This window comes from Deltaproteobacteria bacterium (assembly GCA_029210625.1).
Classification (GTDB): Bacteria; Myxococcota; Myxococcia; order SLRQ01; family SLRQ01; genus JARGFU01.
In genome coordinates this window covers 1-55,616 of the sequence record JARGFU010000028.1, presented here as the reverse complement: position 1 = coordinate 55,616, position 55,616 = coordinate 1, and the positions used below count along the sequence as shown (strand labels likewise).

The following is a 55,616-nucleotide window of genomic DNA, read 5'->3' as shown; positions in this document are numbered from 1 at the left end:
GGGCGCCGGGCTCGGAGGAGAGGCGCTCGCCTCCCACTTCGACGAGCCCGAGCGCAGCGGCATCGAGGGCCTGCTGCAGCGGCGCCCGGTCCTGGCCCGGGCCGTGACCGAGGCCCACCGCCGCGGCTGGCCGGGCAACCCCGAGGCCTACCTCGAGGAGGGCGAGGCCCCCCTGGGCGAGCTGCCCGAGGGGTACCTCCCCTTCTCCAGCCTCGCCCAGCTCGCCCTGGGCCGGCAGGTCGTCGAGATGGCCGGCGCCGCCGCGAGGCTGCTGGGCGCCGGGGGCGCCCTCCACCTGGAGGCCCACGAGGAGGACGAGACCTCCCCGGCCCTCGCCGCCCGCATCGCCACCCTCCTCTGCGCCCGGGCCGCCGGACGCGAGGGAGGCCTCGCGCCGCTCACGCCCGAAGAGGCCTCCCGGGGGCTCGCCGCCCTCTTCGCCCCCGACGGCGCGCTCGTCCTCGAGCCCTGGCGCACGCTGGCCGCCGAGCTCACCGGAGAGGACGAGGGCGCCCGCCGCATGGTGGCCCGGGCCTTCGCCCGGCTGGTCGCCGAGGTCCGGCCGGTCTACCTCGCCGGCGACACGCCGGACCCGCGCTTCCTGCCCCTGCTCTGGCTGGTCGACTGAAGCGTCAGTCGCCGCCCAGGAGCAGCACCACGTCGAAGAAGTTCATCCTCAGGTTCGGATCCGGCGGGAGGACCGTGTTCGCCTCGAAGACGTAGGCGCCCTCGCGCCGGGTCGAGAGGCCCGCGAGCAGCGCCTTGCCCTCCTCGGTCGGGCGCTCCTCGGAGGTGACCGAGTGGACCTCGCCCTTCTCGAACCAGATCCGCACCTCGGGCGCGTCGCCGCTCCCCTCGATGGTCAGGCAGCCGGTCTTGCGCTGCAGGTTCAGCCCCTGCACCAGCACCGTCAGCTCCAGGGACTCGAGGTCGCCCTCCAGCCGGCCGGCCCGGGGCGCGGGCAACGCCCGGGCGCTCGCCGCGAGCAGGCGCCGCACCCTCGCCTCGAGCTCCGGGAACTCGAAGGGCTTCTCGATGACCGCCACCACCCCGAGGCCGGCGCCCTTCTCCCAGATGTCGAGGCCCTGGCGGGCGGTGATCATCAGGATGGGCAGATCGACGAAGGCGGGCAGCTCTCGCACCCGGCGGCAGAGCTCGAGGCCGTCCATCGGGTGCATCAGGTGGTCGGTGATGAGCAGCTCCGGATCCTCGGCCGGCAGCCGCTCGAGGGCGGCCTCCCCGGAGTTCACCGTCACCGGACGGTGCCCCATCCGGCTGACCAGGTCCTTGATCAAGCGGGTGAAGAAGACGTCGTCGTCGACGATGAGGACGGTGGCCAAGGCGATCAGGACCCTCGCCGCGCCAGCTCCCAGCCCAGCTCGACCTCGAACTGGAAGCCGCGGACCGGCTCGAAGAGCTTCACCGTGGGATCGGCGATGTTGAACTGGAAGGCCTGGTAGGCGCGGAGGTTCAGCCAGAGGATGGGCAGCACCTCGACCCGCACCGCGGCCACCAGCGTGTTGTCGTCGGCCTGGAAGTCGAAGAAGCTCGCCGCGTCGGCGAAGCCCCGCTTGTGGTAGGTGACCAGGAACTGGAAGTAGCGGCCGGCGGGCACCTCGAGGTGGAGGTAGAAGTTGTTCCCCCGCTCGGCGGTCGAGAGCTCGAGGGCGGTGCCCAGGGCGAAGAGATCCTGGGGGGCCCAGGAGAGCTCGAAGTAGAGGCCGTAGGCCATCTCGGCGGGGTCGCGCTCGTCGAGGGCGGCGTTCTTGGTGATCCACTGGAGGTTGCCGGCGCCGTCGGGCCGCTGCAGGTAGGCGAACTTCTCCACCTCGTAGAAGCTGTCGAAGTAGGCCGGGATGTAGTTGCCGGCGTGGGTGCGCAGCTCGAAGACCCCGCGCAGGGCGTGGATGCGCTTCTTCTCGCCCTTGCCCTCGTAGTTGAAGCGCCCGAGGAGGCCGAGGGTGCCGCCCCAGCCGCCCTGTCCGGCGAAGAAGGCGTCCCGCCGGAAGGAGAAGTCGACGAAGGGCTTCAGGTCGGCCTGGCGGGTCTTGAGGACCTTCAGCTCCAGGTCGAAGCCCATCAGGTCGACCAGGCCGCCGACGTACTCGGGCTTGAGCTCCCCCGGCTCGGTGACGACCCGGCCGATGGGGTCGTAGCTCAGCTGCAGGGGGGCGTTGAGCTCGCCGGCCCAGGTCACGCCGATGGAGAGCGAGCGGGCGACGACGCCGTCGCCGAAGGCGGCCAGGGGCTTCACGAAGACGAGGCCGCCGGTGACCAGGCCGACGTTCGACTCGGTCTGGAGGGCGAGCTCGAAGGGGGTGACCAGGTCGGCCACGTGCAGCTCGAAGCCGGCGTAGCGCCCGTAGGTGTCGAAGGCGAGGCCCACCCGCCGGGAGTCCATGTCCGCGTTGGCGAAGTAGCGCCGCAGGATCGGCCCGTGGCCGAGGGTCGCCGCGTCGAGCTGGCTGATCTGGAGGAAGAACTTCTGCTCCTTGCCGCCGTAGGTGAGGTAGCGGATGACCTGGGCGAAGTCCGAGGGCTCGTCCCAGTCCTTCTTCCGGATCTGGCCGGCGTCATCGAAGCCGCCGGGCCCGTAGATCAGCAGGCGCAGGGGGACGCCGAAGCCCGCCGAGAACTTCCCGTCCTTCGAGCGCAGATCGACGCTGGGGGTGAGGCGCAGGTAGTGGCCGCCGTCGACGTTGCCGTCCTCCTGCACCTCCTCGATGAGCTCGTAGCCCACGAGGACGCCGAAGCGGCGGCGGGCCAGGGCGAGCTGGGAGGCGCCCACCCGGGTGAGCTCCCCCTTGATGAACTCGCGCTGCTCCTCCTCGGGGCGGTCCGCCTCGTCGACCGCCGGCGGAGGCGGGAGGAGCTCCTCGCCCAGCTCCTCGGTCTCGACGGCCACACCCTCGGCCTGGCCCAGGACCGCGCCGGGGGCGAGGAGGAGGGCCGCGACCAGGATCCGGCTGGCGAGGCGCATCAGCCCGGGATCCCCAGGAAGAGCCCGCAGTCCGGGCACTCGGCCGAGGCGGCGTCCTCGGGGACGAAGAGGGTCTCGCAGGCCGGGCACTGGGTCTCACCGCCCGACTCGAGCTCGACGACCCCCTCCACCGAGGCGGGGTCCACGCCCTCGTTCACCAGCATCGCCTGGTAGTTCGCGGCCAGGGCGTTCTGGGCGTCCCGCACCGAGTCGGGGTGTACCGCCACGTCGTAGGTGGCGCTGCAGCTCCCGGAGGTGCAGGAGGCCGCGTCGCCGGTGACCACCGCCGGCACCCGGAAGTCCGCGAGGACCTCCTGCATCCGGCGGACGTCCTGGAGACTGCCCCGGGCGACGATGATCGCCTCCCCGGAGCGCACCGCGGCCTCCACGGCCTCGATCCCCTCGAGAGAGACGTCGGGGAGCTCGTCGACCAGGGCGCGGTCGCAGCTCGCGCAGTGGTCGAACCCCTCCCGGAACTCGGAACGGCAGGCTGGGCAGTAGGGCATGGACGGAGGCGTATCGCGCCCGGGGAGGGATGCCAAGGGGCCTCTGGGCCAGCGGGTCGATCTGCGCTAGACGATCGGGCTGGTCCCATCCAGAAGAGCGGGAGGATCGACCATGGCCAGGCTCATCGACGGCAAGGCAATCGCGAAGAAGGTGCGGGAGGAGGTCGCCCGGGGCGTCGAGGCCCTCCAGGCCGAGCGGGGCATCGTCCCGGGCCTGGCGACCATCCTGGTGGGCAGCGACCCGGGCAGCGAGGTCTACGTCCGGGGCAAGCACCGCGCCTGCAAGCAGGTGGGGATCGCCTCCTTCCCCCACCGGCCCGAGCCGGACATCACCCAGGAGGCCCTCCTGGCCCTGGTGGACGAACTCAACGCGAACCCCGAGGTGCACGGCATCCTGGTGCAGCTCCCCCTGCCCTCCCACCTCGACGAGCAGACGATCCTCGACCGGGTCGCCCCCGAGAAGGACGTGGACGGCTTCCACCCCCTCAACGCCGGCAAGCTCCTCACCGGGCGGGCGGGCCTGCGCTCCTGCACCCCCCTGGGGATCATGCGCCTCCTCGAGGAGATGGAGGTAGAGCTCGAGGGCAAGCGCGCGCTGATCGTCGGCCGCAGCAACATCGTCGGCAAGCCGATGGCCCTCCTCCTGATGGAGCAGAACGCCACCGTCACCATCGCCCACTCCCGCACCCGCGATCTCCCCGCGCGGGTGGCCGAGGCCGACCTCGTGGTGGCCGCCATCGGCCGCCCCGAGTTCGTGAAGGGCGCCTGGATCAAGGAGGGCGCCGTCGTCATCGACGTGGGCATCAACCGCACCGACGAGGGCCTGGTCGGCGACGTCGAGTTCGCGGCGGCCGAGGCGCGGGCCTCGGTCATCACTCCGGTCCCCGGCGGCGTCGGTCCGATGACCATCGCCACCCTGATGCAGAACACCCTCGAGGCAGCGAAGGACCCGTCATGAGCGAGCTGAAGCGTACCCCCCTCTACGAGGCCCACGTGGCCGCCGGCGCCAAGATCGTCCCCTTCGCGGGCTTCGAGATGCCGGTGCAGTACAGCGGCGTCATCGCCGAGCACAACGCCGTGCGAGAGGCCGTGGGCCTCTTCGACGTCTCCCACATGGGCGAGATCGTCTTCGAGGGTCCCGGCGCCGTCGCGGCGGTCGACCACCTGGTCACCAACGACATCGCCGGCCTCGCCGACGGGCAGGCGGCCTACGCCGGGCTGCTCACGCCCGAGGGTGGCTTCGTCGACGACGTGGTCTGCTACCGCTTCTCGGCCGAGAAGGTCCTGGTCTGCGTGAACGCCTCGAACCGGGAGAAGGACTTCCAGCACATGCTGGCCCACACCGCGGGCGAGCCGCAGCCGGTGGACGAGGGCGATCGATGGGCCCAGCTCGCCGTGCAGGGCCCGAAGGCCCCGGCCCTGGTCCAGGCGCTGACCCAGACCCCCCTCGAGCCCATCGAGCGCTACCACTTCGTCGAGGGCGAGGTCGCCGGCTTCCCCTGCATCATCGCCCGCACCGGCTACACCGGCGAGGACGGCTTCGAGCTCTTCTGCGCCCCCGAGGTCGCCCGGGGCCTCTGGGATCGCCTGGTCGAGGCCGGCGCCCTCCCCTGCGGCCTCGGCGCCCGGGACACCCTGCGCCTCGAGATGAAGTACGCCCTCTATGGCAACGACATCGACGAGAGCCACGATCCCTACGAGGCCGGCCTCGCGTGGACGGTGAAGCTCGACAAGGGCGACTTCGTCGGGCGCGAGGCCCTGATCGCGGCCAAGGCCGCCGGCCCCCGCCAGAAGCTCGTCGCCTTCGTCCTCAAGGGCCGGGGCGTGCCCCGCCAGGGCATGCGGGTCCTCGACGAGAGCGGCGCCGAGGTGGGCGTGGTGACCAGCGGCACGATGAGCCCCACCCTCAAGGAGCCCATCGGAATGGCCTACGTCGCGAAGGGCCTGGCCCGATCGGGCTCCACCCTGCAGATCGATCTGCGGGGCCGGCCGGTGGCGGCCGAGGTCGTCAAACCCCCCTTCGTGAAGCGCTAGAGGCCTCCAGAGGCTCTATCGTCCAGGGCCTTCCCCAAAAGGCACCCACGGCGCTACGAATGTCCCCCCCCTCCCAACGACCCGAGGAGAACCACCATGGCCCACATCCCCGACGACCTGCGCTACACCCAGGACCACGAGTGGATCCGGAAGGACGGTGACGAGCTGATCATCGGCATCACGGATCACGCCCAGTCCTCCCTCGGCGACGTCGTCTACGTCGAGCTCCCCGAGGTCGGCGACGAGGTCTCCGCCGGCGCGCCCTTCGGCACCGTCGAGTCCACCAAGGCCGTCTCCGAGCTCTTCGCCCCGGTCTCGGGCGAGGTCACCGCCGTGAACGAGGACCTGGTCGACGCCCCCGAGAAGGTCAACGAGGATCCCTACGGGGACGCCTGGATGATCCGGGTGAAGCCGGCCAGCGCCGACGCCTACGACGGCCTCCTCGACGACGCCGCCTACGCCGCGCACGTCGAGAGCGACTCCTGAAATAGCGAACCGACAGCCCACAAGAAGGGGAGCCTCGATCTTCGCCATGCGCTACCTGCCTCACACCGACGCAGAGGTCGAGGCCATGCTGGCCGCGATCGGCGTCGAGAACCTCGACGCCCTCTTCGAGAGCATCCCGGAGGCCCTGCGCCTCCGCGCTGAGCTCGACCTCCCTCCACCGCTGGACGAGCAGGGGCTCGTCGACGAGCTGACCTCGCTGCAGGCGTGCACCAGCGGCCGCCCCTTCCTCGGCGCGGGCTCCTACCCGCACCACGTCCCGGCCGTGGTCAGCGACCTGCTCCTGCGAGGCGAGATCCTCACGGCCTACACGCCCTACCAGCCCGAGGTGAGCCAGGGGACGCTGCAGACGATCTTCGAGTACCAGACCATGGTCTGCGCCCTCACCGGCCTCGAGGTCTCCAACGCCTCGATGTACGACGGCGCCCACGCGATGGCCGAGGCGGCGCTGCTGGCCCTGCGCAGCCGCCGCAAGAGCACGAAGGTGCTGGTCTCCCGGGCCATCCACCCCCTCTACCGCCGGGTGCTCGACACCTACCTGCACCACGGCGAGGGCGAGGTGGTGACGATCCCGGTGGACGACGCCACCGGCCAGATGGACCTGCCCGCCCTCGAGGCCGCGCTGGCCGCCGGCGGCCAGGAGGTGGCCTGCGTCATCGCCGGCTACCCGAACTTCTTCGGCGTGATCGAGCCCCTCGACGAGATCGCCCGGCGCTGCGAGCCCACGGGCGCCATCCCGATCTCGATCACCACCGAGGCCGTCGCCCTGGGCCTGCTGGCCGCGCCCGGCCGCCTCGGCGTGCAGATCGCCGTGGGCGAGCTCGGCAGCTTCGGCAACGGCATGAGCTTCGGCGGACCCTCGGTCGGCTTCTTCGCCGCCACCGAGAAGTTCCTGCGCCAGATGCCCGGCCGCCTCTGCGGCGCCACGGTCGATCGCAAGGGCCGCCGCGGCTTCGTGCTCACCCTCTCCGCCCGCGAGCAGCACATCCGCCGGGCCAAGGCCACCTCGAACATCTGCACCAACCAGGGCCTCTGCGCGACCGCGGCGACGATCCACCTCGCCCTCCTCGGCCGCCACGGCCTGCGCGACCTGGCGCGGATCAACTGGCAGCGGGCGCACCACGCCCGGAAGCTCCTCTCCGCGGCCGGCCTGGAGCCCCGCTTCTCGGGCCCGGTCTTCAACGAGTTCACGGTGAAGATCGCCGATCCGGCCGGCGCCCGGCGCCGCCTGCGCGAGGTGGGGCTGGAGGGCGGCTTCGCCCTCTCCCGCTACTACGACGAGTATCCGGAGGGCCTCCTCCTCGCGGTCACCGAGGTCCACGCCCCCGCGGCGATCCAGGCGCTGGCCGACACGCTGGCCGCGGCCCCGGGAGGTGCAGCATGAGCGGCCACCCCTTCCGCCCCGACGCCAGCCTGCCCCCCGGCACCACCGGCCTCGCCCTGGAGGAGCCCCTGCTCTTCGAGCGCGGCGCCCCGGGCCGCAGCGGCGCCTCGCTGCCGCCCGTCGGCGTCCCCGAGGTCGATCCGGCCAGCGAGATCCCGGCGCGCTACCTGCGGGGCGAGCCCGAGGCCGGCGAGGGCCTGCCCGAGGTCTCCGAGCCCGAGGTGGTCCGCCACTTCACCCGCATCTCCCAGTGGAACTACGGCATCGACAGCGGCCTCTTCCCCCTGGGCTCCTGCACGATGAAGTACAACCCGCGGGTGAACGAGGCGATGGCGCGGCTGCCGGGCATCGCCCGGGCCCACCCCTTCCTCGAGGAGGAGGACGCCCAGGGCCCGCTGCGCCTCATGTACGAGCTGGAGCAGGCCCTCTGCGGCATCAGCGGGCTGGACGCCTGCACCCTGCAGCCGGCCGCCGGCGCCCAGGGCGAGCTCGCCGGGGTGCTGATCATCCGGGCCTGGCAGGAGGCCACCCACGGCCGCCCGCGCTCGAAGATCCTCGTGCCCGCCTCGGCCCACGGCACCAACCCGGCGACCAGCGCCCTCGCGGGCTACGAGGTCGTCGAGATCCGGGCCGGCGAGCAGGGCTGGGTCCACGCCGAGACCGTGAAGGAGGCGATGGACGACGAGGTCGCCGGCATCATGCTGACCAACCCCAACACCCTGGGGATCTTCGAGCGGGAGATCGCCGAGATCGCGAGCGTCGTCCACGAGGGCGGCGGCCTGGTCTACTGCGACGGAGCGAACCTCAACGCCCTGATGGGCCACGCCCGCCCCGGCGACATGGGCGTGGACCTGATGCACTTCAACCTCCACAAGACCTTCAGCACCCCCCACGGCGGCGGCGGCCCCGGCGCCGGCCCGGTGGCGGTGCGGGCGGACCTCGAGCGCTTCCTGCCCATCCCCCGGGTGGTCAAGGAGGGAGAGGCCTACCGGCTGGTCGAGGACCGCCCCGACTCCATCGGGGCCCTGAAGGCCTTCTACGGCAACTTCGGGGTGCTGGCGCGGGCGCACACCTTCATCCGCGAGCTGGGCGCGGCCGGCCTGAAGTCCGCCACCGAGCTCGCGGTGCTCAACGCCCGCTACCTGCGCCACCGCCTCGAGTCCGAGGAGGGCGGCGCCTGGCCCCTGGCCTTCGCCAGCGAGACCCTCCACGAGTCGGTCTTCACCGACGCGGCCGTGCAGGCCCACGGCGTCTCCACCCTCGACGTGGCCAAGCGCCTCATCGACTTCGGCTTCCACCCGCCGACCGTCTACTTCCCGCTGGTCGTGTCCGGCGCGCTGATGATCGAGCCCACCGAGACCGAGACCCGGGAGGGCATCGAGGCCTTCGTGGCCGCGATGGCCCAGATCGCCCGGGAGGCGAAGGAGAGCCCCGAGCTCCTCCACGCCGCCCCCACCCGCCCCGTGCGCGAGCGCCTGGACGAGACGCGGGCCGCCCGGCGCCCCATCCTGCGCTGGACCCCGGAGATCGACGATCAGCTCGAGAAGCAGGGCGGCTGATCCGAGGCTTGCCAATCCCTGCCGCACCCCGTAGGTAGGGGTTGCGGCGGGGCGTCGAGTTGGGGGGAAGAGGTGAAGGGCCCCGCCCTTTTTCTTTCCGTCCCCGGTCTAGCTGGCCTCGGCCAGGCCCAGCGCCGGCAGGCGCACCCCGAGGCGGCCCACGTCGGCCGGCTCACGCACCTCGAGGATCTCGAAGGCGGAGGGATCGGCCAGGAGCGCCGCGGAGAGCTTGTGGTTCAGGGCGTGCCCGGAGCGGTGGCTCTCGAGGTGGCCGATCACCGGCATCCCCAGGAGGGCCAGGTCGCCGAGGCTGTCCAGCACCTTGTGCCGGACGAACTCGTCGGGGAAGCGCAGGCCCTCGCGGTTGAGGATCGAGAAGCGATCGATGACCACGGCGTTGGCGAGGGAGCCGCCCTGCGCCAGCCCGGCGGCCTTGAGGGCCTCGACCTCGGCCAGGAAGCCGAAGGTGCGCGCGCGGCAGATCTCGCGGTGGTAGTCGCGGTCGGAGAAGTCGAAGCGCAGCTTCTGGCGGCCGACCAGCGGGTGGTCGAAGTCGATGCTGCAGGTGACCCGGAAGCCGCGGGCCGGCGAGAGCCGGGCCAGCTTGCCCTCCTCGCTGACCTCGACGGTCTTGCGGACCACGAGGAAGCGCTTGAGGGCGCGCTGCTGCCGGACGCCCGCCCCGCGCAGGAGGAAGACGAAGGGCGCCGCCGAGCCGTCGAGGATCGGGATCTCGGGGCCGTCGAGCTCGATGCGGGCGTTGTCGATCCCCAGCCCTGCGAAGGCGGAGAGGAGGTGCTCGACCGTGCCGACCGTCGCGCTGACCCCGTCGACGGTGCGGCCCAGGGTGGTGGCGAAGCGGGTGTCGACGACGTTCTCGACCCGGGCCGGGATCTCGACGCGCTTGCCGAGATCGGTGCGAACGAAGACCAGGCCGGTGTTGGCGGCGGCGGGCGAGACGCTCAGGTGGACCTGCTCACCGGAGTGGAGCCCCACGCCGGAGATCTCCACCCTCTTCTGAAGGGTCCGCTGGTGATGGGAAGGCATCGTAGGCTGCTGTCTCTCTTCGGGGTGCTCGACTGCTCGATTTGGGGATTTCGCTGCTTTGTCGACCAATGCGCAGAGCAATCCAGGTGCCAGCACCGGCTCCGGGATCGGCCGTCCCCGCCTCGTCTTCGATTTTCTTCGTTTTTCCGGGGGGTTCCAGTTTTCGCCCGCCGTCCCGCTTCTGTCGCCGCGCTCGCCCCCGGCGCCAGATCGCGACGCGAATGTCAGGGGTGTTCAACTTTGACGCGCTGCGTATAGGTGAGGACGCTACCAAAATCAAGAGGAATCCCTATGCTTTGCAGCGATGATCCCCCTGCGAGACAACCTCGAGAGCGAGCGCATCCCCTTCCTCACCTACGCGCTCCTCGCCCTGAACGTGGTGGCTTTCGGGCTGGAGCTCGTCGCAATGCCCCAGCCCGGGGTGGTCGCTGACGCCGGGGGGGGCCGGCAGCTCCTCCTGCAGACGGGCTTCGAGCAGATGATCTGGACCTTCGGCCTGCGCCCGGCCGAGCTCCTCGATCCCTCCCTGGCGCTCGCCCCCCTCACCCCCCTCCCCGAGGCGGCGACCCTGCTGACCAGCATGTTCCTCCACGGGGGCTGGCTGCACCTGGGCGGCAACATGCTCTTCCTCTGGGTCTTCGCCGACAACATCGAGGACGCCCTCGGTCACGTCCGCTTCCTCCTCTTCTACCTCCTGGGAGGGCTGGCCGCCGCCGGCCTGCAGATCGCGGTGGAGCCGGCCTCCCAGGTGCCGATGGTCGGCGCCTCCGGAGCGATCGCGGCGGTGCTGGGGGCCTACCTGATGCTCTACCCCCGGGCCCGGGTTCTCACCCTGGTGCCGATCTTCGTCTTCATCCGGCTGGTGGAGATCCCGGCCCTCTTCTTCCTGGGCCTGTGGTTCCTCTTCCAGCTCCTCGGCGCCCCCGGGGGCGGCGGCACCGCCTGGTTCGCCCACATCGGGGGCTTCGTCTTCGGCCTCTTCGCCGTCCACCTCTTCCGCTCCCGGAAGCGGCCGCCCCCCAGCGTCCGCCACCACCCCCGGGCGAGGAGCCTCTTTTCCGACGAGCTCTGAATCCTTATCCTGGGAGCTGGCTCAAAGCCCGCAGGAGACCTCGATCCATGCCCCTCTACGAGTACCGTTGCCAGCCCTGTGAGCGCACCTTCGAGAAGATCCGCCGGATCTCCGAGCGCGAGGAGCCCGTCCCCTGCCCCGAGTGCGGTGAGCCCGCCGGTCCCCAGATGTCGGCCTTCGCGGTCGGCGGGGGCAGCTACGGCGGCGGCGGCGGCCAGATCCCCGCCCCCTCCTGCGGCGGGGGTGGGTGAGGCATCGGCTAGGCTGCCGGTCCGGCAGCCCCGACTTCCAGCACCGGCCCGGTGAGGAGAGCCCCGCGCTCCCTCGTCGGGCCGTTCGCGTTGGTTCTCTCGCTCGCGCTCGCGGGGCGGCCGAGAAACCTGCCCGGCCGATGATCTACTATCGAGCGTGCGCTCCCACACGACGTGGGACCCAGGAAACCTTGCTGGAGGCTTCATGGTCGCTCGACTCGCGCTCGCATCTTCGATCCTCATCCTCGTCGGCGGCTGCACCTTCGAGGAGGCCACGCCGGAGCAGGTGCAGGTGCTCTGCAAGGAGACCGCCCACTGCCCCGCGGGCCTGCTCTGCGTCCTCGAGGTCGGCCTCTGCGTCTCGCCCGACCACCCCTGCGTCGTGCGGGAGGGAGACGACGCGGCCTGGGCTCCGGACGGCAACGAGTGCGAGGTGGACGGCATCTGCATGAGCGGCGCCTGCGTGGCCCCCCGCTGCGGCGACGGCGTGGTGACCGTCTCGGCCGGCGAGGCCTGCGACGACGGCAACGACGTGGACACCGACGCCTGCACGACCTCCTGCACGGTGGCGCGCTGCGGCGACGGCATCGTCCACCACGCCCTCGAGGCCTGTGACGACGGCAACGGCGTGGACACCGACGGCTGCCGGAACAGCTGCGGGCTGCCGAGCTGCGGTGACGGCATCGTTCAGGAGGGGGTCGAGGCCTGCGACGACGGCAACGCGGAGGCCCGGGATGGCTGCCTCCCCTCCTGCCTCGCGAACGTGTGCGGCGACGGGATCCAGAACCTCCTCGCCGAGGGCTGTGACGACGGCAACGGCGAGGACGCCGACGACTGCCTCTCGACCTGTGTGCCGAACGTCTGCGGCGACGGGGTGCTGAACCCGGGACGGGAGGCCTGCGACGACGGCAACGACATCGACGGCGACGGCTGCGACGACGGCTGCCGGGTGTCCGCCTGCGGCAACGGCGTGCTGGCCGGAGACGAGATCTGCGACGACGGGAACCTCACGAGCGGAGACGGCTGCGACGCGAACTGCACGGTCACGGCCTGCGGCAACGGCGTGGTGAGCGGGAGCGAGGTCTGCGACGACGGCAACGCCGTGGACGGCGACGGCTGCGACACCAACTGCAGGCCGACCGCCTGCGGCAACGGCGTGGTGGCCGGCACCGAGACCTGCGACGACGGCAACCTCGTCAGCGGAGACGGCTGCGACGTGAACTGCACCGCGACCGCCTGCGGCAACGGCGTGGTGACCGGGGCCGAGATCTGCGACGACGGCAACGCCGTGGACGGCGACGGCTGCGACAGCAACTGCCGCCCGACCGCCTGCGGCAACGGCGTGGTCGCCGGGGCCGAGGTCTGCGACGACGGCAACCTGAGCTCGGGGGACGGCTGCGACGCGAACTGCACCGTGACCGCCTGCGGCAACGGCGTGGTGACCGGGACCGAGGCCTGCGACGACGGCAACCTCGTCAGCGGAGACGGCTGCGACGCGAACTGCACCGTGACCACCTGCGGGAACGGCGTGGTCTCACCCGACGAGGAGTGCGACGACGCGAACGACGTCGACAACGACGGCTGCACCAACGCCTGCACCCTGCCCGTCTGCGGCGACCGCATCGTGCAGGCCGGCGAGGAGTGCGACGACGGGAACACCCTCGACACCGATGGTTGCCACGGCTGCCTGCAGGACGTGTGTGGGGACGGCGTGATCTTCGCCGCGGCAGAGGTCTGCGACGACGGCAACACGGCGAGCGGCGACGGCTGCCGCGGGGACTGCCGCAAGGTGGAGGTCTGCGGAGACGCGGTGGTCGACGCGGACGAGCCCTGCGACGACGGCAACCTGAACCCGGCCGACGGCTGCGATGCCTGCGTGGCCACCACCTGGGCGGCCCTGACCCGGATCGGGGGCAGCGCGGCGGGCACCGAGGTCGGGCTGAGCCAGGCCTCGAACGTCGCGATGGACCGCCACGGAAACCTCTTCGTCACCGACTCCCCCGGTCAACGGGTGTATCGCCTCGACGCCAGCACGGGGGCGGCCATCGTCGTCGCGGGCACCGGCGTCAACGCCTACAACGGCGACGATCAGCTGGCCACCGGCGCCTCGCTGCGGAACCCCGTGGGATTCGCGGTCGACGGCCTCGGCAACCTCTTCATCGGTGAGGCCGCCCGGATCCGCCGGATCGACGCCCAGACCGGGATGATCTCCACCCTCGCCGGAAACGGGACGTCCTCGACCAGCGGGGACGGCGGCCCGGCCGCCACCGCCACCCTGCAGACCGCCACCGGGATCGCGGTCGACGGCCTCGGGAACCTCTACTTCGCCGACGACAGCGCTCACCGGGTGCGCCGGATCGACGCCCGGACCGGGATCATCACCACCGTCGCCGGCACCGGCACCGCCGGCTACAACGGAGACGGCATCCCGGCCGCCAGCGCGCAGCTCGATCGACCGCTGCGCGTCGCCCTCGACCCGGCCGGCAACCTCTACATCGCCGACCGACAGAACGAGCGCGTCCGCCGCGTCGACGCCACGACCCAGGTGATCACGACCGTGGCCGGCGACCCCGCGGCCTCCGGCTGGAACGACGGCGGCCCCGCCACCGCCGCCCGGCTCGGCGTCACCGAGGGCGTCACGGTCGACAGCGCGGGCAACCTCTACATCTCGGCCAACCAGCGGGTCCGCTTCGTCGACGCCAGCACCCAGATCATCAGCCTCGTCGCGGGCTCCGGGACCGTGGACGCCGACGGTGTGCCGGCCACCAGCGTCCTGCTCAGCTCGATCCACCAGGTGGCCGTCGACCCCGCGGGGAACTTCTACATCGCCTTCAACGAGCGGCTCGGCCGGGTGGACGCCGCCACGGGGGTGATCGACACGGTGCTGGGCACGCTCGCCTACTCGGGTGAGGGCCGCTTCGCCACCGCCACCCCGGCCCCGGTGCTCGACCCGTCGCTGACCATCACCCCCGACGGCGATCTCTACTTCGCGCCCGCCAACGAGTACCTGCTGCGCCGGATCGATGGCACCACCGGCGTGCTCACCACCGTCGCCGGCACGGGGAAGCGAGGCTTCTCGGGCGACGGCGGCCCCGCCACCGACGCCGAGCTCGGCCAGGTCTCCAGCCTGGTCTCGGACGCCAGCGGGAACGTCTACGTGGGCGACGGGAACACGGGGCGCATTCGCCGGATCGACGCCGCGACCGGCGTGATCGACACCTACGTCACCGTCCCCATGCCCAACGGGCTCGCGCTGGACGCCGCCGGCAACCTCTACGTCGCCCGCACCCTCGACCGCCGGGTGGCCCGGGTCGACGCGCTCACCCAGGCCGTCACCACGGTCGCCGGGACGGGCTCCTACGGCTACACGGGAGACGGTGGCCCGGCCACCGCGGCGCGCCTCGGCACGATCCGGGACGTGGCCGTCGACGCCGACGGGAACCTCTTCATCTCCGACGAGGGCTACCACGTGGTCCGCCGCGTCGATCCGGCGACCGGCAACATCTCGACCTACGCCGGGACCGGCACCGCGGGCTTCCTCGGGGACGGCATCGCCGCCACGTCCTCCAACCTCAACTGGCCCAATGGGCTGGCCGTCGACGCCCAGGGACACCTCTACATCGGAGACAGCTTCAACCAGCGGGTCCGCCGGGTCGACGCGGTCTCCGGGCTGATCAGCTCGGTCACCGCCGGCTCGGGCAGCTTCCAGGACGGAGGCCCCTCGACCGCCAGCCGGGTGATGGGACCCCGGGACGTCGCTCTCGACGCCGGGGGGAACCTCTTCATCTCGGAGTACAACTTCCAGAGGATCCGCCGCGTCGACGCCGCCACCGGCATCATCACCACCGTGGCCGGGGTGGTGGCCCCCTACGGGGTGGGGCCTCTGGTCGGCGCCCGGCTCGCGAGCCCGGTCGACCTGGCCGTGGCTCCCGACAAGACCCTCTTCGCGGCCGGCGGGACCGGCACGGTGGAGGCGGCCTTCACCGACACCGCCACCCTCGAGGTGGTGGCCGGCCGCTATCCCCAGATCTCCGCCACCTCGAACCTGGCGCTCTACCGCAGCCAGACCTTCGGATCGGTGGGCGGCGTGGCCTGGGACGAGGACAACCAGATCCTCTACCTGAGCGAGACCTCCAATCACCGCATCCAGGCCGTCACCGCCGTCGACAGCCGCGACACCACCACCTGGACCGTCCTGCCCCTCGCCAACGCCGCCGGCGCCGCGGGCTTCGCCGACGGCCCGGCCTCCGGCGCGAGGTTCCGGGAGCCCCAGGGGCTCTTCGTCGACTCCGCCGCGCAGCTCCTCTACGTCGCCGACACCGGAAACCACGCCATCCGGGTCATCGATCTCTCCGCCGACACCGTGACCACCATCGCGGGCACCCCCCAGACCCTGGGCTTCTTCGGCGACGGCCTGCCAGCGAACCAGGCCCTGCTCTACCGGCCCGCCTCGGTGACCCGCTGTCGCAACGGTGACCTCTTCATCGCCGATCAGGGGAACAACCGCGTGCGGCGGGTCGAGGCCACCTCCGACCTCGTCTCCACCGTGCTCGGTGACGGCGCCGCCGCCTCCTCCGGCCAGGGCAGCCCGGCCTGGGCCTTCTCGGTGGACACCCCGCGAGGGCTGGGCTGCGACTCCTTCGGCAACCTCTACATCACCTCGCGGACCTCGATCCGGCTGGTCCTGGCCGACGACACCGGGGTGGTGGATGGCAGCGGCGCGGTGCAGACCATCTTCGGGGCGGCGCCCCGGACCACCTACCCGGCCACGGTCTCCGAGTGCCTCAGCGGGCTGGTGGTGCTCCCCACCGACCAGGTGCAGGTCACCGAGGCCTGCGCCGGGCTGCTGATCGAGCTCGAGCGAGCGGCGCTGCCCTGAGGCCCACGCAGGTGGGCCTGGCCCCGCTTTGGCGACACTCTGGGCTGAGCCCGGGTCTTTTCGGTAGACTCCCCGGCCCACCTCACCCTGGAGCAGCGCAATGGGACGGACTTTCGAGAATCGCAAGGCCTCGATGGCCAAGACGGCCGCCCGCAAGACCAAGATCTACAGCAAGTACGGCCGGGAGCTCTACGTGGTCGCCAAGGCCGGCGGCGCCGATCCCAACGGCAACCTCGCCCTGCGCGGGCTGATCGAGCGGGCCAAGCGGGATCAGGTCCCCTCCCACATCATCGACAAGGCGCTCGAGAAGGCCTCGGGCGGCGTCGGCGAGGACTACGCCCCTGCGCGCTACGAGGGCTTCGGCCCCGGCGGCACCTCGGTGATCGTCGACTGCCTCACGGACAACCCCACCCGCACCGTCGGTGAGGTCCGGAACTGCTTCACCAAGTCCAAGTGCAAGCTCGGCACCCCGGGCACCGTGGCCCACCTCTTCGACCACGTCGCGGTCTTCGTCTTCGCGGGCACCGAGGAGGCCGCCTTCGAGGCGCTGCTCGGCGCGGACGTCGACGTCGGCGAGATCGAGGCGGAGGAGGGCAAGCTGACGATCTTCGTGCCGCCCACCGAGTACGGCAACGCCAAGCAGGTCATCCTCGACACCTTCGGCGAGATCGAGTTCGACGTGGACGAGATCCGCTTCGTCTCCAAGGGCTCGATCAAGATCGAGGGCGACGACGTCGCCACCATGGACAAGCTGCTCGAGATGCTCGACGACTGCGACGACGTGCAGAACGTCTACCACGACGCCGAGTACCCGGCCGGGTAGCGCACCGGAGCCCCGGGCGCGCGCGCCGCTCAGCCGGCCTGCGGGACGAGCAGCACCTTCCCGGCGCTCATGGCGCCCTGATAGGCGACCACCGCCTCCGCGGCCTTCTCCAGGGGAAAGGTCGAGCGCAGCTCGCTGCGCAGGGACCCCTCGAGGAGCCCCTGGACTCTCCTCCAGGTCCGCAGGTTCTTCAGGACGCCCTGAGCGGGGATCCAGCGAGACAGCCAGAAGCCGGTGAGGGTCTTGCCGCTGAAGATCAGGTCTCCGATCTCGGCCCTGGAGGGCTGCTCGGAGAGCCCGCCGTAGACCATCACGGTCGAGCCCCGCTCCAGGCCCGCCAGCAGCTGCCCGGTGAGGCTCCCGCCCACGGCGTCGAAGGCCAGGGTGGCGCCCAGCGCCTTGCAGCGCTCGCGGAGCGAGGCCTCGAAGTCCCCGGCCGAGGAGTCCAGCACGTGTTTCACGCCCCGGGCCCGGAGGCTCTCGACCTGCTCGGGCCGGCGTACGACGTTGATGACCTCGATGCCCTCGGCGCCGAAGATCCGGTCGATCATCCGGCCCAGGGCGCCCGCCGCCGCGGTGTTCACCACCGCCCGGCAGCGCCGTTCGCGGCAGAGGTCGAGGAGGGCCAGGGCCGTCATCGGGTTCACGACCGACATCGCCCCCGACTCCAGGGAGACGCCGGCCCCCAGGGGCAGGGCCATGCCGTTGGGAACCACCACGTACTCGGCCCAGGCCCCGGTCTCCGAGCCGGCGATGAAGGCCACCCGCTTGCCCTTCAGGTAGCGGCCCATGAGGCCCGGCCCGGCCTCGACCACCCTCCCCGCCCCCTCCAGCCCCGGACGGGTCGGGGTCGGCGGACGGGGAACGTAGTTTCCCTCGAGGAAGGCCAGGTCGGAGGGGTTGATGGGGGAGCCCGCCACCTCGATGAGGACCTCACCGGGTCCCGGCCTCGGCGTGGGCACCTCGTCGAGGCGCAGCCCCGCCGGACCGGAATAGGCGTCGAGCACGACCGCACGCATGGTCTCCGGGACTGGCATCTCACCTCCTCCGCGCCCGCTCACGGGCACCCGCCTCAACCTGCCCCCGCGCCCCGGAGATGCAAGACGGGCGCTCTCCCCGCCGAGCTGGGGGGCTGCGGAGAGGTGCTGCCCGGGTGGCCTCCTCTCCGGCGAGACCCCTCCCGGGCGCGCCGCCTCAGTTGCCGGCGCTGAAGGTGCAGTAGGTGCCCAGCGAGCCCGGCAGCCCGTTGGCGTAGGGCGAGGCCGTCGTGCCCAGGGGGTGCGCCTGGAAGAAGTCCAGGATGTCCGTGGCGGGCATCAGGTAGAGCGGGACCGAATGACCCTGGCCGTGGTCGCAGAGGATGGCGTCGTGGCCCATGCCGTTGAGGTAGCCGACGTCGTTCTCGGCGAAGACGTCGGCCTGGAGGGTCACGATCGACAGGGTGTAGGAGTCCGTCGGGCCTCCGTGGATCAGCAGCTGGGTGTAGGCGTTGCCGTGCGAGGGCGTCGGCCAGCTGACCATGCCGGCCAGGGGCCCGAAGACCGCCGTGTTCTCGGAGTTGGAGAGGTAGGCCCCGGAGAAGGCCGCGACCGAGGCCACCTGCCCGCCCCGGGCCACGCCCGTCAGGTTGGTCATCGCGCCGCCGAGGGAGAAGCCGGTCACGTGCACGCGGTCCTCGTCCACCCCGTAGCGGGCCTCCAGGCAGGCGAGGATCTCGTCGAAGAGCCGCATCTCCTTGTTGGTGGCGGCGTCGACGGTGAAGACGTCCCAGTCCACCTCGTAGCCGTACATCATCAGGCCCGAGTCCTCGGGCGAGACGGCGATGAAGGGGAAGTTCGGGTCGTTCACGTGGGGCGAAAGCACGCTGCTGAAGTCGGTCGCGCTGCCGCCCAGGCCGTGCCAGCCGAAGACCACCGGCCAGGGGCCGTCGGTCTCGGCGCCGGAGGGCAGGTTCAGGACGAAGGAGCGGGCCTCGCCGTCCACCAGGAAGTCCACGTTCCAGCCATCCTGGAGGGCGGCGCAGGCCGGGTTCGTGACGCCCCCGTCCGTGCCCCCGCCATCGCTCCCGCCACCGTCGGTCGCGCCGCCGTCCGTTGCGCCGCCGTCGCTCGCTCCCCCATCCGTCGTGCCGCCGTCGGAGGTGCCGCTGTCGCTCCCACCGGCGTCGGTGCCGTCACTGTCGGTGGGCGGCCCGCAGGCGAGGGAGAGAGCGGCGAGGAACGGGAGGAGGAGCGCGAGGTGGAGTCTGGCCATCCCCGCATTGTAGCCCTAGACCAGGGAGCCCTGCCGGCCCGTGGGCTTCTTGCCGAGGTGGGTGTAGGCCGCGGTGGTGGCGACCCGGCCGCGGGGCGTGCGGGCCAGCAGCCCCTGCTGGACGAGGTAGGGCTCGTAGACCTCCTCGAGGGTGTCGGGCTTCTCGCCCACGGCGGCGGCGATGGTGCCGATGCCCACCGGGCCGCCCTCGAAGCGCTCGATGATCACCTCGAGGAGGCGGCGGTCCATGGTGTCGAGGCCTCTCTCGTCCACCCCGAGGCGGCCGAGGAAGAGGTCGGCGGCCTCGCGATCGACGCTGCCGCTGCCCTCGACCTCGGCGAAGTCCCGCACCCGGCGCAGGAGGCGGTTCGCCACCCGCGGCGTGCCCCGGGCCCTGCGGGCCATCTCGGCCGCGCCTCCCTTCTCCAGCTGCACCTGTAGGATGCGCGCGCTGCGCTCGACGATCTGCTCGAGGGCCTCGGCGTCGTAGAAGTCGAGGCGCTCGACGATGCCGAAGCGATCCCGCATGGGACCCGTGAGCAGGCCGGTGCGCGTCGTCGCCCCGACCAGCGTGAAGGGAGAGAGCTCGAGCTTCACCGAGCGGGCGGCCGGGCCGTCGCCGAGGATGACGTCGAACTCGTAGTCCTCCATGGCGGTGTAGAGGCTCTCCTCGACCACCCGGGGGAGGCGGTGCACCTCGTCCACGAAGAGGATGTCCCCCTCCTCCAGGCTGGTGAGGATGCCCGCGAGATCGCCCTTGCGCTCGATGGCCGGGCCGGAGGTGACGTGGAGCTGGACACCGAGCTCCCGGGCGATGATGTGGGCCAGGCTGGTCTTGCCCAGCCCCGGAGGCCCCGAGAGCAGGACGTGGTCCAGGCTCTCGCTGCGGCGGCGGGCGGCCTCGACGTAGACCTCGAGCTTGTCCACCACCAGCCGCTGGCCGACGAACTCCGCGAAGCTCTTCGGGCGCAGGGAGCGCTCGTAGGCCTGCTCGTCCTCCGCCGCCGTGGGCGCGATCGCTCTCTCGCCGTTCATCCCTCGCGCGGGAGCCTATCCCGTCCGGAGCAGGAGTGCACGGGTGTTCAGGACCCGTCCCGCAGGTGCGCCAGGGCGGCCTTGAGGAGCTGGGGCAGCTCCCCCTCCGGATCCTGCTCGCAGGCCAGCTCCGCCGCCTTCTGGGCGGCGGCGGCCCGGTACCCCAGCCCGATCAGGCCCGAGACGAGATCGGCCAGGTGCTCGTCCCCGCCCCTCTCCGCCTCGGCGCTCCCGCCGGTGGCGAGGCCGTCGAGCTTGCCCTTGAGCTCCAGGACGAGGCGCTCGGCGGTCTTGGCGCCGACCCCCGGGGCCCGGGCGAGGGCGGCGGCGTCCGCGCTGCGGACCGCGGCGACGATCTGCGCGGCGCCGATACCCGAGAGGAGCACCAGGGCCTTGCGGCAGCCGACCTTGGGCACGCCGATGAGGGCGTGGAAGATCGCCTCCTCGCGGGCGTCGCTGAAGCCGTAGAGCTCGATGGCGTCCTCCCGCACGTGGGTGTGGGTGCGGATCAACGCCTTCTCTCCTCGCCCCGGGAAGGAGGCCAGGGCCTCGGCCGAGGCGAAGACCCGGTACCCTACACCACCCACGTCGAGGACGAGGTGGTCCGCCCGCTTCTCCATCACCACGCCGATGAGCTGCGCGATCATCCCTCTCTCCCCTTGCGGAAGTCCTGCACCGAGAGGCGGGCCTTGGCCGGCAGCCCGCCGCCGGTGTGTTGCAGATGGCAGACCGCGATGGCCAGGGCATCCGAGGCGTCGGGGGGCAGCCTCCCCGAGAGGCCCAGGAGGCTCTTGACCATCGTCTGCACCGCGTCCTTGTCGGCCCGGCCGCTGCCCGCCACCGTGCGCTTCACCGTCGCCGGGGCGTACTCCTGGACGGGGAGCCCCGCGCGGGCGACAGCGGCCAGGACCACCCCTCGGGCGTGGCCGAGGGTGAGCGCCGAGCGGGCGTTGCTCTGGGTGAAGAGGCCCTCCACCGCGACCAGGTCCGGCTGCTGCGCCTCGAGGACCTCGACGAGGGCCTCCCAGAGGGCGGCGAGGCGCGGGGCCAGCTCTCCCTCCAGGCGGATCACTCCGTGCGCCACCGGCTCGAGGCGGCGCCGGTGGGAGGCGACCACCCCCCAGCCACAGGCCCGGGTGCCCGGATCGATGCCCAGCACCTTCACTCGGTGGCCTGCTCCATCTCCTCGTCGTCGATGTCGAAGTTGGCGAAGACGTTCTGGACGTCGTCGCTCTCCTCGAGCAGGGAGACGAGGCGCAGCACCTTCTTCACGTCCTCGCCGGACACCTTCACGGTGTTCTTCGGGATCCACTCCAGGCGGGGGTTCCGGGGGCTGTGGCCGAGCCCCTCGAGGCCGGTCAGCAGCGCGTGGAAGTCACTGGCGCCGGCCTGCACCTCCCAGGTGTCTCCGGTGTCGACGACGTCCTCTCCGCCGGCCTCGATGCAGAGCTCCATGGCCCGCTCCTCGCTGAGCCCCTCCTTGGGCAGCTCCATCAGCGCCTTGTGCTCGAACATCCAGGCCACCGCGCCGCTCTCGGCGAGGTTCCCGTTGCCCTTGGTGAAGAGGTGGCGGACCTCGCCGACCGTGCGATTGCGGTTGTCGGTCACGCACTCCACGTAGAGGGCCACTCCGGCGGGGCCGTAGCCCTCGTAGGCGATCTCCTCGTAGGCCTGCCCCTCGAGCTCACCGGTGCCCTTCAGGATGGCCCGCTCGATGTTGTCCTTGGGGAGGTTGACGTCCTTGGCAGCCTGGATCGCGGCGCGCAGCCGGGCGTTGGCCTCGGGATCACCGCCGCCGTCCCGGGCGGCCACGGTGATCTCCTTGATCACCTTGGTGAAGGCCTTGCCCTTGGTGGCGCCGAGCGCCTCCTTCTGGCGCTTGATCTTCGTCCATCGATTGTGGCCCGACATGGGCGTGTCATAGCACGCCTCCACGCCGAGCCTGAAGGCGGGGCGCTAGTCGTCCCAGCGATCGAGGATGGCACGGATCTCCGAGGCCTGCGTGCCCTCGGGACGCACCTCGAGGTAGCGCTGGTAGACCTTCCGGGCCTCCATCCGCTGCCCGGAGATCTGCAAGGCCGAGCCCAGGAGCGCCAGGGCGCGGGGCGAGGAGGGATCGATCTCGCGCGCGGCCCGGAAGGCGCCGACGGCGCCCTCGAGATCCCCCAGCTCGAGGTAGGAGAGGCCCAGGCCCATCCGCGCCTCGAGGGAGTCGCGGCGCTCGATGGCGGCGCCGGCGTAGATCAGCACGGCGTCGCCGTAGAGGCCGGTGGCGTAAGCGTCGCTCGCGGCCTGCAACTCGGCGGCCAGCCAGGCGTCGTCCTTGGGCACCGGCGCGGCGGCGCTGCCCTCGGCCTCGGCCTCGACCAGGGCCAGGTCGGCGGCCACGGCCGGATCGGGGGCGGGCGCGGGCGCGGCGGCGGGCTCGGGGGAGACGGCCCGCACCACGGCCGGGGAGGCGACCTCGGGGTCGACCCGGACCTCGTCCAGGGTCAGCACGACGGTCGCGACGATCAGGCTTCCACAGAGGGCGACGAAGCCGGTCCAGGCGGCCCAGCCCAGGGAGGCCTTGCGCGTCCCCACGGCCATCGCGTGGTAGAGCTCCTCGAGCTCGGCCTCGTCCTCGCTCGCTTCGAGCGCCGGGGTCGGGACCTCCTCGTCCTCGAAGAAGTCGGGGGCCAGCGCCTCACCGAGGTCACCGAGGTCACCGAGCTCGCCGAGATCGGCGGCGGCGGCCAGGGTGGCCTCGCCGGAGGCCTCGGCCGCCAGATCGGCGCTCTGCTCCAGGGCGTGGGCGTGCGCCACCCGGCTGGCCTCTGCCAGGGCCGCGGGCAGATCCCAGCCGGTGATCGCGCGGGGATCCTCCGCCTCGTCGCTCCGCCCGATCACGGGCTCGGGCTCGAGGGCCGACCAGGCGATGGGCTCGCCGGCGGTCCAGCCCGCGGGCACCTCGTTGCCCAGCGCGGCCGCGCCGGCCACGCCCGCCGGCAGGCCCTCCCCGAAGAGCGAGCGCATCACCTCGTCGCTGGCGACGGGCGCCTCGGGGGCCGGTGAGGCCTCCTCGCTCACCGGCGCCGCCTCGACGACCGGGGCGACCAGGATGCCACCGTGGAGGAGGCGATCGATCACCTCGAGGGTGGTCAGCTCGGCCAGCGGGGAGTCGGTGAGGACCCGCTCGAGATCGCGCTTGCCGTCGAAGAGGCGGACGATGCCGTTCACCGCGTCGGGCAGGGTGGCCAGCTTCGCCCCGAGCTCGCCGAAGTCGATCTGGAGCACGGCGTCGAGCCCCGGCAGCCGGCCGGTGATGGCCTCCCAGCGCTGCACGTAGGGCAGCCCCTGCCGCAGGATTTCCTTCACCCCCAGGTTCAGGGAGCCGCTCTTGCCGATGGTCTCGAAGAAGAGGTGGAAGGGTCCGCGCTGCAGGGTGAGGAGGCGGAAGAGGGCCGGCTCACCGCAGCGGTGGCGGAAGCTGGCCTCGATGATCCGCCCCTCGCGGAAGACGACCTCGCCCTCCCCCTCGATGAAGACGACCCGCCCGCTGCGGCTGCCGGTGGCCAGCGCCCGCAGGAGGTAGGCGGCGGAGGTCTGCTCGAGGCGGCCCTCGATCACCCGGGCCCCGGCGGGGCGGCCGCGGTGCAGGTGGCTGAAGGTCACCAGGTCGCGAGCGAAGAGCGGCTTGGGCAGCAGGTCCTCGGCGCCGAGGGCGCGGGCGTCGGCCCCGGCCGTGCGGGGCGCGCCGGTGAGATCGGAGAGGAGGAGCACCGGCACCTCGTGGCCGCCCACCTCGCGCAGCTCGCGCATCAGGGAGAGGCCGTCGCCCTCGTCGAGGGCCAGCTCGGAGATCACCACCATCGGCCGGGCCGCCTCGAAGGCCTGGAGGGCCTCGTGCCGGGTGCCGGCTCCGATGGCGCGCAGGCCGTCCTTCCGAAGGGCGCGCAGGGCGAGGGAGCGGGCGGTGGGATCGGGATCGACGACGAGGATCTCTGAGTTGCGGATCACTGGAAGACTCCTTCGGGTCCGGGAGAGGCGACGGACGCACGGACCCCTTGCCCGATATCGAGCAAGATCCATGCCGCGGGAGGCCTCCGACGAACAAGGTAAAGTCAAGCAAATACAGGCTCTTACGCCGAGCTCCGGGAACCGCTCCGGGACCCCCGGAGGCCGAAACTGTCTGCTGAGACGACAGCCTGGAGGTCCGGAGGCGTGGCGCCGGGCGGAGCGCGAAAAGCGCATTGTTTCCGGACCCTTGGTCGCAGGCCTTCGGGCCCGCGATCTGGTGCACGCAGATCCCGGCGTCCAGGGCCTGGACACCTGCGCTGGACCCGCGAGGTGGCGTAGAATGCGGTCATGCCTGGCGAAGAGTTCGACGACGGCCTCGGTGAGATCGGGGGAGAGCTGGACATGGATGCGGTGACCCGGGTGTCCTCCGAGGTCAAGCGCAAGCCCCTGGACCTGGGTCTCGGTGACCTGCTGCCGCGCCAGAGCCGCAGCGGCGGCCGGGAGTCCGGCGGCGGCGCCCTCGACGGCGACACCTTCATGGACCGCGAGCAGAAGGAGGCGGTGGCCCGCGCCCGGGGCGGCACCCCCACCCTCGACCGCCTCGGCGTACAGGCCGTGCAGCCCACCCAGGGCAGCGGCGCGGAGATGGACCGGCGCCTCAACCTCCAGCGCCAGGGCATCCCGACCTGGGGCTGGATCCTCATGCTCCTGGGCACCTTCGCCGTCGGCTTCGGCATCTTCATGGCCTGGCTCTGGGCCTCCCGCACCACCGACGTGAACGAGGAGGCGGCCCGCCTCCAGGCCGCGCAGGAGCGCGCTCAGCAGCTCGAGGGGGAGCGCCAGGCCGGCATGGAGTGAGCCCGGGCGGCCGAGCGCCCCTACCCTCCACGCGCCTCTTCTGCTCTCCTGTGCGGCGACATGATCGCCCCGCGCCACCTGCTGCCCCTCGCCCTCGGGCTCACCCTCCTCGCCCTCTCCCCCGATCGCGCCGAGGCGCGGGACAACTCCACCCGGATCGCGGCGGTCGGCTTCCAGGCCGTCCCGGTGGGCCCGGTCCTGCCGGGCAGCCTGCTCTCGGTGAAGTTCGCCGCCGCGCCCATGGCCGAGTTCTCCGCCCTCCTCGGCGTGGACTGGCGGCAGGGGCTCTTCAGCATCGCCTTCGGCGGCAAGGCGATCCTCCACCTCATCCCGGAGGAGAACCTCAACCTCTACCTCGCCGGGATGGTGCTCCCCTCGGTGGGCAGCCTCGGCCTCCACACCATGGCCTACTTCCTCGGACCCGGCCTCGCCTACTATCCTCCGGGTACCGACAACCTGGAGATCTTCGCGGAGTTCGGCCTGGGCGGGGGAGCCCGCTTCGGGCAGGTCACCGCGGCGGTCCAGCCCCCCACCCCACCCTATCTCGTCACCGCCGGCACCGCCGTCCTCGGCGTCCACTACTGGTTCTAGGGAGAAACGATGAAGCGCCTGCAGAACCTCATCGCCGCCCTCGCCCTGCTGCTGGCGCTCACCGCGCCGGCGACCGCCCGCGCGGGCGCCTTCTCTTCGTGGGACGGCTCGGTGCTCGGCCCGGAGACCCAGGCCTGGAACGTCTGGGTGGGCCTGCCGACGATCGGAGCGCACTACCTGCAGGGACAGCCGCAGGCCTACGACTTCGGCTACGGGCTGACCTTCGACTACCTGCGCACGACCGCCGATGCGTTGATCTCGGTGCGCTACTCGCTGATGGACCAGGAGGAGTTCAACCTGGCCTTCACCGGGCGGGGCGGCCTGCACATGAACTTCGGGGCGCGCTACGCCGACATCGCCAACGCCGGCAACGTGGGCTTCGTCCTCTCGCCGGGCATCGCCCTCGGGATGAAGCCTCACCCGACCTACAGCTCCTTCTTCACCCTCGACGTGCCCCTGCTCTACACCTTCAATTACGGCGGCGGCTGGCGCCTGCCGATCAAGATGCTGGTGGGGCTGGAGTACATGCTGACGCCCGACATGAACGTCGTCGCCACCTTCGGCTTCGGCCCCCGCTGGGAGGGCGGCGGCGGCTACGTCGGCGGCTTCGCCTTCCAGGTCGAGAGCTGGGCGGGGCTCTCCTTCCGCCTCTTCTAGACCGCTACTTCACCGCGGCGAGGATCTTCAGGAAGTCCTCGGGGCGGCGGAAGCCCGTGACCGTCAGGTCCTTTCGCTGCTCGCCCTTCGAGTCGTAGAAGACGATGTAGGGCAGACCGGGGAAGCCGTACTTCTCCTTCAGCCGGGCGTACTCCGGCGACTCGTCGTCGGTCAGGTCGACCGTGGCGATGACGAAGCGGGAGAGCTCCTCCTGCACCGCCGGATCCGGGAAGGTGTACTTCTGGAGCTCCTTGCAGGCGGTGCACCAGTCGGCGGAGAAGTCGACCATCGCCGGCTTTCCCTCGGCGCTGGCGAGCGCGAGGGTCTCGGACTCGCTGGTCAGCCAGTGGAGCTCGCCGCCGTGGTCCGCGGGGACGGCCCCCAGGGCGCCGACCCGGAGGAAGATGGCGCCGGTCAGCAGCAGCACGCCCGCGGCCTTGCCGACCTTGTGCAGCGCCGGCCCGTGGAAGGAGAGGTGGATGCCGCCCAGGAGCACCCCTGCGGCCGCGACCCCGCCGGTGACCCACATCACCCAGCCGGCCTCGACCTGCACCAGCGCCTGCAGCGCCGGCACGACGTCCTTGAGGAAGTAGAGGGCCACCACCAGCAGGGCGATGCCGAAGATGGACTCGACCACGTCCATCCAGGTGCCGCTCTTGGGCAGGCTCACCGAGAAGGTGCCCAGGACGAAGAAGAGCAGGCCCATCCCGAGGGCGAAGGTGAAGAGGAGGACCGTCCCCAGGAGGGCGTCGCCGGTGGTCGCCACGTAGGTCAGCACCCCGCCGAGGACCGGACCGGTGCAGGGCGCGGCCACCACGCCGGCCACCAGGCCCATGGCGAAGGCGCCCGCGTAGCCCTCGCCGCCCACCTGGGAGAGGCGGGTCTGGAGGCCGCTCGGGAGGCGGATCTGGAAGACCCCCAGCATGGAGATGCCGAAGAGGACGAAGACCGTCGCGATGACGCCGATCACCCAGGGGTTCGACATCACGCTCCCGAAGACCTTGCCGGTGAGCGCCGCGAGGAGCCCGAGCGAGGCGTACATCACCGCCATGCCCAGGACGTAGACCGAGGAGAGGAGCGCGCCCTTCATGCGGCTCGACGCGCTCTTGGCGCCGAAGACCGCCACCGTGATCGGGATCAGGGGATAGACGCAGGGGGTCAGGCTGGTGAGCACGCCGCCCAGGAAGACGACGCCCAGGGCGAGCAGGAGGCTCTCCCGCATGGCGTCCTCGAAGGAGGGGCCGCTCTCCGCGAGGCCCGGGCCCTCGAGGAGGCCGGGGACGAAGGCGACCAGGAGGAAGGCGAGGATGGCGCCGCTGGCGATGAGGGTCAGTTTCTTCATGGATGCGCGTGTCCCCGGCAAGGGGTAGGTGCCCTTTCCTTCGCGATGGATTCCAGAGAAGTTACGTCAGAGACATGACGGAGGCCAAACCAGCCGTGGGGAGCACCCCGATCTACCTGGATCATCACGCCACCACGCCGGTCGATCCCCGGGTGCTGGAGGCCATGCTGCCCTACTTCACCGAGAGGTTCGGCAACGCGGCCAGCCGCACCCACCGCCGGGGATGGGACGCGAAGGAGGCGGTGGAGCGGGCCCGGGAGCAGGTGGCCCGGGCCCTGGGCGCGGCCAAGGGGGAGATCGTCTTCACCTCCGGGGCGACCGAGGCCAACAACCTCGCCCTGGCCGGCCTCCTCGATGCCTACGGCGAGCGGCGGCGGGGCCTGGTGGTCTCGGCCATCGAGCACCCCTCCGTCCTCGACACCGCCCGCTGGCTGGCCGAGGCGAGGGGCGCGAAGCTGACGATCCTCCCGGTGGAGGCCGACGGCGTCGTCCGGATGGAGGCCGTCCGCGAGGCGGTGGACGAGCACACCCTGCTCTGCTCGGTGATGGCCGCCAACAACGAGGTGGGCACCCTCCAGCCCATCGCCGAGATCGGGGCGCACTGCCGGTCGGTGGGGGCCTTCTTCCACACCGACGCCGTCCAGGCGATCGGCAAGGTCCCCTTCGACGTCCTCGAGCAGCACGTCGACTGCGCCTCCCTCTCCGGGCACAAGGTCCACGGCCCCCAGGGGATCGGCGCGATCTTCCTCAAGCGGCGTGATCCGCGAGTGCGGCCGGCGCCCTTGCTCCACGGGGGCGGCCACGAGCGGGGCTTCCGCTCGGGCACCCTCCCCCTCCCGCTGATCGTGGGCCTCGGCGAGGCCCTGGCCCTGGCGGCCGCCGAGCGGGAGCGCGAGAGCCGGGTCCTCCTCACCCTGCGCGACCGCCTGCACCGGTTGATCACCGACGCCCTCGAGGGGGTCGTCGTCCACGGCACGATGGAGGAAGGCGCGCGCCTGCCGGGCAACCTCAACCTCTCCTTCGAGGGGGTCGAGGCCGAGCCCCTGCTGCTGGGCCTGCGGGAGCTCTGCCTCTCCTCCGGCTCGGCCTGCGCCTCCGCCACCCCGACCCCCTCTCACGTCCTGCGGGCGATGGGAGTCTCCGACGATCTGGCCCACGGCTCGCTGCGCTTCGGGATCGGACGGTACAACACCGAGGTCGAGATTGATCGAGCGGCGGAGCTCGTCATCGCCCGGGTCAGGAAGCTCCGGGGTTCGTAGACCTCGGTCGCTCCCCCGGGAGAAGCCGTGTACGTGTACGTGTACGTGGACGTGGACGGCGAGGTGAACGGCCTGGCCGAGTACTTCCCGGGTCCCGAGTTCCGTGCACGTACACGTCCACGGCCTTTCCGCTGGCTCGACCCGAGGTCAGGTCGCGAAGGATGAACCACATCCACAAGTCTGCTTCGCCTGCGGATTCCTGAACTCGAAGGCCGCCCCCATCAAGCTGCTCTTCCAGTGCAGCTCGGTGCCGTCGATGACCTTCAGCGAGCGGCGATCGACGACGACGGTGGCGCCGTGGTGCTCGAAGCGCTCGTCCTTCTCGGCGTCGAAGGCGCTCTCCTCGCAGACCTCCATGAAGTAGGAGAAGCCGGAGCAGCCGCCGCCCCGCACACCGACCCGCAGGCCGAGGGCGGGCCTCTCCCAGCTCTCGACCAGCTCGAGGATCTTCTTCGCCGCCTCGGGGGTGAGATCGAAGCGCATCAGAACATCCCCAGCTGGAGGCGGGCGGCCTCGCTCATCCGGTCCATCGTCCAGGGCGGCTCCCAGACCAGCTCGACGTGGCAGGTGGCGACCCCGGGCAGCTCGGCGACCTTGTGCTGGACCTCGTCCACCATCGGGCCGGCGACCGGGCAGCCGGGCGCGGTGAGGGTCATGCGGATCTCCACCGCGCCTCCCTCGTCGATCTCGATGGCGTAGATCAGGCCCAGCTCGTGGATGTTCACCGGGATCTCGGGGTCGTAGATGCCCTGGAGGATGGAGATGATCTCCTCCCGCAGCTCCTCGGGGGCCACGTGGGCGGCCGCCGCGGCCATCTCCGCCAGGCTGGCCGCGGTCTCGCCCCGCGGGATCTCGGCCGGCGGGGTGCCGCTCTGCTCGCCGGTGGCGGCGCGGACGCTCTCTTCCAGGGCGGTCTTGGGATCGTTCTCGCTCAAGGTCCTACTCCGTCTTCACTTGCTGGTCGGATTCGCCCAGGGCGGCCTCGAGGGTGTGCCAGCAGAGGCTCGCGCACTTCACCCGCATCGGATAGGCGGCCACCCCGGCGAAGACCGCCAGCTTTCCCAGCGCCACCGGATCCGCCTCGATCTTGCCGAGGACCACGTCGTGGAACTGCTCGAAGAGGGCGTGGGCCTCCTCGACGGTCTTGCCCTTCACCACCTCGGTCATGGTCGAGGCCGAGGCGGTGGAGATGGCGCAGCCGCTCCCCTGGAAGCCGATGTCCTCGATCCTGCCCTCGTCATCGACCCGGGCCTTCAGGGTGAGGCGATCGCCGCAGAGGGGGTTGTGACCGTCGGCGCTGCGGTTCGAGGGGTCCGGGAAGCCGAAGTTCCGCGGGTTCTTGCCGTGGTCCAGGATCATCTCCTGGTAGAGCTCGCGTAGATCGCTCATGCGAAGATCTCCTGCACCTTGCGGAGGGCCGCCGCCGCGGCGTCGATCTCCTCGAGCGTGTTGTAGAGGGCCAGGGAGGCGCGGGTGGTGGCGGGGATGCCGAAGCGATCCATCACCGGCTGCGCGCAGTGGTGGCCGGTGCGCAGGGCGACCCCCTCGGCGTCGGCGATGGTGCCCACGTCGTGGGGGTGGATCCCCTCGAGGACGAAGGAGAGCACCGCGGTCTTCCGCGGCGAGGTGCCGACGAGCCGCAGCCCCTCGATGGCCGAGAAGACCTCGGTGGCGTGCTCCAGGAGCTGATGCTCGTGGGCCTCGATGGCGTCCCAGCCCCAGCCGAGCAGCCACTCGATGGCGGCCCCGAGCCCGATGACCCCGGCGATGTTGGGGGTCCCCGCCTCGAACTTGTAGGGCAGCTCGTTCCAGGTGCTCTGCTCGAAGGTGACGGTGAGGATCATGTCGCCGCCGCCCTGGTAGGGATCCATCCGGGCCAGGAGCTCCTCCCGCCCGTGGAGCACCCCCACCCCGGTGGGGCCGAAGAGCTTGTGGCCCGAGAAGGCGTAGAAGTCCGCGCCGAGCGCCTGCACGTCCACCGGCTGATGGCCGACCGCCTGGGCACCGTCGATCAGGGTGAGCGCGCCCACCTCGCGGGCCTGCGCGACGATGGACTCGACCGGCAGGATGGTCCCCAGCGCGTTCGAGATGTGGGCCACCGCGACCAGGGCTACCTCCTCGTCGAGGAGCGCGGCCATGCCCTGCCCGTCGACGCTGCCATCCTCGAGGAGGGGGACCACCCGAAGCTTCGCGCCGGTGCGGCGGCAGAGCTGCTGCCAGGGCACGATGTTCGAGTGGTGCTCCAGCCCGGTGATCAGGATCGCCCTCCCCTCGAGCTCGACGAGGGAGGGCAGGCCCGCGGCCACCAGGTTGATGGACTCGGTGGTCCCGCGGGTGAAGACGATCTCCCGGGTGGAGGCCGCGCCGAGGAAGGCCCGGACGGTCTCCCGGGCGGCCTCGTAGCGCTCGGTGGCCCGCTGCGAGAGGCGGTGCACTCCCCGGTGGATGTTGGCGCAGTCCCGGGCGTAGACGCTGGTCACGGCGTCGATGACGGCCTGGGGCTTGAGGGTGGTCGCCGCGTTGTCGAGGTAGACCAGGGGGCGGTCGTCGATCTGCTGGTGCAGCGCCGGCACCGACGCGCGCAGCGCCGGGAGGTCGAGGCGCGGCATCGGGGCGATGGGCCCGACGGGGGGGCTCGCGAGGCTCATCGGGCCGCCTCCTCGGCCGCCTGCAGGGTCGTCGCGTTCACGCCGGGCAGGCGCTCGGCCAGGACGTCGAGGACCAGCGCACGGAGGCGCGGCTCCTCCACCCGGTCGGCCAGGGCGCGGACGAAGGCCAGGGTGAGCAGGCCGCGGGCCTCCTGGGGGCCGAAGCCCCGGGAGCGCAGGTAGAAGAGCTGCGCCTCGTCGAGCTGCCCCACGGTGGCGCCGTGGCTGCACTTCACGTCGTCGGCGTCGATCTCCAGGCGGGGCTTGGTGTGGACCACCGCGTCGGGCGAGAGCAGCAGGTTGCGGTTCTCCATCGCGCCCTCGGTCTGCTGGGCGTCCCGGCGCACCTCGATGGTGCCGTCGAAGACCGCGGTGGCCGCGTCGTCGAGGATGCCCCGGTAGGTCTCCTCGCTGCGGCAGCGCTCGACGGCGTGCTCGATCCAGGTGTGGTGCTCGTGGTGCTGCTCACCCCGCCCGAGGTAGACGCCCTCGAGGGTCACCGAGGCCTCCGGCCCCGACAGCCTGGCCCGGGAGGTCAGGCGGGTGCGGGCGCCGCCCAGGCTGAAGACCCGGGAGACGAGGGTCGCGCCCTCGGAGAGCTCGGCCTCGAAGCTGCCCAGGTGGGTGGCGGCCTCGCCCTCGATCTGCACCCGCAGGTGCACGAGTCGCGCGCCGGCCCCGAGGACGGCCTCGGTCACGCTGCTGGTGAGGGAGGCCTCGCTGCCCCCCTGGAAGAGCTCGACCAGGGTGAGCTCGGCGTCGGCCTCGAGCTCGAGGCGCAGGCGCGGCAGGAGGGCCTCGGAGGACGCCCCGGCGTCGTGCACCAGCACCAGCGGCGCCGCGACCCGCCGGCCCGCCTCCAGGGTGAGGTGGATGCCCTCCCGGAAGAGCGCCGCGTTCAGCGCCGAGAAGGGCTCCTCCCGGCGAGGCGCCAGGGACGCCGCCGGGCCGGCCCGCGCCGCGTCGAGGCGCGGGGCCAGGGGCTCGGCCCGCAGTCCCTCGGGGAAGCTCGCCCCGGGGGCCATGCAGTGGGTGTCGCCCTGGATCAGCACCGTGGCCGCGAGGCCGTGGCGCTCGAGGAGGCGCGAGGCGCCCGGCAGCTCCTCGGGCGAGAGGCCGCCGCGGCGGGGCGCCGTCGCCGGCACCTTGCCCAGATCGCGCAGGGGGAAGTGCCGCCACCCCTCGAAGCGCCGGTGGGGCCAGGGGAAGATCAGCAGCTGGCGCTGGGCCTCCCGCCGCAGGGAGTGCAGCGCGCCCGCCTCCCGCTCGGCGGAGAGCTGCGCCCCGGTCACCCAGGCCGTGGTGGCCTCGGCCAGCGGCGAGGTCTCGGAGGTCACGCTCTTCATGCCGCGCTCTCCCCGTAGGCGGCGTAGCCCTCGGCCTCGAGGCGCTCGGCCAGCTCGTAGCCGCCCGAGTCGACGAACCTGCCGTCGAGGAGGACGTGGATCCGGTCGGGCCGGATGTGGTGGAGCAGGCGCTGGTAGTGGGTGATGAGCACCATCCCTCGCTCGGGCGAGCGCAGGCTGTTCACCCCATCGGAGACGTCCTTGAGGGCGTCGATGTCGAGGCCGGAGTCGGTCTCGTCGAGGATGGCGAGCTTCGGCTCGAGGACGGCCATGTGGAAGATCTCGTTCTTCTTCTTCTCGCCGCCGGAGAAGCCGTCGTTCACCGCCCGGCGCCCGAAGCGCTCGTCGAGGTGGACGGTCTTCATCTTCTCCCGCGCGAGCGCGAGGAAGTCCATCGCGTCCACCTCGGGCTCGCCGCGGTGGCGACGCTGGGCGTTGAGCGCGGCGCGCAGGAAGTAGAGGTTCCCCACCCCCGGGATGGCCACCGGGTACTGGAAGGCGAGGTAGACGCCCTCCCGGGCGCGCTCCTCCGGCTCGAGGGCGAGGAGATCCTGCCCCTGGTAGAGGACCGTCCCGCCGGTGACCTCGTAGCCCTCGCGACCGGCGAGGACGTGGGAGAGGGTCGACTTGCCCGAGCCGTTGGGGCCCATGATGGCGTGGATCTCGCCGGCGGGGACATGCAGGTCGATGCCCTTGAGGATCGGCTTTCCGTCGACGGCGACGCGGAGGTTCTGGATGTCGAGCAGCATGGTGTTCTTCTTTCCTTGAGATCGTTGAGGTCTAGCCGACGGCGCCCTCGAGGCTCACCCCGAGCAGCTTCTGGGCCTCCACCGCGAACTCCATCGGGAGCTCCTCGAGGACCTCCTTGGCGAAGCCGTTCACGATGAGGGAGACGGCGTCCTCCTCGGAGAGGCCGCGCTGGCGGCAGTAGAAGAGCTGATCCTCGCTGATGCGGGAGGTGGTCGCCTCGTGCTCGAGGGTCGCGGAGGGGTTCTTCACCTCGACGTAGGGCACGGTGTTGGCGGTCGAGCGATCACCGATGAGCAGCGAGTCGCACTGGGTGTAGTTGCGAGCGCCCTCGGCGCCCTTCTGGATCTTCACCAGCCCCCGGTAGGTCTGGCGCCCGTGCCCGGCCGAGATGCCCTTGGAGATGATCGTGGAGCGGGTGCGCTTGCCCAGGTGGATCATCTTGGTGCCGGTGTCGGCCTGCTGGCGGTTGTTCGAGAGGGCCACCGAGTAGAACTCGCCGACCGAGTCGTCCCCCAGGAGGATGCAGCCGGGGTACTTCCAGGTGATGGCCGAGCCGGTCTCGACCTGGGTCCAGGAGATCTTCGAGCGGTCGCCAGCGCACTTCCCGCGCTTCGTGACGAAGTTGTAGATGCCGCCCTTCCCCTCCTTGTCGCCGGGGTACCAGTTCTGGACGGTGCTGTACTTGATCTCGGCGTCGGTGTGGGCGACGAGCTCGACCACCGCAGCGTGGAGCTGGTTCTCGTCGCGCATCGGCGCGGTGCAGCCCTCGAGGTAGCTCACGTAGGCGCCCTCGTCGGCGACCACCAGGGTGCGCTCGAACTGCCCGGTGTTGGCCGCGTTGATCCGGAAGTAGGTCGAGAGCTCCATCGGGCAGCGCACCCCCGGGGGGATGTAGGCGAAGGAGCCATCGGAGAAGACCGCCGAGTTCAGGGCCGCGAAGTAGTTGTCGGTCACCGGCACCACCGAGCCGAGGTACTTGCGCACCAGCTCGGGGTGCTCCTTCACGGCCTCGGAGAAGGAGCAGAAGATGATGCCCTTCTTGGCCAGCTCGGCCTTGAAGGTCGTCGCCACCGAGACCGAGTCGAAGACCGCGTCCACCGCCACCCCCGCCAGCGCCGCGCGCTCCTGCAGGGGGATGCCGAGCTTCTCGTAGGTCTCGAGGAGCTCGGGGTCGACCTCGTCCAGGCTCTGGGGACCCTCGCCGGCCTGCTTCGGCGCGGCCCAGTAGGAGATCGACTGGTAGTCGATGGGCGGGTAGTCGAGGTCCGGCCACCAGCCGGGGTCGTCCATCTGCCGCCACTTGCGGAAGGCCTCGAGGCGCCACTCGAGCAGCCACTCGGGCTCGTCCTTCTTGGCCGAGATGAAGCGGACGATCTCCTCGGAGAGGCCCGGAGGCGCCTGCTCCTGATCGATGTCGGTGGTCCAGCCGGCCTCGTACTCGCGGTCGACGAACTCCTGGAGGTTCTCTTTCTGGGTGCCTGCCATGGTGTTCCTTCAGCCCTGAGCGCGCCCGAGGCCCACCAGCCCGGCGGGCAGCGGCGCGTTCATCTGCTCGAGGTTGATCGATGCCAGCGCGGACTGGATCGCGTCGTTGATCATCTGCCAGTTGGGACGGAGCTGGCAGCCGCTCTCCTGCTCGCAGCCCACGTCCTCGGTGCAGCAGTCGGTCATCGCGATGGGGCCCTCCACCGCGGCGACGATCTGCGCCAGGTCGATCTCGCGCGGCGCGCGGGAGAGGCGGTAGCCCCCCTTCACGCCGCGGGTGCTCTGGGCGACCTCCCCCTGCACCAGCAGGCGGAGCACCTTGCGGACCGTGGGCTCCGGCACCGCCGCGGCCTGCGCGACCTCGGACGCCCGGTGGAACGCGCGCGGGTCGCGGGCGAGCGCCGAGGCGACGACGATGGCGTAGTCGGTGAGCTTGGTGACCCGGAGCATCTGCTTCTCCAAAACAAGACCGAAGCGGTCTTCTTTCCGAGGTAGGATAGTCGGCGACCGACGGGAGTCAAGGCCGACCTGGAGGTGAAAGAACCTCTTGACGCCGGGGGCCGTTGCCGCTACCTAGGGCCGCCTGCCCAGGTGGTGAAACTGGTATACACGCCAGATTCAGGTTCTGGTGGCTTCACGGCCGTGGAGGTTCGAATCCTCTCCTGGGCACCAGCAAAAGCTCGCGGGCGTCACTGACGCTCGCGAGCTTTTTTTTGGGCCGGGATCGATTCCCACCAGGTCGAGGCTTGATCCCTTCGCCCATCCGATCTAACTTCGATCCCTCGTGGTGCCATACGTGACAATACGTTTGGGGCACGGTCGTTGCGCGACATTCGAGACTGTTTTTCGAACCCTACCAAGCGAGGAACGAGATGGGATTCTCTCGTCGAGAGCCAGAAGATTCGGTGGAGTGGCGTCGCCTGCAGGCGAAGCTGGTGGACGGTGAAGGTACGTCGATGAGCGAGGCGCGAGCCATCGGGGAGTCCATGGGGGACGACTCGGTCGCCCTCGACGACGACGACAACGACACCGACCTGGAGGATGACGACGACGAGGTCGAGCGCCCCGAGCGGAGCGCCAGCCGGGCTCCGGCCCTGCGGGTCGAGGGCGAGGAGGAGGAGGAAGAGCTCAGCCCCGAGGCCGAGGCTCGCCTCGTCGCCATCAAGCGCGCGGCGGCCCGTATCCGCCGGGTGAAGAAGGCCGCGGTGGACGTCTCCCGCACCTACCGCCTGGGCCAGCGGGTCTTCGATCCCGCCGCCCAGAGCTTCGGCCGGGTGGTCTTCGCCGCCGAGGGCTACGTCCGGCTCGAGCTCTCCGACGGCTCCGAGTCCGCCCACGGCAAGCCTCCCCTCGAGGACCGGCGGGCCTTCGTCTCCGCCAACTTCGAGCGGATGGACAACAAGACCATGGCCGACATCCTGGACATCTCGGTCCACACGATGCGGCGCCTCTGCCACGAGTACGGCCTGAAGCGGCACGGCAAGAGCAAGGCGAGCGCCTGACGCGCCTGCCCTGCCCTCCCGTCGGGGGCCTCGCCGCGGCGACGATTTCGCCTGCGCGGCGGGGCCTTCCGGGTTAGTAATTCACGATGGTCTCCTGGCTGCTGGTCCTGCTCGGGCTGGTGCTCCTCACTGGTGGCGCCGAGTTCCTCGTCCGGGGGTCGTCCGCCCTCGCCGGGCGGCTGGGCGTCTCCACCCTCGTCATCGGGATGACGGTGGTGGCCTACGGCACCAGCGCACCCGAGCTGGCGGTGAGCGTCATCGCGGTGCTGCGCGGCTCCGACGGGCTCGCCATCGGCAACGTGGTGGGCAGCAACATCTCGAACCTGGGCCTGGTGCTCGGCCTGGCCGCCCTGATCAACCCCCTGCGCGCCGAGCACGGGCTGCTCAAGCGCGAGCTGCCCTTCATGCTGGTCGCGGCGCTCATGGTCCCCCTCCTGGGCTGGGACGGAGACTACGGCCGGGGCGACGGCGTGGCCTTCCTCCTGGGGGCGCTGCTCTTCACGGCGGTCTGCTTCTCCCGGGCCCGGTCCGAGCGGCGCGAGGACAAGGCCCGCAAGGCCGAGAGCGACGAGGTGCCCGAGCCGAGCGGCAACCTCCTCCTCGACGTCGTCTTCACCCTCGGCGGCACCGTTGCGCTGGTGGGCGGCGGCGACGTGCTGGTGCGGGGCGCCACGGACGTGGCCACCCAGCTGGGGGTCACCGAGAGGGTCATCGGGCTCTCGATCGTGGCCCTGGGCACCTCCCTGCCCGAGCTGGCGACCTCCCTGGTGGCCGCCCGCAAGGGGGAGCTGGACCTGGCCGTGGGCAACGTCATCGGCAGCAACATCTTCAACGTCTTCTTCATCCTGGGCTCCGCGGCCACGGTGCGGTCGATGAACATCGGCGAGGCCGCGCTCTCCCTGGACGTGGTGATCATGCTGGTCCTCTCCTTCGCCATGATCCCGATGATCTTCTCCGGGGAGCGGATCTCGAGGCTGGAGGGGGCCCTGCTGGCCCTCACCTACTGCGGCTTCGCGGCCAGCCTCTTCCTGCGCTGAAGCCCCGGGTTCAACCGGCCCTCTTGCCCCCGCCATCGGCTCCCACTATGAGGAGCGGATGAACGACCCGGTCACCCTGTGGATCCTCGCCGGCGGCGCCGGTCTGGTCGCCGCCGTCCTGGGCCTCGCCTGGCGCGGCGCCCACTCCCGCCTCGAGGCCACCTCGGCCGAGCTCGAGAAGAGCAAGGCCACCCTCGGAAAGCTCGAGAAGAAGGTCGAGTCGCAGCGCGAGAGCGCCGAGTCTCGCAGCGCCGAGCTCGAGGAGCTGCGCAAGAAGCTGCAGAAGGCCAGGAAGCGCACCGCCTCGGTGAGGCAGGAGCAGAGCAGCGACTCGAGCCGGCAGCAGGAGCTCGGCGAGGAGCTCGAGGCCGCCAAGGCGACGATCGACCGCCTGCACGAGGAGCTCGACGGGCTGCGCGAGGCGGCGGGGTCGAAGCCGGCGCGCAAGAAGAACGAGAAGAGTGAGAAGAGCGAGCGCCCGGCCGCCGAGAAGGAGGCCGCGCCGCGGGAGGCGAAGCCGGTCACCGACGAGGAGCGCGATCGCCTCGAGCAGAAGGCGGCCAAGGCCGAGTCCACCGCCGCCGAGCTGCGCAAGCAGGTCGAGGAGACCGAGCACGAGCTCAAGCGAGCCCGGGGCCGGGCCGAGACCAACCACCGCGTCTACCTGGTCACCAAGGGTGAGCTCGAAGCGGTGAACGACAAGCTCCACACCCTCGAGCGCCACCTCGGCACCAACTCCTTCCGCGATCTCCTGCGGGCGGCCGGCGCCCAGGTGGGCAGCGGCCGGGTGACGGCCCACGTGCCCCTCGATCCCGAGGCCACCCCGGGCGAGAGCGCCGAGGCCAGCCTCGCGGCGGATGCCGCGGAGGCCGAGGCCGAGCTCTCGTCCTAGGGGACGCCCCCTAGCCGCGCTTCTGCTGCTTCTTCAGCCGCGCGAGCGCCTTCTTGCCCTTGCGCTTCTCGAAGACCTCGTCGAGCGCGGCCAGGTCGTCGGCCAGGAGCCGGGACTCCTTGCGGGCCTGCTCCAGCTTCTCCTCCAGGGGCCGGCACTGGCGGGCGCCGGCGGCGGCGTGGGAGAGGGTCGCTCCGGCGAGGCACTTGTCGCGGGCCTTCTCGGCCTTGGCGGCCGTCCCCTCGGAGAGCTTCAGCTTGTCGGCCAGCCGGGCGGTGGCCTGGGGGAGCTGCTTGGGCAGGCCGTGGCGCTCGAGGATGGCCTCCAGCCCCTGCCCGACCTTCTTCTGCTCCTCTTCCTTGGCCTTTCGCTCGGCCTCGATCTGGACGAGGAGCTTCTGGGCGCCCTCCTCCTCGGACTCGAGCTGCCCGACCACGTCGAGGAGCTCGAGCACCCGGTCGTCCATGGGGGCCAGGTCGTCGGCCTCCTCCAGCACCGCCCGGGCCTCCGCGTACTTGCTCTTGTCGAGGAGCTTTCGCGCCTTCTGGAGCAGCGCCTCGACCTTCCCGTCGATCTCGGGATCGAGCGCGGCGCCCGCGCCGAGGTCCCCCGAGAGCTCACCGTCCGCCCGGAGCGGAGCGGCGGGCAGGTAGAGGACGAGGGCCATCAGGGCCAGGGGCAGGCGGGCTCGCAGGGGCTCGAGAAGACGCATGGGAGGCCTCTAGCGAAGGATGGGGGTGTAGAGCTCGGCGCTGCGCACCGAGACCGGCGTCCCGCCGGCGTCCGGCGAGAGGCCGCCGGTGACCAGCACCGAGCCGTCGAGGAGGCGCGTGCAGGCCGCGAGGTAGCGACCCTCGTTCAGGCGCCGCCCGGTGGTCTGGGCGATGCGGACCGAGCCGTCGGTGGTCGAGGCCCACTCGCTGCCGCGCGAGGTGGGGAGATCGCCGCTGTTGAAGCCACCGAGGAAGACCGCGGTGTTGTCGTCGATCGCCACGGCGCAGAGGTTGCCCCGGGCGCCGGCCTGCAGGCTGCCGGCGTCGGTGACCTGGGGAGAGCCCGAGGGGTTGAAGACCTCGACGCCCGGGTGGGAGGAGGAGGCGGAGAAGTCGTCGACCGTGGTGTAGCCCCCCGCCATCACCATCACCGTCTCGGTGCCGGCGCCGAGCCGCACCGCCGCGCAGCCCATGCCATAGCGGCCGGTGGAGAGGGTCTGGGAGAGGGGCAGCCCCCCCTGCTCGAGGAGCGTCGCGCTGCCCTCGGAGAGCCGGTAGAAGTGCATCGTGTTGCTGACGTTGACGTTGTTCCCGGCGGCCGTCAGCCCCCCGGCGACCACCACCACGCCCCGGTCGAGGACGGTGGCGCAGTGCTCGGCTCGCGCCTCGGGCAGGTCGGGGGCCACGGTGAAGCGCTCGGCGACGCCGTCGAAAAGCTCGGTGGCGCGGATCGGGATCGGGTGCCCGGTGCCCGGGCTGGGATCGGTGTAGCCGCCGCTGATCAGCACCATGTCACCGGAGACGCTGGCCCGGTGGCGGGTGCGGCCGGTGTTGGCGATGAGGGCGTTGGCATCGAACTCGCCGTCGTCGCCGAGCTCGGGCCGGAAGATCTCGGCGGGGCGCAGCACGTCCCGCTCGGTGCCCGACATGTCGAACTCGCCGCCGACCACCAGCACCCGGCCGTCCTGCATCTTGGAGGCGGAGTGGAAGACCCGGGGGAGGCCCGGGCCGCCGCTGCCCCGCACCCGCAGCTCGAACTGCCCGGTGAGCGGGTCGAAGATCTCGGCGCTGTCGTGCACGGTCCGGCCGCCGAGGGTGTCGAACTCCGCGCCGCCGACGATCAGCACCCGGCCGTCGTTGAGGGTCGTGGCGGAGTGCCCCGCCCGCGCCCGGCTCATGGTGGTGCAGGTGTCGGGGTCGTCCTTGTCGGCGGTGTAGACGTAGGAGTCGACGGGCCGCAGGAAGACCGGGATCGGCGGCGGGTTGAGCTCGGAGGGATCGAGCTGCACCACCGCCAGGCCCCGGGCCGTGATCGGCCCCTGGGGGGACTGGAAGTGCGCCCGCACCTCGATCCGCCGCTCGGTGAGCTGGCCCGACTCCAGGAGGGGGATCTCCTCGAGGGTCACCGAGCCGTCGGCCACGGCGGCGATGGTCGAGACCGTGCCGTCGATGCCGTCACCGCTGATCAGGAACTCGAGGTGGCTGACGTCCTGGAGGGCGTCGACCTGCACCCCGTCCGAGCCCGGGCAGCTCTTGCGCAGCAGCTCGACCTGCAGCTTCACCGTGCCGCTGCCGCAGGCCGCGGTGGCGAGGAAGCCGAGGGCGAACACCCCTCCCAGGAAGCGGCGCAGCGTCACCACGAGAAGGTCACCGCTGCGTCGTCCGCTGCGCCCACGAAGAGGCCGCGATCGACCGCGTAGTAGCCCCCGGCGCCGATCGCGCCGGCCGCCAGAACACCCGTCAAAGTCCATGCCCACCAAGGCCATCCCTCTTTCTTCTCGACTTCGTCCTTCGGAATCACGATCTCGCCGATGTCCACCGCGGAGTAGCGCGACCCCGACTCGAGGTCGGCCGCCTCCAGGCGCTTGCGCTCGGTGAGCGAGTTCACTTGCCGCGCGCGGGCCGGCTCGACCGGCTCCTCCGGATCGGCGTTCAGCGGCGCGATCACCCCGGTGATGGGGCCCACCGGGGCGATGGGCGCGCCCGGACCGGAGGAGGCCGTGGCGGGCTCCACCGGCCCCGAGGCCAGGGAGTCGCGCTGCCGCACGCGGGGCGGCGGGGCCTCGTCGCGCGGCTGCACGGGCTGGGCCGGCTGGACCGGCATGATCGGGCCGCGGGCCGGCTCCACCGGGCCGCGAGCCGGAGCGATGGGGCCGCTGGGCGCCACGGGCGCGGGGGCGGCGGCGGCCACCGGCGCCTCGGCCGGCGCGGCGCTCACCTCGGCGATCACCGGGGTCTCGGGGGCGGCCTTCTTCTCGAAGACCTCCACCGGCAGGGACAGGGCCTCCGGCAGCGCGCCGGTGCCCTTGTCGATCTCCTCGGCCAGCTTGAAGACCTCGATGGCCGCGCCGAGCATGTCGAGGTCGAAGCTCATCTCCTTCAGGCCCGCGACCTTCTTGCTCTCCACCTCGTAGAGGTAGCTCTTGACCGTGTAGGCATCGGCCTCGCGGCTCAGGGCGCCGAAGACCACGTGGGTCGCGCCCACGCTGCCGGCGACCGCGGCGATCGTGCCGAGGGCCTTCTTGTCCAGCGTCCCGCGGGCGAGGGTCGCGACCACCTCCCCCACGGGGCCCTGCACCTTGCCGCCGAGATCGGCGTCGATGCTGGCGACCTTGGTGGGGGTGACGTCCACCGAGGAGGTCCAGGGCGCCTCCTCACCGGCGGAGATCAGCTTCACGTGGTGCGGACCGCGGATGAGGTCCTTGATCAGGAGGGGCGTGACCCCCACCTTCTTGCCGTCGAGGTGGACCTCGGCGCCGGCGGGCTGGCTGACCACGGAGATGGCGCCCCGGGTCTTGCGCAGCATGTCCTTCTGGATCTTCTGGTAGGTGCGGACGAAGACCGGCGGATAGGCCGCGGGGTCGAGGGTGCGCTCGGGATCGAGGCGGATGACGTCGGTCAGGGCCTCCTCGCCCTCCTCCTCCTTGCCCTCCCGGAAGAGGGCGGTGGCCAGGGAGAGGCGGGCGTAGTTGATCGTGTCGAAGCTCTCGAGGGCCCCGACGTTCTGCAGGTAGAGCTTCACGGCGGCCCGGTACTTCGCGGCGGCGCCGCCGAAGTTCAGCTTGAGCATGGCCGCGTCGCCCTGCTTCACCAGGCCCTCGGCCCGCCCGAGGGCCTTCTCGGCCTTCGCCGCGTCGCCGGAGTCGGCCACGGGGGCGGCGCTGCCGCCGAGGGAGGGCCCCTTGAGGACCTCGAGGGACTTGTGGTTCTTCAGCTCGTCCGAGATCAGGGTCGCGGTCTGCGAGGAGAGGTCCGCGGGGACCTCCGGCCCGACGATGCCGTAGGGCGCCACGTAGACCTTGGGTCCGGCGTGGGCAGCCTGAGCGACGAGGACGAGGGGTGCGAGCGCGAGAACGGCGTGGCGCATGACAACTCCAGACGGAGGTTGGTTGAACCCACGAACGCTAGCACGCGCATTTTTCGACGGTCAAGCGAAACCCCTGTGAGGTCAAGGGGTTGGAGACGTTGTCGCACCTTTCTGCACCCGCCGGAGAATCGTGCGGTAGGGTGGGCCCGGAAGCCCTCATGCGACTCTCGGTCACCACCAAGATCTTCCTCGGCCTGGCCCTGGTGGTCCTCACCTTCGGGGCCGTCTCCCTCTTCGCGGTGGTGCAGCTCCACCGCATCGGAGAGGACCTGGAGCAGGTCTCCCAGACCTACCTGCCCCTGGCCAAGGTGACGGCCGAGCTGGAGGCCGCCCAGAAGAACCGGGCCCGGGAGATCCAGCGCCTGATCGAGGACGAGCGCGCACCCCAGGTGCAGACGCTGATGATCAAGATCGCCCGCAGCCAGCACCCGAAGAACCTCCAGCGCCTGGCCGACGCCCTCGCCCGCTGCAACGAGGGCCTCGCCCGCGCCTCCCGGCCCCAGGAGCAGCGCAACCTGCAGGCCTTCGCCGACCGGCTCGCCCGCCTGCGGGAGGCCTACGTGGCCTACGATGCCGCCGCCGCCCTCCTCCAGGGGGCCCTCACGCCGGAGGGCGAGGGCGCCGCCGCCAACCCGGGCGGCGTGGCCGTGGCGGCCTCCGAGCTTCGCGCCGCCGAGCGCCGCCTGGGCCTGGGCCTGCGCCAGCTCGGCCGCACCGTGGACCTGGAGGTGGCCCGTCAGGTGGCCCGGGCCGAGGAGCAGGAGGACCGGGCGGCCCTGGCCATCATGATCCTCTCGCTGATCGCCGTGCTGGTGGGGCTGCTGGTCACCCTCTTCGTGCAGCGCACCCTGAGGCCGATCCGCCGCCTGACCGACGCGGCGCGGGCGGTGCAGGAGGGGCACTTCGATCCGAAGGTCGACATCGACGCCCAAGACGAGATCGGGGACCTGGCCCGCGCCTTCAACGAGATGACCGAGGCCCTGGCCAGCCGGGACGCCGCCCTCGCCCGGCAGCGGGAGGCCCTCCTGCGCTCCGAGCGCCTGGCCACCGTGGGGAGGATGGCCGCGCAGGTCTCCCACGAGATCCGCAACCCCCTCTCCTCGGTGGGCCTGAACAACGAGCTCCTCGGGGACGAGGTGCGCGAGGCCCACTTCGAGAGCCCCGAGCGGCGGGCCGAGGTCCTGGCCCTCATCCAGGCGATCACCCGGGAGGTCGACCGCCTCACCGAGATCACCGAGGACTACCTGCGCTTCGCTCGCCTCCCCCGGGCCCGGCGGCACCTCCTCGATCTGCGCGAGGTCGTCGACGCGACCTGCTCCTTCAGCGAGGAGGAGCTGCGCATGGCCGGGGCCGAGCTCTCCCTGGAGCTCCCCGAGGTCCCGGTGGAGCTCGCCGCCGACGCCTCGCAGATCCGGGCGCTGCTGCTCAACCTCCTGCGCAACGCCCGGGAGGCCCTGGGCGGGCGCCCCGGGAAGATCCGGGTGAGCGTCGCCACCGGAGCCGAGGGCGCGCTCCTGCGGGTCGACGACGACGGGCCGGGCGTGCCCGCCGAGCAGCGCGAGTCGGTCTTCGATCCCTTCGTCTCCACGCGGGAGAACGGCACCGGCCTGGGGCTGGCCCTCTGCGCCCAGATCGTCGCCGAGCACCAGGGCCGCCTCCACTGCGCCGAGTCGCCCCTGGGAGGGGCCCGCTTCGAGGTCTTCCTGCCGGTGCTCGGCGAGGAGAGCGAGGCCGCCCCGGGAGGAACGGATCAGGCACCGGAGGCCGCTGCGCCCCGGCCGGAGGAGATGCGATGAGCAGGAAGTCGAAAGGAGAGGCCCTCGAGGGCGAGGCTCTGGGCACCCTCCTCTTCGATCTGGCCCACGACATGCGCTCGCCCCTGCTGACCCTCCTCGGCTTCACCGAGCTGGCCCAGGAGTCGCTCCACGAGCCGGAGGCCCTCGCGCGCCTCCTCGCCTCGATCGAGCGCAGCACCCTGCGCCTGAACCGCCTCGTGGAGGACCTGGTGAACCTGGCCCGGGTGCAGGCGCCCCCTCCCCCGCCCGAGCCCCGCCCCCTCCACCTGCGGCAGGCGCTCGAGGAGCTCTGCCGGGAGGCCCGCCGGGCCTGGGATCTGCGCGGCACCCAGCTCGAGGTCGAGGCGGGCGAGGCGTCCGATCACACGACCTGCGACGAGCGCAGCCTGCGCATCGCGGCCTCGGCGCTCCTCCTCAACGCCATCGAGGCCTCACCGAAGGGGGCCACCGTGCGGCTCCGGGTCCTGCCCGGCGCGGCGGGCGGCCACCGCGTCGAGATCGAGAACGAGGGCCCCGCGCGCAGCGCCGCGGAGCAGGCCGCCCTCGAGCGCTCCTTCGAGGCCCTCTCCCGGGGCGAGGACGAGGGCGAGGCCGAGGGGGCGCCGGGGATGGGCCTGGGGCTGATCCTCGTGCGCCGCTCCTGCGAGGTCCTGCAGGCCACCTTCGACCTGCACGCCCGGGAGGGCGGCGGCGCGGTGGCCTCCCTCGAGCTGCCCGCTAGCGCATGATGACGGGGCCGGCGCGGCCCCCGGAGGGCCGGCGCTTCACCTCGGCCTGCATCTGAGCCCTCAGCTGCAGGAAGCGGGTGTTCTGCGGCTCCTCGGCGAGGAGGCGATCCACCAGGTCGAGGCCCTTGCGGGCCTCGGAGGGGGCGGCGGCGTAGGCCTCGAGCAGCTCGACCTGGGCCCGGCGATCGCCCGGCGAGAGCGCGACCAGCCGCTCGAGGGCGGCGGCGGCCTCCACCATGCGTCCCTGGCGGCTCTCGAGAGAGGCCAGACGGCGGTAGGCCTCCCCGAGCTGGGGCGAGGCCTTCACGGCGCTCCGGTAGGCGCGCGCGGCCTGATCGTAGCGCTCCATGGCCTCCAGGGCGTCGCCCTGGGCCAGGTGCGCCGCGCCCAGCCCCGAGTTCTGCCGCACGGCGCGGCCGGCGGCCTGCAGGGCCTCCTCGTACTGCCCGCGGGCGACCAGCGCCCGCGCGTAGGCGGCCAGCACGATCGGATCGCGGGGCCGCGCCCGGACGGCCGGATCCAGGAGCTCGACGGCCTCGGCCCCGGCGCCCGAGGCGATGAGGGCCTGGGCCAGCAGGCGCAGGGTCCAGGGATCGGAGCCGCCGCGCTCCTGGGCGCCCTTGAGCGCCTGGACGGCGGCGCTCGCCTCGCCCATCTGCAGGTAGTAGAGGCCCAGCAGCCGGGAGGGCGCGGGCTCGCTGCTGGCGCGGGCCGCGCTCTCGATCAGGCTGCGGGCCTCGTGGCCCCTGCCCTCGGCGGCCATCACCAGGCCGTCGAGGGCCTGGGTCTCGGGGTGCGCCGGATCGCTGCCCTTGAGCCGCCCGATCTCGCGGCGCGCGTCGGAGATCTGTCCGCCGAGGAGCGAGGCCAGGGCGAGCTTGCGCCCCAGGGGCTCACTCATCGGGAGGATGTCCAGGGCCCGCTTGTAGGCCTCGGCCGCCGGGCCGAAGCGGTCCTGGCGGATGAGGATGTCGCCGATCCGCTCCCGCGGCGCGGCGTCGGTGGAGAGCAGATCGGCGGCCTGCCGCAGCTCCAGCACGGCGCGGGTGTCCTCCCCCCGCTGCTCGTACATCGCGGCCAGGGCCAGCACCGGCGCGCTGTCGTCCGGCACGTGGGTCATCGCCTTGCGGTAGGCCTCCTCGGCACCGGCCTGGTCGCCCTGCTGGAGGAGCATCCGGGCCTGGTTCATGGCCTCGGTCGCCTTCTCCTGGGGCGTCATCTCCTTGCCGAAGAGTTCCGCGAGCTGTTCGCAACCACCGGACAGCAGCGCAAGAGCCGACACCAGCAGCACCGCACGCTTCGCACGCATGGCGGGATTCTTACCCTCCCCACCGGGGACTGTCACCCGCTGCGCGAGCCGCGCGGGATCGGATCGACCCGAAACCAGTCTAGATTCTCCCCTCACGATGCACCCCCTCGCCTTCAAGCTGCTACGGCGTCTGCGCGATCCGGGCAACCCCCTCTCCCGCAATCGCAGCCTCGAGACCTTCGCGTCCCCCGAGGGCAGGGCCGCCCTGCGCGCCCATCGCCTCCTGCGCAGCCTGGAGCGCGATCTCGAGCGCCTCGAGGACAGCTCGGACCTGCGCCTGCATCACGAGGCAGGTCGGGTGCGGATCGCGATCGACCGGCCCTCGCTGCGCCTGCGCCGCGAGGCGGTGCTGGAGGCCCGGGCCTTCGGGCTGCTCATCCTCTCGGAGCGAACCGGTCCGCTGCTGCGCCTTGCCGCCGAGCGAGACGCTCCAGAACTCGTGCCAGACCCGCGGGGAGATCGCTGACGGCGATCGCGGCGGGCCCGAGGCGCTCGAGGCAGATCGGCGCCTCCCCCACCACGGCGACCGGCCGGTCGCGCTCCAGCAGGTGCGGGATCACGGGGTGGAAGGCGGTCTCGTCTCCGTCGATCAGGAAGATCGCCCCCTGGCTCTCGCCCCCCACCAGCCCCCAGATCGGCGCGTAGCGATCGTCGGCGGGCACCGCCAGGAGGATCACCCTCACCGAGTCGCCCAGGCGGATGGAGCCCAGCTCGCCCAGGGGCAGCTCCCGGGAGGAGAGGTCGCTCTGCGGCCGCCAACCCTGCACCGAGCGCAGGGCGTTGCCCAGGGCCCGCAGGCTGCGGGCGGAGCGGAGCACCACGCAGAGCTCCAGCTCGAGGCTCCGGCCCCGCCGGCGCACGACCGGCCGCCCCATCAGGGCGAAGGCCACCGCCTCCGAGACCAGGGGCGTGCCGCCCTCCCCGCTCGAGCGCCCCAGCACCTTCACCAGCTGGCGGTCGATGAGGGTGGTGAGGGCGCGGACGACCTCCAGGTCCGGCGCCCGGCACTGATCGATGACGTCGTCCGTGCGGCGGAAGGTCTCGATCAGGCCCAGCACCTCCTCGGTCACCGGGTGCAGGCCGTCGGGCAGCTGATCGGGGTCGATCGCCAGGGCCAGCCCGGCCTCCGGGGCCGGGATCCGATCGGCCAGCGCCGCGAGCTCGTCCTGCTGGCGCATGCCCTCGAGGAGGAGCTCCTCGGTGAGCGCCGAGATCCGCCGCTCGACCCGCGGCTCGCCCGGCTCCAGGAGGAAGGTGCCCCGGCTCCAGGCCAGCAGGCGGTAGAGCGCCTTCTCGGCCTTGGTCTCCCGGCTGCGGGCGTCGAGGACGAAGCCGTTGGAGACGAAGATCTCGGCGGTCTCCTCCTCCTGCATCCCCGGCACCTCGCGGCTCAGGTGCAGGGTGCCGCTGCGGCGGTTCATGGAGAGCATCTGGAGGAGATCGGAGAGGGGGAGCTGGGTGAGCTGCCCCTCGAGCTCCCCCTCCCGCTTCACCTCGTCGGCGGCCTCGGCGCGCTGCACCAGCTGCCGGATGCGCGAGAGGACCTCGTCCACGTTGAAGGGCTTCTGGACGTAGGCCTCGCGGAAGCCGCTGCGGAAGCGGTTGGAGGGATCCTCGTTGCCCACCACCAGCAGGGGGATGGCCGAGGTGCGGGGGTTGGCCCGGATGATCTCCGCGTAGGTGGCCGGATCGATGAAGGGGCAGCTGGAGTCGTAGATGACGACCTCCGGCGCGCGCATCACCGCGACCTCGAGGGCCTTGGATCCGTTGGAGACCGTCAGCACCTGGTGGCCGCGGGCCCGCAGCGCCGCCGCGAGCCGGCGCGTGCTCTGCACGTCGCCATCGGCGATCAGGATCCGGCGGGAGGAGTTCTCGGCCATGGTCGAGGGAACCTAGAGGTGGCGCTGGAGGTCGTAGGTCTCCTGGATGCGGGCCACCAGGGCCTGCACCAGGGTGGAGTCGCTGGTCTGATAGACGGTCTTGCCCTGCTCCAGCCAGGCGTAGTGAGCGGTCTCGGTGAGGATGAGGAGGAAGTGGCGGTCCTCCAGGCGGCGCTCGTCCGGCAGGTTGACCGCCGTGACGCTGGTGCGATCCGGGCAGTCGATGACGCTTCGGCCGAGGAGGTAGACCTGGGTCTCGAACTTCTCGCCGGGCTCCAGGCCCGCGACGAGGGGGATCTCCCCGTCGATCCGCGGGGCTCCGTAGTAGACCAGGCCCCGCACCGCGGTCTCGCGCTCCAGCTTGCGGGCCACCTCGGCCAGGAGCACCTGGCGGGTCGTGCCGTCGAGGCCGCAGCGGCGGCCGGCGTTGCCGGAGGCCACGGTGGCCTCGGGGGCCTGGTGGAGGGCCTCGAAGAGATCCCAGAAGCCATGCCCCTCGAGGTGGAGCTTCCGGTAGGGGCTCGCGCGCACCTCGTCCTGCCGGCGGCGGCACTGGTGGATCAGCTCGTCGAAGTCGTCCCCATCGCTCGGGAAGGCGGCGCAGCCCACCACCATCATCGGCGGCACACTCAGCCGCTCGATCACCGGCGCGGTGCGGAAGCCCGCCAGCGCCCGGCGCGCGAACATGATCGCCCCGAAGTAGTCGGTCTCGGGCAGCAGCAGGTAGAAGGTGTCGTCGGTGACCTTCGCCAGGATGTCCGAGTCGCGGATGACGGCCTGGGCCGCCTGGATCAGCGCCCGGTGGATCGTGCGGGTCGTGTCCGCCGGGAGCGCCCTCCGGATGAGGCCGAGGTTGTCGACCTGCAGGGAGACCAGGGAGAAGGCCCGCCGGTAGCGCCGCGCCTTGTAGATCTCCTTGCCGGCGTAGTCGATGAAGTAGGTCAGGTTGTAGGCGGCGGTGTCCCGGTCCCGCAGGCCCACCCGCTGCAGCTGGGCGAAGCGGCGGGCGTTGGAGAGGGAGGCCGCGGCGAAGTTCGCCACCGTGCGGGCCCGGATCACGTCCCGCTCGTCGAAGTCCCCGGAGAGCTTGTCCGAGAGCCGCACGACCCCCACCGGCCGGGCGCCGACGATCAGGGGCAGGAGGAGGCGCTCGCTGCCCTCGACGTAGGCGGCCTGCTCCCGCAGGCGAGCGGCCGCCGGCGTGTCCTCGGAGAGGTCGAAGCTCGAGGGCAGCGCCTCGTGATCGACGACCCCGGCGTGGGCCAGGAGCGCGAAGGGGCGCTTGCCGTCGCCCGGGCCGAACCAGAGGGCCGCGCCCTGGGCCTGGGTGAGGCGAGTGAGCTGCTCGAGGATGGCGTCCTGCAGCCGCAGGGGGTCGGTCTCCTCCACCAGCTGGAGGCAGGCCCGGTAGAGGCGCTCGGAGGCGAGGTACTCCTCCTCCACCTTCTCGAGGCGCTCGGCGGCGCGGCGCAGCCCGGTGGTGGCGAAGGCGCGGGCGAGCGCGAGGTGGAGCATCTCCCGATCGACCGGCTTGATCAGGTACTCGTTCACGCCCAGCCGCAGGGCGTCCACCGCGGCCTTCACGTCGTCCCGCTGGGTGACCACCACCACCGGGAGCTCGGGCTTGCGCTCGCGCAGGGCCGCCACCAGCTGCAGGCCGTCGGTCCCGGTCATCACCAGATCCGAGATCACCAGGTCGATGCCGCCCCGCTCGAAGCGGGTGAGGGCCTCCTCGGCGCCGCCGGCGACCTCCACCTCCCACTCGGGGTTGGCGGTGAGGTAGTCGTGGAAGAGCTCCCGGAAGAAGAGCTCGTCGTCGACGACGAGGATCCGCTTCACGCCTCGTCCTCCCCGTCCGCCGGAGCCACCCGCTCGAGGCGGCCGTCGAAGACGTGGACCGCGGGGCCTCGCATCCAGATCTGGGAGAGGTCCTCGGCGGCCTTCACCTTCAGCGGCCCGCCCGGCAGGCGGACCTCGATCCAGCGCCCCGAGGGCCGCCGGCGGGTCGCCACCGCCGCGGCGACGGCGGCGCAGGCGCCGGTTCCACAGGCGAGGGTCAGGCCGGCGCCCCGCTCCCAGACGGTCAGGTCGATCCCGCCGTCCGCCGCGAGGTGGGCGAAGCCGGCGTTCACCCCGGCGGCGAAGCGCTCGTGGGTCGAGATCTCCTGGCCCAGGGCCTCGGCCTGCTCGCGGGAGGCGTCGAAGAGCACGAGGTGAGGGTTGCCCAGGGAGACGCCGGTCCCCTCCACCTTCCGGTCCTTCAGCTTCAGGGAGACCTGGAGGAGGGGCTCGTCCGGATCGTCGTCCGGGCTCTCGCCCAGGGGGCCGGTGAGCTGGAGCGAGGCGGCGTCGGAGCGCGCGGCCCCCATCTCCACCTCCACCTCCTCGCCCTCCAGGCGGGCGCGCACCGGCCCGGCCCCGGTCTCGATCACGATCTCGCCCTCGGGTGGTGCCTCACCGGTGCGGACCAGGTGGCGGACCACGCAGCGCAGGCCGTTGCCGCAGTTCTCGGCGACGCTGCCGTCCGCGTTGTGCACCACCATCTGCACCAGGGCGGCCGGGTCCTCGGGCCTCCGCAGCTCGAGGATCCCGTCGGCGCCCACGCCGAGGCGGCGCTCGCAGATGCGGCGAACCTCCGCGGCCTCCAGGCCCAGCTCGGCCTGCCGCCCGTCGACCAGGACGAAGTCGTTGCCGAGGCCCTGGTACTTCGAGAAGGAGAGGAGCTCGCTCACGCGCCCCCCCGGGCGGCCTGCAGCTTCTGCTGGAGGATCGTCACCGACTCCTCCTTGGTCCGGAGCGCCTGCTTGAGCTGGGCGACGGCGGCCATCAGGCCGTCCTGATCCGCCTTCAGCTGCTCGAGCGCTGCCTCGCGGTCCGCGAGCCGCGCCTTGAGGCGATCCCGCTCGGCCGCCACCTCGGCGTCGCCGCCGGCCGCGGCGCCCGCGGGCGGCGACGCCGCCGCGGCCTGCTGGAGCTGCTGGACCACCTGCTGGGTCTGCCGGAGCGCGGCCTCGAGCTCGCTGCTGCGCTGCAGGGCGGCCTGGAGCTCGGCGGCGGCGTCCGGCGCGCCCTGGCTGGCCGCGAGGGCCTCCTGGGCCTCGGCCAGCGCGGCGTCCCGCTCCTGGAGCGCCGCCTGGGTCTCGGCCCAGCGCGACTTGAGCTCCTTCACGCGGCCCTCGAGCTCGTGGAGGCGGCCCTCGTCGACCGGGGCCGGCGGCGGCGGGGCCTCGGCGGCGCTCCGGGCAGCCTCCTCCAGGGAGCTCACCCGCTCCTCGAGGGCGGCCCGGGCGGCCTGCTCGAGGGCGAGCTTCTCCTCCGCCGCGGCCCGGCCGTCGGCGAGCGCCTGCTGCTGCTGCTCGCGCTCGGCGGCGGTCTTGCGCGCCGCGGCGAGCTGCTGCTCGAGCTCCTCGATCCGGGCGGGGTCGATGGCCGCGGCGGCCGCCGCGGAGACCTGGGCGCGGGCCTCCTCGGCGGCCTGCGCGGCCTGGGCGGCGCGGACCTCCGCGGCCTCGCCGGACTGCCGCAGGCGGGTCGCCTCCTCCTCGCTGGCGGACAGGCGCGCCTCGAGCTCGCTCCGCTCTCCCCGCACGGTGTCCAGCGAGGCGGTGGCGGCCTCCAGGGCCTGCTTCGCGCCGGCGAGCTCTCCGGCGAGCTCGTCCCGGGCGCCCTGCGCCTCGGCGAGCCGGGCCTCGAGCTCCTCGAGGGTCTGCCGGTCGAGCCCGGCCTTCTCTCCGAGCTCGGCCTCCAGGCGCTCCACCCTCGCCCGGGCCTGCTCGCCGGCCTCGGAGGAGGCCGCCAGCGACTCGCGGGCGCTGCCCAGCTCCTGCTCCAGGCGCGCGAGCTCGGCGGGATCGGCCAGCCCCACCCGCTCTGCCTCCGCCGCCTCGGCGCGCTCCCGGGAGGCCTGCTCCCGGGCCTCGCTCTCGGCCAGGGAGGCCTCGAGGGCCGCGATCCGCTCCCGGGCCTCGTCCCGCTCCTGCTCGAGCCCGGACTCCCGGCCCGCCGCCTCCTCGGCGGCGGCGGCCAGCTCGGCGCGGGCCGCCTGCTCGCGCTCGAGCTGCTCCCGCAGCCCCGCGAGCTCGGCCTCGGTGCCGTTCCGGCCCTCGCGGACCTCGCTCAGCTCGGCCTCGAGGGCGGAGAGGCGCTCCTGCGCGCCGCGCAGCTCGGCCTCGACCTCGCCCTGCCGCTCGCGGGCCGCGCCCAGCTCGGCCTCGATCTCACCCTGCCTCTCGCGGGCCGCGCCCAGCTCGGCCTCGATCTCGCCCTGCTTCTCGCGGGCCGCGCGCAGCTCGGCCTCGGTCTTCTCCTGCTGCTCTCGCGCCTCGCTCAGGCCCGCCTCGGCGCCCTCTCGCGCCTCCCGGGTGTCGCCGAGCAGGGCCTCGACGCCGGCCAGCCGCTCCTGCGCCTCGCGCAGCTCGTCCTGGAGGCGCTCTCGCTCGGCGCCCAGCTCGGCCTGGAGGCGCTCTCGCTCGGCGCCCAGCTCGGCCTGCAGGCCCTCCTTCTCCCGGGTGAGGGTCTCGAGCTCCACCGCGCTCTGGGTGAGCCGGAACTGGGCCTCCTCCGCCTCGGCCTCGATCTTCTCGAGGGTCTCGCGGGTCGAGGCCAGCGTCTCGCGCAGCGATTCCCGCTCGGCGCGGACCTCGTCGGCCTCGGCCCTGGCGGCCTCCGCCGCCTCGCGGACCGACGCCAGCTCGCCGCGCAGCCCGGCGAGCTCTGCCTCGCGGGCCTCGAGCTCCGCCTCGCGGGCCTCGAGCTTCTCCGAGGACGCCTGCGAGGCCTCCCGGGCCTCGTCCCGCTCTCGCTGCCGGGCGGCCGTCTGGGCGGCGCCCGCCTCGAGCTGATCGCGGGTCGTGGTGTGGGCCTTCTGCTCCTTCTCGAGGGCCTTCTCCAGCTCGCGGTTTCGCTCCGCGGCGCCGGCGAGCTCCTCCTCGAGCTTCTCCACCTCCCCGCGCAGGCCAGCGAGCCAGCTCTCGCGCTCCTCCTGACCCTCGCGGAGCGCCTCGAGCTCGGCGCTCTGCGCCTCCAGCTCGGCGTTCTGGTTCTCGAGCTGCTCGTGGGCCAGGGCCGCCTGGCCCTCCCACTCCTGGGCCTCCAGCTCCACCCGCCCGGCCTCCTCCTGCGCTGCCTCCAGCGCGGCGCCGAGGGCCTGCTCGCGCTCGGCCGCGGCGTCGAGCTCGGACTCGAGATCCTGGAGCCTCGACTCGAGGGTCTGCCGCGCGAGGCGGCTCTCTGCCAGGGCCGCCCGCGAGCTCTCGGCCGCCTGCGAGGCGACCTCCTCCATGCTGCGGCGCGCGGCGCCCCAGGCGGCCTCGGCCTTCTCGTGCTCCTCCCGGGCCTCGCGCAGCCCGGCGCGCAGGCTCTTGGCCTCGCCCTCCGCCGCGGCGAGCTGGCTCTCCAGCCCCTCCCGCACGGCCCGCAGCGTCTCGATCTCCACCCGCTCGGCCCGCAGCTCCTCCTCGAGCCGGGCCACCTCGCTCTGGTGCTGCTCCCGGAGCTCGCCGAGCTCGGCCTCGAGGGCCTCGACCCGGGCGGCGCCCTGGGCCGCGTCGAAGCCGGCGCGCTCGGCCTCGGCCTCGCTCTGCTGCAGCGCCTCGCGGGCCGCCGCCAGCTGCGCGCGGGTGGCCTCCACCTCGGCCCGCAGCTCGCCGGCCGCGGTCTCGGCCTTGCCGCGCGCGGCCTGAGAGGCCTCGAGCTCTTCCTGGAGGGCCTCGAGCTTCTCCCGGGCGGAGCGCGCCTGCTCCAGGGCCTGGTCCCGCTCTCGCACCCGCGCCGTGACCTGGGCGACCCCGGCCTCGAGCTGCTCCTGGACCGCGGCGTGGGCCTTCTGCTCCTTCGCCAGGACCTTCTCGAGGTCGGCGGCCCGCTCGGCCTCCTGCGCGGCCTGCTGCTCGAGCTTCTGGACCTCGTCCCGCAGCCCCTCGAGCCAGCTCTCGCGCTCGTCCCGCCGGGCCTCCAGCTCGGTGATGGCGCGGGTCTGCTCTTCCAGCTCCAGCCGGGCGTCGGCCAGCTGCACCTGGAGATCCTCGAGGCGGCGCAGCGCGGCGCGGCCCTCCTCCAGCTCCGAGGCGACGTCCTCGGCGTCGGTCCGGAGACCCTCGGCCTCCTGCTGCCAGGCCCCGCGGGCCTCCTCTGCGTCCCGCAGGCGGGCTCGCAGCGAGGCCAGCGCCGCCTCCAGCTCCTCCCTCGCGACGGCATCCGGCGCGGCCGCCTGCTCCTCGGCGAGCACCTCGTCGAGGGCCTCTCCGAGTTCCTCGGAGGGCAGCTGCACCAGGTGCTGCTCCTCGAGCTCGGCCGGCTCTTCTCCGGCGATGACCAGGTAGGCGCTGGCCTCGTCCTCGTCGGCCAGGAGCTGGTCGTTGAAGGTGAGGAGGGGCTCCTCGACCCCGAAGGGGGAGAGAGAGACGCCCATCACCGGGGACTCCACCACCACCTCCACCGAGGCGAAGCGCTCGTTCAGGGGCTCCACCAGCTCGGCGTAGTCCAGACCCTCCTCCGGCTCGCGCAGCAGGCCCTCGGGGGCCCGGGCCTCACCCCCCCGGGCCCAGGCCACGACCCGGCCGCGACGGGAGAGGAGCGCCTCGATCTCGGGCAGCATCTCCACCAGGAAGGCCGCGTCCGTGCAGATCACGAGGTCGAAGGGCCCTCCGGGCAGGCTCGCGGGCAGCTCACCGCCCTCGCCGAGGGCGGCGTGCTCGACCCCATCGGCGCTCCCGGGCCGCAGGCCCGGCGCGAGCACCGTCACGCTGCGGGCCCCCCGCTCTCGCAGGAAGGCGCCCGTACGGCTGGCCTCGTGGCCCTCCGTGCCGATCTCGAGGACCCGGGCTCCCGTCAGAAGAGGCTCGAGGAAGAGATATCTGGGAAAGAGTGTCGCCAGCCCCGGCTCGTCGAACAGCCCCATCTGGCCTCCAGCAGTCGAGAGCCTCCTCCTGCCAGGAAGAGGCAGTTGGAGGGCAGTACCCCACTCTAACCGCTTCCCGGGTTGGTGTCCCCAAAAGGAAGCGACAGGAGAGTGCTACTCGTTGGCCTCGGGGCTCGCCACCGGTGGCGGCGCGTCGATCGAGGGTGCGGCGCCCGCGGGGGGGCGGGCCACCGGCGGCGGCGCGGCGGCTGGCTCGGTCGCCGGCGCGGCG

48 protein-coding genes and 1 tRNA gene (1 of these 49 running past the window's edge) are annotated in these 55,616 nt (G+C 72.2%); 21 read left to right on the top strand and 28 right to left on the bottom strand.

Features of this window, described 5'->3' with window-relative positions; genetic code table 11:
• Positions 1 to 628 carry the 3' portion of a DUF6178 family protein gene (locus P1V51_21225; GenBank protein MDF1565573.1) on the top strand. The gene continues 1,112 nt to the left of window position 1, outside the view, so only the last 628 of its 1,740 coding nucleotides appear in the window; the start codon falls outside the window, past its left edge; the stop codon is at positions 626 to 628.
• Between the two features lie 4 nt (positions 629 to 632).
• On the opposite strand, the gene P1V51_21220 is transcribed toward P1V51_21225, so the two are convergent.
• The 3 genes from P1V51_21220 to P1V51_21210 are packed head-to-tail and all read right to left on the bottom strand — an operon-like array spanning position 633 to position 3,486.
• Positions 633 to 1,340 (bottom strand): response regulator, encoded by a 708-nt coding sequence (locus P1V51_21220; protein MDF1565572.1) that lies wholly within the window; start codon positions 1,338 to 1,340, stop codon positions 633 to 635.
• A 5-nt stretch (positions 1,341 to 1,345) separates the two neighbouring features.
• Positions 1,346 to 2,980: a hypothetical protein gene (locus P1V51_21215; protein MDF1565571.1), complete on the bottom strand. Its 1,635-nt coding sequence runs from the start codon at positions 2,978 to 2,980 to the stop codon at positions 1,346 to 1,348.
• Complete coding sequence (locus P1V51_21210; protein ID MDF1565570.1) at positions 2,980 to 3,486, bottom strand: hypothetical protein; 507 nt, start codon at positions 3,484 to 3,486, stop codon at positions 2,980 to 2,982. The genes P1V51_21215 and P1V51_21210 overlap by 1 nt, the downstream gene beginning before the upstream one ends.
• 112 nt (positions 3,487 to 3,598) lie before the next feature.
• Between P1V51_21210 and folD the strand changes: the two genes are divergently transcribed.
• From folD to gcvPB, 5 genes are all read left to right on the top strand, one after another.
• A complete protein-coding gene (gene folD, locus P1V51_21205) occupies positions 3,599 to 4,444 on the top strand; it encodes a bifunctional methylenetetrahydrofolate dehydrogenase/methenyltetrahydrofolate cyclohydrolase FolD (GenBank protein MDF1565569.1) in 846 nt (281 codons plus the stop codon).
• Entirely contained in the window at positions 4,441 to 5,520 is a 1,080-nt protein-coding gene (gcvT, locus tag P1V51_21200) for a glycine cleavage system aminomethyltransferase GcvT (protein ID MDF1565568.1), read from the top strand. The genes folD and gcvT overlap by 4 nt, the downstream gene beginning before the upstream one ends.
• A gap of 96 nt (positions 5,521 to 5,616) precedes the next feature.
• Positions 5,617 to 6,006 (top strand): glycine cleavage system protein GcvH, encoded by a 390-nt coding sequence (gene gcvH / locus P1V51_21195; GenBank protein MDF1565567.1) that lies wholly within the window; start codon positions 5,617 to 5,619, stop codon positions 6,004 to 6,006.
• Positions 6,007 to 6,052: 46 nt separating this feature from the next.
• On the top strand, positions 6,053 to 7,408 hold the full coding sequence (gcvPA, locus tag P1V51_21190) for an aminomethyl-transferring glycine dehydrogenase subunit GcvPA (protein MDF1565566.1): 1,356 nt from the start codon (positions 6,053 to 6,055) through the stop codon (positions 7,406 to 7,408).
• A complete protein-coding gene (gene gcvPB, locus P1V51_21185) occupies positions 7,405 to 8,967 on the top strand; it encodes an aminomethyl-transferring glycine dehydrogenase subunit GcvPB (GenBank protein MDF1565565.1) in 1,563 nt (520 codons plus the stop codon). The genes gcvPA and gcvPB overlap by 4 nt, the downstream gene beginning before the upstream one ends.
• Positions 8,968 to 9,075: 108 nt before the next feature.
• On the opposite strand, the gene lpxC is transcribed toward gcvPB, so the two are convergent.
• Positions 9,076 to 10,014 (bottom strand): UDP-3-O-acyl-N-acetylglucosamine deacetylase, encoded by a 939-nt coding sequence (gene lpxC, locus P1V51_21180; protein ID MDF1565564.1) that lies wholly within the window; start codon positions 10,012 to 10,014, stop codon positions 9,076 to 9,078.
• 304 nt (positions 10,015 to 10,318) lie between these two features.
• Between lpxC and P1V51_21175 the strand changes: the two genes are divergently transcribed.
• The 4 genes from P1V51_21175 to P1V51_21160 all read left to right on the top strand — a co-directional run bounded on the left by P1V51_21175 (position 10,319) and on the right by P1V51_21160 (position 17,039).
• The gene (locus P1V51_21175; protein ID MDF1565563.1) at positions 10,319 to 11,086 is read left to right on the top strand and encodes a rhomboid family intramembrane serine protease; all 768 of its coding nucleotides are present in this window, start codon (positions 10,319 to 10,321) and stop codon (positions 11,084 to 11,086) included.
• Positions 11,087 to 11,133: 47 nt separating this feature from the next.
• Positions 11,134 to 11,337 carry a zinc ribbon domain-containing protein gene (locus tag P1V51_21170; protein ID MDF1565562.1) on the top strand — a complete coding sequence of 68 codons (204 nt, stop codon included), beginning with the start codon at positions 11,134 to 11,136 and terminating at the stop codon, positions 11,335 to 11,337.
• A 205-nt stretch (positions 11,338 to 11,542) separates the two neighbouring features.
• A complete protein-coding gene (locus P1V51_21165) occupies positions 11,543 to 16,216 on the top strand; it encodes a DUF4215 domain-containing protein (GenBank protein ID MDF1565561.1) in 4,674 nt (1,557 codons plus the stop codon).
• Positions 16,217 to 16,316: 100 nt separating this feature from the next.
• A complete protein-coding gene (locus P1V51_21160; protein ID MDF1565560.1) occupies positions 16,317 to 17,039 on the top strand; it encodes a YebC/PmpR family DNA-binding transcriptional regulator in 723 nt (240 codons plus the stop codon).
• A gap of 29 nt (positions 17,040 to 17,068) precedes the next feature.
• Here the strand turns inward: P1V51_21160 and P1V51_21155 are convergent, their stop codons facing one another.
• The 7 genes from P1V51_21155 to P1V51_21125 all read right to left on the bottom strand — a co-directional run bounded on the left by P1V51_21155 (position 17,069) and on the right by P1V51_21125 (position 24,326).
• On the bottom strand, positions 17,069 to 18,076 hold the full coding sequence (locus tag P1V51_21155) for a zinc-binding dehydrogenase (GenBank protein MDF1565559.1): 1,008 nt from the start codon (positions 18,074 to 18,076) through the stop codon (positions 17,069 to 17,071).
• 157 nt (positions 18,077 to 18,233) lie between these two features.
• Complete coding sequence (locus P1V51_21150) at positions 18,234 to 19,292, bottom strand: hypothetical protein (GenBank protein MDF1565558.1); 1,059 nt, start codon at positions 19,290 to 19,292, stop codon at positions 18,234 to 18,236.
• Positions 19,293 to 19,307: 15 nt separating this feature from the next.
• The gene (ruvB, locus tag P1V51_21145) at positions 19,308 to 20,327 is read right to left on the bottom strand and encodes a Holliday junction branch migration DNA helicase RuvB (protein MDF1565557.1); all 1,020 of its coding nucleotides are present in this window, start codon (positions 20,325 to 20,327) and stop codon (positions 19,308 to 19,310) included.
• A 47-nt stretch (positions 20,328 to 20,374) separates the two neighbouring features.
• Entirely contained in the window at positions 20,375 to 20,974 is a 600-nt protein-coding gene (gene ruvA / locus P1V51_21140) for a Holliday junction branch migration protein RuvA (protein ID MDF1565556.1), read from the bottom strand.
• Positions 20,971 to 21,492 (bottom strand): crossover junction endodeoxyribonuclease RuvC, encoded by a 522-nt coding sequence (gene ruvC, locus P1V51_21135; protein ID MDF1565555.1) that lies wholly within the window; start codon positions 21,490 to 21,492, stop codon positions 20,971 to 20,973. The genes ruvA and ruvC overlap by 4 nt, the downstream gene beginning before the upstream one ends.
• The gene (locus P1V51_21130) at positions 21,489 to 22,238 is read right to left on the bottom strand and encodes a YebC/PmpR family DNA-binding transcriptional regulator (protein MDF1565554.1); all 750 of its coding nucleotides are present in this window, start codon (positions 22,236 to 22,238) and stop codon (positions 21,489 to 21,491) included. The genes ruvC and P1V51_21130 overlap by 4 nt, the downstream gene beginning before the upstream one ends.
• Before the next feature lie 45 nt (positions 22,239 to 22,283).
• A complete protein-coding gene (locus P1V51_21125) occupies positions 22,284 to 24,326 on the bottom strand; it encodes a response regulator (GenBank protein ID MDF1565553.1) in 2,043 nt (680 codons plus the stop codon).
• A gap of 348 nt (positions 24,327 to 24,674) precedes the next feature.
• Between P1V51_21125 and P1V51_21120 the strand changes: the two genes are divergently transcribed.
• Genes P1V51_21120 through P1V51_21110 form a run of 3 tightly spaced genes read left to right on the top strand, consistent with a single transcriptional unit; the run spans position 24,675 to position 26,432 of the window.
• Positions 24,675 to 25,184 carry a hypothetical protein gene (locus P1V51_21120; GenBank protein ID MDF1565552.1) on the top strand — a complete coding sequence of 170 codons (510 nt, stop codon included), beginning with the start codon at positions 24,675 to 24,677 and terminating at the stop codon, positions 25,182 to 25,184.
• Positions 25,185 to 25,244: 60 nt separating this feature from the next.
• Positions 25,245 to 25,775: a hypothetical protein gene (locus P1V51_21115; protein MDF1565551.1), complete on the top strand. Its 531-nt coding sequence runs from the start codon at positions 25,245 to 25,247 to the stop codon at positions 25,773 to 25,775.
• Between the two features lie 9 nt (positions 25,776 to 25,784).
• The gene (locus P1V51_21110; GenBank protein ID MDF1565550.1) at positions 25,785 to 26,432 is read left to right on the top strand and encodes a hypothetical protein; all 648 of its coding nucleotides are present in this window, start codon (positions 25,785 to 25,787) and stop codon (positions 26,430 to 26,432) included.
• Positions 26,433 to 26,436: 4 nt separating this feature from the next.
• Here P1V51_21110 and P1V51_21105 read toward each other — a convergent pair whose 3' ends face one another.
• Entirely contained in the window at positions 26,437 to 27,774 is a 1,338-nt protein-coding gene (locus P1V51_21105; GenBank protein MDF1565549.1) for a cytochrome c biogenesis protein CcdA, read from the bottom strand.
• Between the two features lie 74 nt (positions 27,775 to 27,848).
• On the opposite strand from P1V51_21105, the gene P1V51_21100 reads away from it, so the two are divergent.
• A complete protein-coding gene (locus P1V51_21100) occupies positions 27,849 to 29,033 on the top strand; it encodes a cysteine desulfurase family protein (GenBank protein MDF1565548.1) in 1,185 nt (394 codons plus the stop codon).
• A gap of 147 nt (positions 29,034 to 29,180) precedes the next feature.
• Here the strand turns inward: P1V51_21100 and P1V51_21095 are convergent, their stop codons facing one another.
• From P1V51_21095 to P1V51_21060, 8 genes are all read right to left on the bottom strand, one after another.
• Complete coding sequence (locus tag P1V51_21095) at positions 29,181 to 29,516, bottom strand: iron-sulfur cluster assembly accessory protein (GenBank protein ID MDF1565547.1); 336 nt, start codon at positions 29,514 to 29,516, stop codon at positions 29,181 to 29,183.
• On the bottom strand, positions 29,516 to 29,848 hold the full coding sequence (locus tag P1V51_21090; GenBank protein MDF1565546.1) for an SUF system Fe-S cluster assembly protein: 333 nt from the start codon (positions 29,846 to 29,848) through the stop codon (positions 29,516 to 29,518). The genes P1V51_21095 and P1V51_21090 overlap by 1 nt, the downstream gene beginning before the upstream one ends.
• Before the next feature lie 124 nt (positions 29,849 to 29,972).
• Positions 29,973 to 30,422, bottom strand: a complete 450-nt coding sequence (locus P1V51_21085; GenBank protein MDF1565545.1) for an SUF system NifU family Fe-S cluster assembly protein — start codon at positions 30,420 to 30,422, stop codon at positions 29,973 to 29,975.
• Positions 30,419 to 31,681, bottom strand: a complete 1,263-nt coding sequence (locus P1V51_21080) for a cysteine desulfurase (GenBank protein MDF1565544.1) — start codon at positions 31,679 to 31,681, stop codon at positions 30,419 to 30,421. Before P1V51_21080 ends, P1V51_21085 begins: the two co-directional genes overlap by 4 nt.
• Entirely contained in the window at positions 31,678 to 33,027 is a 1,350-nt protein-coding gene (gene sufD, locus P1V51_21075) for a Fe-S cluster assembly protein SufD (GenBank protein ID MDF1565543.1), read from the bottom strand. Before sufD ends, P1V51_21080 begins: the two co-directional genes overlap by 4 nt.
• Positions 33,024 to 33,776 carry a Fe-S cluster assembly ATPase SufC gene (gene sufC, locus P1V51_21070; protein MDF1565542.1) on the bottom strand — a complete coding sequence of 251 codons (753 nt, stop codon included), beginning with the start codon at positions 33,774 to 33,776 and terminating at the stop codon, positions 33,024 to 33,026. Before sufC ends, sufD begins: the two co-directional genes overlap by 4 nt.
• Positions 33,777 to 33,807: 31 nt before the next feature.
• Positions 33,808 to 35,262: a Fe-S cluster assembly protein SufB gene (gene sufB / locus P1V51_21065; protein MDF1565541.1), complete on the bottom strand. Its 1,455-nt coding sequence runs from the start codon at positions 35,260 to 35,262 to the stop codon at positions 33,808 to 33,810.
• A 9-nt stretch (positions 35,263 to 35,271) separates the two neighbouring features.
• Complete coding sequence (locus P1V51_21060; GenBank protein MDF1565540.1) at positions 35,272 to 35,712, bottom strand: SUF system Fe-S cluster assembly regulator; 441 nt, start codon at positions 35,710 to 35,712, stop codon at positions 35,272 to 35,274.
• 135 nt (positions 35,713 to 35,847) lie between these two features.
• Here P1V51_21060 and P1V51_21055 point away from each other — a divergent pair.
• The 4 genes from P1V51_21055 to P1V51_21040 all read left to right on the top strand — a co-directional run bounded on the left by P1V51_21055 (position 35,848) and on the right by P1V51_21040 (position 38,693).
• A tRNA-Leu gene (locus tag P1V51_21055) sits at positions 35,848 to 35,934 on the top strand.
• Positions 35,935 to 36,218: 284 nt separating this feature from the next.
• Complete coding sequence (locus P1V51_21050; GenBank protein ID MDF1565539.1) at positions 36,219 to 36,764, top strand: hypothetical protein; 546 nt, start codon at positions 36,219 to 36,221, stop codon at positions 36,762 to 36,764.
• Between the two features lie 86 nt (positions 36,765 to 36,850).
• Positions 36,851 to 37,801, top strand: a complete 951-nt coding sequence (locus P1V51_21045) for a calcium/sodium antiporter (protein ID MDF1565538.1) — start codon at positions 36,851 to 36,853, stop codon at positions 37,799 to 37,801.
• Between the two features lie 58 nt (positions 37,802 to 37,859).
• A complete protein-coding gene (locus P1V51_21040; protein MDF1565537.1) occupies positions 37,860 to 38,693 on the top strand; it encodes a hypothetical protein in 834 nt (277 codons plus the stop codon).
• Positions 38,694 to 38,703: 10 nt separating this feature from the next.
• On the opposite strand, the gene P1V51_21035 is transcribed toward P1V51_21040, so the two are convergent.
• From P1V51_21035 to P1V51_21025, 3 genes are read right to left on the bottom strand one after another with little or no spacing between them, the layout of a single operon-like run.
• Complete coding sequence (locus P1V51_21035) at positions 38,704 to 39,405, bottom strand: hypothetical protein (protein ID MDF1565536.1); 702 nt, start codon at positions 39,403 to 39,405, stop codon at positions 38,704 to 38,706.
• Positions 39,406 to 39,414: 9 nt separating this feature from the next.
• On the bottom strand, positions 39,415 to 41,043 hold the full coding sequence (locus P1V51_21030) for a kelch repeat-containing protein (protein MDF1565535.1): 1,629 nt from the start codon (positions 41,041 to 41,043) through the stop codon (positions 39,415 to 39,417).
• Positions 41,040 to 42,773: a PEGA domain-containing protein gene (locus P1V51_21025; protein MDF1565534.1), complete on the bottom strand. Its 1,734-nt coding sequence runs from the start codon at positions 42,771 to 42,773 to the stop codon at positions 41,040 to 41,042. The genes P1V51_21030 and P1V51_21025 overlap by 4 nt, the downstream gene beginning before the upstream one ends.
• Before the next feature lie 158 nt (positions 42,774 to 42,931).
• On the opposite strand from P1V51_21025, the gene P1V51_21020 reads away from it, so the two are divergent.
• Together P1V51_21020 and P1V51_21015 are read left to right on the top strand one after the other, a co-directional pair.
• Positions 42,932 to 44,569 carry a HAMP domain-containing sensor histidine kinase gene (locus P1V51_21020; GenBank protein MDF1565533.1) on the top strand — a complete coding sequence of 546 codons (1,638 nt, stop codon included), beginning with the start codon at positions 42,932 to 42,934 and terminating at the stop codon, positions 44,567 to 44,569.
• Entirely contained in the window at positions 44,566 to 45,297 is a 732-nt protein-coding gene (locus P1V51_21015) for a histidine kinase dimerization/phospho-acceptor domain-containing protein (protein MDF1565532.1), read from the top strand. Before P1V51_21020 ends, P1V51_21015 begins: the two co-directional genes overlap by 4 nt.
• Here P1V51_21015 and P1V51_21010 read toward each other — a convergent pair.
• Positions 45,287 to 46,606, bottom strand: a complete 1,320-nt coding sequence (locus P1V51_21010; protein ID MDF1565531.1) for a tetratricopeptide repeat protein — start codon at positions 46,604 to 46,606, stop codon at positions 45,287 to 45,289. The two genes, P1V51_21015 and P1V51_21010, sit on opposite strands and share 11 nt — an antisense overlap.
• Positions 46,607 to 46,703: 97 nt before the next feature.
• Here P1V51_21010 and P1V51_21005 point away from each other — a divergent pair, with 97 nt between their 5' ends.
• Positions 46,704 to 47,072 carry a hypothetical protein gene (locus P1V51_21005; protein ID MDF1565530.1) on the top strand — a complete coding sequence of 123 codons (369 nt, stop codon included), beginning with the start codon at positions 46,704 to 46,706 and terminating at the stop codon, positions 47,070 to 47,072.
• On the opposite strand, the gene P1V51_21000 is transcribed toward P1V51_21005, so the two are convergent.
• The 4 genes from P1V51_21000 to P1V51_20985 are packed head-to-tail and all read right to left on the bottom strand — an operon-like array spanning position 46,981 to position 55,384.
• On the bottom strand, positions 46,981 to 48,486 hold the full coding sequence (locus P1V51_21000) for a DUF4388 domain-containing protein (protein MDF1565529.1): 1,506 nt from the start codon (positions 48,484 to 48,486) through the stop codon (positions 46,981 to 46,983). The genes P1V51_21005 and P1V51_21000 overlap by 92 nt on opposite strands.
• 12 nt (positions 48,487 to 48,498) lie before the next feature.
• The gene (locus P1V51_20995) at positions 48,499 to 50,325 is read right to left on the bottom strand and encodes a response regulator (protein ID MDF1565528.1); all 1,827 of its coding nucleotides are present in this window, start codon (positions 50,323 to 50,325) and stop codon (positions 48,499 to 48,501) included.
• Positions 50,322 to 51,218, bottom strand: a complete 897-nt coding sequence (dapF, locus tag P1V51_20990; protein MDF1565527.1) for a diaminopimelate epimerase — start codon at positions 51,216 to 51,218, stop codon at positions 50,322 to 50,324. Before dapF ends, P1V51_20995 begins: the two co-directional genes overlap by 4 nt.
• The gene (locus P1V51_20985) at positions 51,215 to 55,384 is read right to left on the bottom strand and encodes a hypothetical protein (protein ID MDF1565526.1); all 4,170 of its coding nucleotides are present in this window, start codon (positions 55,382 to 55,384) and stop codon (positions 51,215 to 51,217) included. Before P1V51_20985 ends, dapF begins: the two co-directional genes overlap by 4 nt.
• Positions 55,385 to 55,616: the final 232 nt, after the last annotated feature.

Excerpts from the sequence above, each read along its gene's own strand:
- folD (MDF1565569.1), top strand. The coding sequence starts at position 3,599 with ATGGCCAGGCTCATCGACGGCAAGGCAATCGCGAAGAAGGTGCGGGAG.
- P1V51_21130 (MDF1565554.1), bottom strand. The coding sequence starts at position 22,238 with ATGTCGGGCCACAATCGATGGACGAAGATCAAGCGCCAGAAGGAGGCG.
- sufC (MDF1565542.1), bottom strand. The coding sequence starts at position 33,776 with ATGCTGCTCGACATCCAGAACCTCCGCGTCGCCGTCGACGGAAAGCCG.
- P1V51_21005 (MDF1565530.1), top strand. The coding sequence starts at position 46,704 with ATGCACCCCCTCGCCTTCAAGCTGCTACGGCGTCTGCGCGATCCGGGC.
- P1V51_21050 (MDF1565539.1), top strand. The coding sequence starts at position 36,219 with ATGAGCGAGGCGCGAGCCATCGGGGAGTCCATGGGGGACGACTCGGTC.
- P1V51_21015 (MDF1565532.1), top strand. The coding sequence starts at position 44,566 with ATGAGCAGGAAGTCGAAAGGAGAGGCCCTCGAGGGCGAGGCTCTGGGC.
- P1V51_21150 (MDF1565558.1), bottom strand. The coding sequence starts at position 19,292 with ATGGCCAGACTCCACCTCGCGCTCCTCCTCCCGTTCCTCGCCGCTCTC.
- P1V51_21035 (MDF1565536.1), bottom strand. The coding sequence starts at position 39,405 with ATGCGTCTTCTCGAGCCCCTGCGAGCCCGCCTGCCCCTGGCCCTGATG.
- sufB (MDF1565541.1), bottom strand. The coding sequence starts at position 35,262 with ATGGCAGGCACCCAGAAAGAGAACCTCCAGGAGTTCGTCGACCGCGAG.
- P1V51_21060 (MDF1565540.1), bottom strand. The coding sequence starts at position 35,712 with ATGCTCCGGGTCACCAAGCTCACCGACTACGCCATCGTCGTCGCCTCG.
- P1V51_21040 (MDF1565537.1), top strand. The coding sequence starts at position 37,860 with ATGAACGACCCGGTCACCCTGTGGATCCTCGCCGGCGGCGCCGGTCTG.
- P1V51_21090 (MDF1565546.1), bottom strand. The coding sequence starts at position 29,848 with ATGGCCGCGGCGGCCGCCCACGTGGCCCCCGAGGAGCTGCGGGAGGAG.
- P1V51_21100 (MDF1565548.1), top strand. The coding sequence starts at position 27,849 with ATGACGGAGGCCAAACCAGCCGTGGGGAGCACCCCGATCTACCTGGAT.
- ruvB (MDF1565557.1), bottom strand. The coding sequence starts at position 20,327 with ATGAACGGCGAGAGAGCGATCGCGCCCACGGCGGCGGAGGACGAGCAG.
- P1V51_21045 (MDF1565538.1), top strand. The coding sequence starts at position 36,851 with ATGGTCTCCTGGCTGCTGGTCCTGCTCGGGCTGGTGCTCCTCACTGGT.
- P1V51_21160 (MDF1565560.1), top strand. The coding sequence starts at position 16,317 with ATGGGACGGACTTTCGAGAATCGCAAGGCCTCGATGGCCAAGACGGCC.
- gcvPA (MDF1565566.1), top strand. The coding sequence starts at position 6,053 with ATGCGCTACCTGCCTCACACCGACGCAGAGGTCGAGGCCATGCTGGCC.
- P1V51_21010 (MDF1565531.1), bottom strand. The coding sequence starts at position 46,606 with ATGCGTGCGAAGCGTGCGGTGCTGCTGGTGTCGGCTCTTGCGCTGCTG.
- gcvPB (MDF1565565.1), top strand. The coding sequence starts at position 7,405 with ATGAGCGGCCACCCCTTCCGCCCCGACGCCAGCCTGCCCCCCGGCACC.
- P1V51_21215 (MDF1565571.1), bottom strand. The coding sequence starts at position 2,980 with ATGCGCCTCGCCAGCCGGATCCTGGTCGCGGCCCTCCTCCTCGCCCCC.
- gcvH (MDF1565567.1), top strand. The coding sequence starts at position 5,617 with ATGGCCCACATCCCCGACGACCTGCGCTACACCCAGGACCACGAGTGG.
- P1V51_21085 (MDF1565545.1), bottom strand. The coding sequence starts at position 30,422 with ATGAGCGATCTACGCGAGCTCTACCAGGAGATGATCCTGGACCACGGC.
- P1V51_21020 (MDF1565533.1), top strand. The coding sequence starts at position 42,932 with ATGCGACTCTCGGTCACCACCAAGATCTTCCTCGGCCTGGCCCTGGTG.
- P1V51_21095 (MDF1565547.1), bottom strand. The coding sequence starts at position 29,516 with ATGCGCTTCGATCTCACCCCCGAGGCGGCGAAGAAGATCCTCGAGCTG.
- P1V51_21080 (MDF1565544.1), bottom strand. The coding sequence starts at position 31,681 with ATGAGCCTCGCGAGCCCCCCCGTCGGGCCCATCGCCCCGATGCCGCGC.
- P1V51_21155 (MDF1565559.1), bottom strand. The coding sequence starts at position 18,076 with ATGCCAGTCCCGGAGACCATGCGTGCGGTCGTGCTCGACGCCTATTCC.
- P1V51_21025 (MDF1565534.1), bottom strand. The coding sequence starts at position 42,773 with ATGCGCCACGCCGTTCTCGCGCTCGCACCCCTCGTCCTCGTCGCTCAG.
- P1V51_21175 (MDF1565563.1), top strand. The coding sequence starts at position 10,319 with ATGATCCCCCTGCGAGACAACCTCGAGAGCGAGCGCATCCCCTTCCTC.
- P1V51_21120 (MDF1565552.1), top strand. The coding sequence starts at position 24,675 with ATGCCTGGCGAAGAGTTCGACGACGGCCTCGGTGAGATCGGGGGAGAG.
- gcvT (MDF1565568.1), top strand. The coding sequence starts at position 4,441 with ATGAGCGAGCTGAAGCGTACCCCCCTCTACGAGGCCCACGTGGCCGCC.
- P1V51_21000 (MDF1565529.1), bottom strand. The coding sequence starts at position 48,486 with ATGGCCGAGAACTCCTCCCGCCGGATCCTGATCGCCGATGGCGACGTG.
- P1V51_21115 (MDF1565551.1), top strand. The coding sequence starts at position 25,245 with ATGATCGCCCCGCGCCACCTGCTGCCCCTCGCCCTCGGGCTCACCCTC.
- ruvA (MDF1565556.1), bottom strand. The coding sequence starts at position 20,974 with ATGATCGCGCAGCTCATCGGCGTGGTGATGGAGAAGCGGGCGGACCAC.
- sufD (MDF1565543.1), bottom strand. The coding sequence starts at position 33,027 with ATGAAGAGCGTGACCTCCGAGACCTCGCCGCTGGCCGAGGCCACCACG.
- P1V51_21210 (MDF1565570.1), bottom strand. The coding sequence starts at position 3,486 with ATGCCCTACTGCCCAGCCTGCCGTTCCGAGTTCCGGGAGGGGTTCGAC.
- P1V51_20985 (MDF1565526.1), bottom strand. The coding sequence starts at position 55,384 with ATGGGGCTGTTCGACGAGCCGGGGCTGGCGACACTCTTTCCCAGATAT.
- P1V51_21165 (MDF1565561.1), top strand. The coding sequence starts at position 11,543 with ATGGTCGCTCGACTCGCGCTCGCATCTTCGATCCTCATCCTCGTCGGC.
- P1V51_21110 (MDF1565550.1), top strand. The coding sequence starts at position 25,785 with ATGAAGCGCCTGCAGAACCTCATCGCCGCCCTCGCCCTGCTGCTGGCG.
- P1V51_21170 (MDF1565562.1), top strand. The coding sequence starts at position 11,134 with ATGCCCCTCTACGAGTACCGTTGCCAGCCCTGTGAGCGCACCTTCGAG.
- P1V51_21105 (MDF1565549.1), bottom strand. The coding sequence starts at position 27,774 with ATGAAGAAACTGACCCTCATCGCCAGCGGCGCCATCCTCGCCTTCCTC.
- lpxC (MDF1565564.1), bottom strand. The coding sequence starts at position 10,014 with ATGCCTTCCCATCACCAGCGGACCCTTCAGAAGAGGGTGGAGATCTCC.